This is a genomic window from Acidovorax soli (genome assembly GCF_014207955.1).
In the GTDB taxonomy this organism is placed as follows: Bacteria; Pseudomonadota; Gammaproteobacteria; order Burkholderiales; family Burkholderiaceae_C; genus Acidovorax; species Acidovorax soli_A.
The window spans coordinates 1-54,002 of sequence record NZ_JACHLK010000023.1; the positions used below are offsets into that span (position 1 = coordinate 1).

Genomic DNA, 54,002 nt, shown 5'->3' on the forward strand with positions numbered 1-54,002 from the left:
GGGCAGCGGGGTCGTCTTTTCTTGGCCTACCTTCTTTTGACGAAGCAAAAGAAGGTAGGTGCGCCGCCGGGCGCACATCCCGGCTCCCGCCCTTAAAACAAGCACAGAAGCAACCAACGCCCAATACCCGAAATCAAGCCGCCGGAGTCTTCGGCTCAAAATCACAATACTGCGGCACCACACACTCCCAACACCGCGGCTTGCGCGCCTGGCACACATACCGCCCGAGCAAGATCAGCCAGTGGTGCGAATCCACCGCATAGGCCTCCGGCACCCGCTTCATCAACTGCAACTCCACCGCCAGCGGATCCTTGCCAGGCGCCAGCCCCGTGCGGTTGCTCACGCGAAAGATGTGCGTATCCACCGCCATCGTCGGCTGGCCGAAGGCGACATTGAGCACCACGTTGGCCGTCTTGCGGCCCACGCCCGGCAGGGCCTCCAGCTCCTCGCGCGTGCGCGGCACCACGCTGCCATGCTGCTCCACCAGGATGCGGCAGGTCTCCATCAGGTTCTTGGCCTTGGTGCGGTACAGGCCGATGGTCTTGATGTAGCCCTCCAGCCCCTCCAGGCCCAGGTCCAGGATGGCCTGTGGTGTGCCCGCCACTGGGAACAGCCGGCGCGTGGCCTTGTTCACACCCACGTCGGTGGCCTGGGCCGAGAGCAGCACGGCGGCCAGCAGCTCGAACGGGGTGGTGTATTCCAGCTCCGTGTTGGGCATGGGGTTGGCGGCCTTGAGGGCGGCGAAGAAGGGTTCGATCTGCTCGGTTTTCATCGTGGACGGGGTGCTTTTTTGCGGGTATGCACCTGCATTGTCCCGCACGCGCTCTGCATGCCGATTTGATGGCCGCAGCGCGATTCTTTACGCCGAATTTATACCCTGCTGCCTAGACTGCAAGCCATGTCCAACCCGTTGTTGCCTGCTGCAGGTTCCAAGGACCTTCGGTCCGCCGGTGCAGGCCCAAGCATGCAGTACCCCGATCCCTCCATGGTGGCGCTTCTTCTTCATCGCGTGGTTCCACGCACGGTGCCGGGGGCCGACGCCGATGGGCTGGTGGTTCTTGCGCTGCGCCTGCCCGGCACCGACATTCCCCAGGCGCGGCGGGCCCTGCACCGCATCCTGGGGGATCGCCTGGTGGGCTATTGCATTGGCGTCGATGCGGCGGCGCGCCACGGCATCTGTGCCCACATCAACCTGCACCGCAGCGAGCTGTCTGCATGCATGGGCCTGCTCACCGCGGGCATGCCGCAGGCCGAGTTCGGCCGGGTCGGGCCTGGGGCTGGTGCTGCGGGTTCGCCATGCGTGCATTGAACAGCGCAGCCAAAGCGCCTGTGCTTGCCGCCGTTCCCGCCCCGCTGGCCTGCAGCGGCTCCACCTGCCCCATTGGACTGGGCACGCTGGAGGATGTTGCTGCGCTCGGTGCGCTGGAAAGTGTTTCGTTCCCGGGCGACAGGATCGCCCTGGCCAACTGGCGCCGCCTGCTGCGCAGTCCCTCGGCCCGTGTTCTGGTGGCGCGCGATCCTGCAGGGACAGAACGGCGGGCGCTGATGGGCGCCTGCGTGGTGCTGCTGCGCCGGGGCACCTCGGTGGCGCGCGTCTACTCGATTGCCGTGGCACCGTCGGCGCGCCGTGGCGGGCTGGCCGCCCGCCTGCTGGCCGAGGCGCAGGCCCAGGCCCGGCGCGCAGGCTGCGCCACGCTGCGGCTGGAGAGCCGGGTGGACAACGCTGGCGCCCACGGCCTGTTCCGGCGCTTCGGCTTCGTGCCCTCGGGCCGCAAGAGTGCCTACTACGAAGACGGCGTGGATGCCATCTGTTTCCAGAAAGACCTGTTCGACGGCACCAGCCAGGGCGCGCACCCGGTGCTGCGCAGCGCGCGCCACTATGGTCAGACGCTGGACTTCACCTGCGGCCCCTGTGCGCTGCTGATCGCCATGTCGGCGCTCGACCCGGCCACCGTGATGGACCAGGCGGCCGAGATACGGCTGTGGCGCGAGGCCACCACTGTGTTCATGGCGGCGGGCCATGGTGGCTGCGGGCCTTTCGGCCTGGCCTGTGCGGCGCTGCACCGCGGCTTCGATGTGTCCGTGTATGCCGCAGCGGGCTCCTCGCTGTTCATGGACAGCGTGCGCGAGCCACACAAGAAGCGCGTGATACAGCGCGTGGAAGACGACTTCCAGGCCGAGCTGGTGGCGCATGGCGTGCCCATCTTTGCGCTGCCGGTGTCCGCCGAGGGCGTGATCGAGCAGTTGCGCCTGGGCCATATCCCCATCGTGCTCATCAGCCTGTGGCGGCTGCACCGCGAAAAGGCGCCGCACTGGGTGGCCATCATCGGATTCGATGGCGCGGTGTTCCGCGTGCTCGACCCCATGAACCGCTCGGGCGAGAGCGACGGCGGCCTGTCGCTGAGCCTGGCCGAGTTCCGAAAAATCGCCCGCTACGGGCGCCGCCGCCGGACGGCGGCCGTCATCATTGCCCGCAAGAAAGAAGTTCCCCCGTGTCCTCAGAACATGTGATCGTGGTTGAAAAGCGCTCCGACTTCCGCTGGAGCGACCCTGGCGTGAAGATCGTCACCGCCGAGGAGTTCATTGCCGAAGGCCCCCAGGCGCGCAGCCGGGTGCGCAAGGTCACCAACCTGTGCCGCAGCTACAGCTACCTGGGCACAGGCTATTACTGCTCACTGCTGGCCGAGGCGCGCGGTGACCGCGTGACGCCGGGTGTGGAGGCCATCCTGGGCCTGGCGCGCGGCAAGGCGCGGGCGGCGTCCATCGCGGTGCTGGACCGGCTCGTCGGCCCGCTGCCCGGCATACCGCGCTCCATCAGCACGCTCACGCTGCAGGTCTTCTTCGGCCGCACCGAAGACGCTGAATTCGCGGCCCTGGCCCGCAGGAGTTTCGAGCTATTCCGCTGCCCGCTGCTGGAGATCGCCATCGAGCGCTGCGATGCCCCGCAGGGCTGGCATGTGGCAGCCCTGCAGGCACTGGATCCGCGCGATGTGGACGCCCACCGCGACGAGGTCTTCACCGAAGCGCTGGGCCACTTCACGCGGCGCAGCTGGCGCCCCGTGCCGCCCGTGGCAGCGCCGCGCATGGACCTGGCCATCCTGCACGACCCCGATGACCCGCTGCCGCCCTCGAGCGCGGCCACGCTGGGCAAGCTGGTCGCCATTGGCGACAGCATGGGCATCGCGGCCGAGCTGATCGAGAAGAAGGATTTTCGCGCCTGGCGCAGTTCGATGCGCTGTTCATCCGCGAGACCACGGCCGTCAACCACCACACCTTCCAGTTCGCCAAGCGCGCCGCCGCGGAGGGCATGCCCGTCATCGACGACCCGGTCTCCATCCTGCGCTGCACCAACAAGGCCTACCTGGCCGAGCTGCTGCGCGGCCACGGCATCGCCACGCCGCGCACGCACATGGTGAGCCGCCGTACCGTGTGCGAGCTGCCGCAGGGCCTGGGCTTTCCGGTGGTGGTCAAGGTGCCCGACGGCTCGTTCAGCCGCAGCGTGAAGCGGGCCGACACCCCCGCGCAGTTGCAGGAGATCGCGCGCGCGATGCTCAGGGAGTCGGAGATCATCCTGGTGCAGGAGTACATGTACACCGACTTCGACTGGCGCATCGGCATGGTGGGTGGCCACCCCCTGTTTGCCGCCAAGTACTTCATGTGCGACGGGCACTGGCAGATCCTGCAGCACGGCGACAACGGCCAGTTCACCGAAGGCCGCACCCAGGCCGTGGCCCTGCTCGACGTACCGGCCCAGGTGCTGGCCGCCGCCACCGCTGCGGCGCGCCTGGTGGGCGAGGGCTTCTACGGCGTGGACCTCAAGTGCAATGCCGGCGGCGCCCATGTGATCGAGATCAACGACAACCCCAACCTCGATGTGGGCGTGGAGGACGCCATTGGCGGCGATGCCGTGTACCGCAGCCTGCTCGGGCACCTGCTGGGCCGCATGGAGCGGCGCTCCCAGGGGGCGTCGGGCAGCCCGACCCCACTGCCTGCTGGCGCTTAGCCCACCGGGCGCTCCACCAACTGGGCGCGCAGGAACTCGAGGAACATGCGCGCCGCCGCGGGCAGGGTGCGGCCGCTCAGCGTCTGCACTTCCACTGCGCGGGCGCTCATGCCGCGCTCGCGGATCTGGGCGGCATGCAGTTCGCCGCGGCGCACGCGGTCGCGCACCGTGACCTCGCCCGAGATCGACAGCCCGCCGCCGTGCAGCACGAAGTGGGTCAGGGTCTCGAAGTGGTTGCACACCAGCACCGGCTCGAACACCAGGCCACGCTGGCTGCAGCCGATGTCGAACAGCTGGCGCACGGTGTTGTCGCGCTCGGGCAGGGCGATGGGGTAGGGGTGCATTTGCGCCAGCGTGACCGAGGCATGGCGTGCCAGCGGGTGGTCGGGCCGCATGATGGCGATGACCGGCGAGGCCTCGCGGTGCTGCACCGTGATGTCGCGCTCGGCCGTGCGGCTGTAGGTCAGCCCGATGTCGGCGTCGCCGTTGAGCACGGCCGTGGTCACCGCCGCAGGGCTGGCCACGCGCACGCGGAACTGGATGCCCGGGTACTGCGTGCGGAACTGCGCCATCACGCGCGGCAAAAACTCGATGGCAAAGCCGGCCGAGCTGCACAGCTGTACCAGCCCGGTGTGCAGGCCCTGCAGCGCCTCTATGTCGGCCACCACGCGGTCGGCCTCCAGCGCGCCGCGCCGCGCATGGGCCGCAAGCAGTTCGCCGGCCGCGCTGGGCACCATGCCGCGCGGGCGCCGGTCGAACAGGGGCACGCCCAGCAGGTCTTCGAGCGCCGCCACCTGCCGGCTCACGGCCGAGGGCGACACGCTCAGGCGCGCGGCCGCCTCGCTCACCGAGCCGCTGCGCACCACTTCCAGGAAATAGCGCAGGGCCGTGTCCTGCAGTCGGCTGGAAAGCATGGCACCCTTTCTTTTGATTTGCGTAAAACGCAACGATAGTGTCTGAAATCGCCGATTGTAGAAAACCGGCGGCCTGCTTATGCTGGCTTACCTCCGACACATAGCGTCTGCAGCCCATGCCCGACTTCTCCACCCCCTCCGCCACGGGCGCCGCCCCCAGTGGCATCGTGGCCCATACGGCCACGGCCCTGTCGCGCGCCATCCATGCGCGCGAGGTCTCGTGCGTGGAGGTGCTCGACGCCTACCTGGCCCAGGTAGACCGCCTGAACCCCGTGGTCAACGCCCTGGTGGCCATGGCCGACCGCGATGCCCTGCGCAGCCAGGCCGCCGAGCGCGATGTGCAACTGGCACGCGGCCAGAGCCTGGGCCCGCTGCACGGCATGCCCCAGGCGCCCAAGGACATCGCGCCCGCCGCGGGCATGGTCACCACGCGTGGCTCACCGATCTTTGCCGGCCAGGTCACGGGCACCGATGCCGTGGTGTTCGAGCGCATGCGCGCCAGCGGGGCACTCTTCATCGGCCGCAGCAATTCGCCCGAATTCGGCCTGGGCGGCCACACCTACAACCCGGTGTATGGCACCACGCGCAATGCCTTCGATCCGGCGCGCTCGGCCGGCGGCAGCAGCGGCGGCGCGGGTGTGGCCGTGGCCCTGCACATGCTGCCCGTGGCCGATGGCTCGGACATGATGGGCTCGCTGCGCACGCCGGCCGCGTTCAACAACGTGTACGGCCTGCGCACCTCGCCCGGGCTGGTGCCACACGGCCCGTCGGAGGAGGTGTTCTTCCAGCAGTTCAGCGTGACCGGGCCCATGGCGCGCAACATCCCCGACCTGGCGCTGCTGCTGTCGGTGCAGGCCGGCTTTGACGCGCGCCTGCCGCTCACGCGCCGCAGCGAAGATGTGGCCGCTTTTGGCCAGCCGCTGGAGCGCGACTTCCAGGGCACACGCATCGGCTGGCTGGGCGACCTGGGCGGCTACCTGCCCACCGATCCGGGCCTGTACACCACCTGCGAGAAGGCACTTGGCCATTTCCGCGCTGTGGGCTGCACGGTGGAGAAGGCCGTGGTCGATTTCGACCTGGACCAGCTGTGGAAGGCCTGGCTCGACCTGCGCAGTTTCAACGTGGCGGGGGCCAACGCAGCCCTGTACCACGATGCGGCCAAGCGCGGCCAGCTCAAGCCCGAGGCGGTGTGGGAAATCCAGCGCGGCCTGGCGCTCACGGCCATGCAGGTCTACGACGCGGCGCGCGTGCGCACCGCCTGGTACCAGGCACTGCGCGGGTTGTTCACGCGCTTCGATTTTCTGGTGCTGCCCGCCGCCCAGGTGTTCCCTTTCGACGCCAGCCTGGACTGGCCGCACGAGGTGGCCGGGCGCCGCATGGACACCTACCACCGCTGGATGGAGACCGTGGTGCCCGCCACCATGGCCGGGCTGCCCGCGCTGGCCGCGCCCGCAGGCTTCGGGCCCGAGGGCCTGCCGGCCGGCCTGCAGATCATCGGCCCCGTGCAGTCCGACGCGGCCGTGCTGCAGATCGGCCACGCGTACGACCTGGCCAGCGGCTACTCGCGCGTGCACAGCCCCTTGCTGTCCTGAGCCTTCCCGCCGATTTTCACCGTCGCCTGCGTTCGTTCGCGGCGCTTTTCCCTGCCCTGGAGATGTTTTCCATGCCCGTGCCGCGTTCCCGTTTCCTGTCGTGTCTGGTGGCCGCTGCGGCCGTTCTGGCGGTGCCTGCCGTGGCGTGGGCCCAGCAGCAACAACAGGTCTATCCCGACCGCCCCATCAAGCTCATCGTGCCGTTCGCACCCGGCGGCGCCACCGACATCCTGGGCCGCCTGCTGGCCACCGCCCTGGGCGAGCGCCTGGGCCAGCCCATGGTGGTGGAGAACCGCGCCGGTGCCGGTACCGTGGTGGGGGCCTCCATCGTCGCCAAGGCGCCGGCCGATGGCTACACCCTGCTGCTGGGCGCCAACACCACCTTCACGCTGAACCCGGCCATCCGCAGCAACCTGCCCTACGACCCCGTGCGCAGCTTCACGCAACTGGGCCTGGTGGCCGACATGGGCCTGCTGCTGGTGGCCCACAACGACACGCCGGGTGCCACGCTCAAGGACGTGATTGCCCAGACGAAGGCTGCGCCCGAGAAGTTCTCGTACGGCTCCTACGGCACGGGCTCGTCCGTGCACTTCGGCGGCGAGGTGCTCAAGTCCACCACCGGCATGAAGATGCTGCACGTGCCCTTCAACGGCAGCGCGCCCAACCTCACGGCGCTGATGGGCGGGCAGGTGCAGTTCGCGGTCGATACGGTGGTGGCTTCCACCCCGCTGATCAAGGCCGGCAAGATCAAGCCCATCGTCGCCCTGGGCGCGCAGCGCCTGGCGCTGCTGCCGAATGTGCCCACCGTGGCCGAGAGCGGCTACCCGGGCTTCGACATGGGCTCGTGGTTCGCCTTCGTCGGTCCTGCAGGATTGCCCGCGCCCGTGACGTCCAGGCTGGAAAAGGCCCTGGCCGACACCATGGCCTCGGCCGAGTTCAAGAAGAAGCTGGTGGACATCGGCATGACCCCCTCCTGGTCCAACGCCGATGGCCTGCGCACGCGCATCGAGCGCGAACTGCCGGCAATGCGCGCCGTGGCGGCGCGGGCGGATATCCGGGGCGATTGAGCGCCGGGATGCCGGCGTTGGCCTGGCGGGTGAGGGCACTGAGTTAGCTGGGCTCGCTGGGGGGATCGGTGCAGAATGCTTGCATCACCGGAATCTTCCATGCGCCATTTCCTCCCTTTTTCGCTCCTGGCCCTGCTGGCCTGCCTGCCTTTGCAGGCTGCGGCATGTTCGTGCCCCCTGACGACCGACAAGGAGCGCATCGGTGCAGCCCAGCTCATCTTCGAGGGAAAGGCCGTCAATATCCAGCCGGCGGTGGCTGCCGAGGCCCCGGGCGACGGTGCACTGCCCGGAAATTCGCGATCCAACGGGTTCATGCGTGCGACATTCCGCGTGACCAGACTCTGGAAGGGCGAGCCCGAGGGCCGGGTGGAGGTGGACTACATCGAAGGCAATGGCAGCAACTGTGGCTGGCGGCCTTACCTCGGGGATCTCATGCTCGTGTATGCGCATGGCAGCGCGGCCAAAGGCTACACCACGAGCGCCTGCTCCGTGAGTGGAAACATCCAGGAACTGTCAGCCTACCGGGCCAAGCTCGACGCCATCGAGCAGCGCTTGGCCCGTGATGGGGCAGACGCGCAGGCGCTGCGTGACCGGGACGCGCTGGCACGCGAGTACGGTGAACGGGTACAGGGCGAATCGCCAGTGGCGCGCTGAGCCTGCGGTCTGATTTGGTCGCCGTTGGCGCTTTCGGTAGGCTGTTTGGCGACACCCACCGGCATTTCGTCGCAAGCCGGTGTGCCGGGCCAGCCGGCCTGCCTACAGTGCCGTCCATGCCGCTGCTTTCGCGGTCCAACCACTGAGGCACACACCATGATGAACCTGCTGTTCCAGACGCTTGCCGCCGCCGCCCTGCTGGGCCTGGCTGGCCAGGCCGGCGCGCAAACCACACAGCCACAGGAACAAGGACAACAGGCGGGCTACCGCACGCTCACCGTTCCCGGCGACACCCCCATCCAGGTCGCGTTGTTCTACCCCACCGCGGCGCCGGCCCGTGCCCTGCCCATGGGCCCCTGGCAGCCGGTGGTGGCACCCGGCGCACCCGCTGCCCAGGCGCCGCTCAAGGGCCTGGTGCTGATCTCGCACGGCACGGGCGGCTCCGAAGTGGGCCACCACAACCTGGCCACGCGCCTGGCCCGGGACGGCTACCTGGTCGCGGCCCTGCGCCACCCGGGCGACAACTGGGAAGACCGCTCCATGGTCACCTCGGGCCGCTACTTCAGCGAGCGCCCGCGCCAGGTCAGCCGCGTGCTCGATGCCCTGCTGGCCAGCCCTGAGTGGGGCAGCCGCATCCCGGCCGGCCGCATCGGCGCGGTAGGCCATTCCGCCGGTGGCTACACCGTGCTGGCGCTGGCCGGGGCTGAGGCCGAACCCCAGCGTGCCGCCCAGCACTGCCGCAGCGTGCAGGACGACCCCATGTTCTGCTCCCTGGGCAAGCTGCCTGCCACGGGCCCGCTTCCGTCCGCCCTGGCCGTGCCTGCAGACGCTCCGGGCCGCGACGCGCAGCGTGTCGCCGTGCCCGACCAGCGCATCCGGGCCATTGTGGCCCTCGCACCCCTGGCCGTGGTCTTCACCCCCGAGAGCCTGGCGGCTGTCACCGTGCCAGTGCGTGTCATCGTGGCCGAGCGCGATACCGTGCTGGTCGGCAAGTACCACGGCGGCCGCGTGGCCGCCCACATGCCCAAGGCGCAGGCCAGCACGGTGGCCGGGGCAGGGCACTTCGCCTTCATGGCCCAGCCCTCGATGCCGCTGCCCTCGGAGGCGGGCGATGCCGCAGCCAACCCGCCGGGCTTCGACCGGGTCGCCTACCAGCCCGAGCTGGAAAACCAGGTCGCAGGGTTCTTCGCGCAGCAGTGGAGGTGAGCCCCGGGGGGGACGGGGGGAGACGGGGCAGGGGAGTATGCTGTTCGGCACCCCCAGCCCCGCCCCGTTTGCCATGGCTTCATCTTCTTCTTCCCCGACGCCGCAGATCCTGCTGACCAGTGCCACCCGGGCGTGGACCGGGCTGCGCGCCGATTTCGTGCACATTCCCCGGGGCCGGGTGCAGGTGCCGGGCGGTGAGATGCACAGCCTGGGCATGCATTTCGGCCCACCCGTGCATGCCGATTGCGAATGCGGTGGCCAGCGCATGCGCCGAGTGCAGAAGCCCGGGGACATCGACGTGGTGCCCGCCGGCGTGGGCGGCTCCTGGGAGGACGATGCCGACTGCCGCATCCTGCGCCTGGGCCTCCAGCCCGCGCTGGTCGAGCAGGTGGCGCAGGACCTCGGACTGCCGGCCACCAGGGCGCAACTGGTGCCCCGGCTGCAGCTGCGCGACACGCGCATCGAGGCCATCGGCTGGGCCGTCAAGGCCGATCTGGAGGCAGAGCTGCCCGCCGACCCGCTGTACATCGACCTGCTGGCCAATGCCCTGGCCGTGCGGCTGATCGAGACCGCCGTGGGCAGCAGCCTGGAGCCCCCAGGCCGCACGGTGCCGACCATGCCGGCACGGCAACTGCGCCGCCTCACCGAATTCATCGAAAGCCACCTGGACCGCAGGCTGCACCTGGCCGATCTGGCGCAGGTGGCCGGCCTCAGCGCCACGCGCCTCAAGACCCTCTTCCGCAACAGCACCGGCATGCCGGTGCACCAGTACGTCATCCGCCGCCGGGTCGAACATGCCCGGGCCTTGCTCACCACCACGGCCATGCCGGCGAGCGAGGTCGCGGCTGCGGCGGGCTTCGCGCACCAGAGCCACATGGCCTCCACCATGCGCCGCCTGCTGGGCCACACGCCCGGCGACATCGCCCGCCAGGCGCGCGAAATCGGCCCGAAACTGCCATAGGCGGTCTGAATCTGCGCGACGGCGGCGGCGTGCGGCGGCATCCTTGCCCATCTTTGATGCAAGGAATAAATCCATGTTCGCAATAGTAGGAGCCGCTGGAAAAGTCGGCTATTCCACCTCACTGGCCCTGCGCGAGGCCGGCCTGCCGGTCCGGGCGGTGCTGCGCGACGCGGCCAAGGCGCCCCGGCTGGCCGCCATCGGCTGCGAGGTCGCGCTGGCCGACCTGCAGGACCCCGAGGCCCTGGGCCGGGCGCTCGCGGGCGCCCAGGCTGTGCAGCTCATCTGCCCGACCACACCCCAGGCGCCCGATGCGGTGGGCGACATGCGCCGCTCCATCGACAGCATGGCAAGGGCGCTGGAGCAGGCGCGCCCCGGCCTGGTGCTGGCGATCTCCGACTACGGCGCGCATGTCACCGAAGACATCGGCATGCCCAGCGTGTTCCACGGCTTCGAGGAGCGCCTGTGCCCACTGCCGATGCCCAAGGTGTTCCTGCGCTCGGCCGAGCACATGGAAGGCTGGCGTGGCCTGATTCCGGTGGCTGCGGCCACGGGTGTCCTGCCGACCTTCCACCAGCAGATCGACAGGCCTTTCCCCACGGTATCGGCGCAGGATGTGGGCCGCATCGCGGCGGACCTGCTGCTGCAGAGCCCAGGTGTGGAAACCGGCGTGCGCGCCGTCCACGCCGAAGGGCCGCGCCGCTACGCCGCGAGCGATGTGGCTGCCGCCCTGGGCGAACTGCTCGGGCGCAGCGTCACCGCCCAGGCCATCCCCCGCGCGCAGTGGATGGATCGTTTTGTCCGCATCGCGAGCGAGAGCATGGTCCGCCTGCTGGTGGGCATCTACGACGCCCACCAGCGAGGCGGGCTCATCGACGTCGAGCCCGGTGGGGGCGAGGTGCGCCAAGGCACCACCAGCCTGGTCCAGGCGCTGCGGCCGCTGGTTCCCGGGCGTTGATGGCCCGCGCAGGCGGCTCAGGCGTGTTTGCGCACCGCCGCATACAGCCAGCAGGCAAACGCCCCCGTCTTCGGGTCCACCGCAAAGTCCTCGTCGTAGACCTCCACGGCGGGCCGTGCATCGAATTCCCAGCCTTCGGGCAACTGCCCTGGTGCACCCAGGGCGGCCCAGGCCGCGCCGATCTCGGCGCCGGTGCCGTGAAAGCGCTGGCACAGGTAGTCGCCGCCCGCAAAGTCCTGCACCTGGGCATCAGGCCCCGTGCGCAGGCCCACGCCGACCTGCACGCAGGCGTCGTAGCGGCATTGCTCGGGCGGCGTGCAGGCCGGGTCGTCCAGGCTCAGGCCGTAGAACCTGGGGCGGGGCTCGCTCAGGCGGTGCTCGGCGCACCACTGGCCAAAGCGCTCCCACAGCTGGCCCAGGGCCGGGCCGTAGGGGCCCGTGTGGCGCATGTAGGCGAGGCGCATCTTCGGCAACTGGCGGATTTCCAGGGGCATGGCACAGGTCTCCAGGGGAATTCTGTCGAAGGGCAAGTCTACGCCGCAGGAAACCTGCACGCCAATTGGCGACAATGGCGGATTCACCGTCCACCGGAATTCCACCCCATGCAATTCGCCGACCGCCTGAACAACGTAGAAACCTCCGCCATCCGAGAGCTGTTCAAGCTCCTGGGCAAGCCAGGCATCATCAGCTTTGCCGGCGGCTTCCCCGACAGCGCCATGTTCGACGTGGAAGGCATCCGCGAAGCCAGCAACCAGGCCCTGACCGAAGAACCTGGTGCGGCCCTGCAGTACGGCGCCACCGAGGGCTACCAGCCGCTGCGCGAACAACTCGCCGCCTTCATGGCCAGCAAGGGCGCCAAGGACCTGGCTCCCGAGAACCTCATCGTCACCACCGGCAGCCAGCAGGCCCTGGACCTCTTGGGCAAGACCCTCATCAGCCCCGGCGACAAGGTCATCGTGGAAGGCCCCACCTTCCTGGCCACCATCCAGTGCTTTCGCCTGTACGGCGCCGAACTCATCAGCGCCCCCATCGACGGCAACGGCGTGAAGACCGACGAGCTGGAAAAACTCATCGCCGAACACAAGCCCAAATTCGTCTACCTCATCCCCACCTTCGGCAACCCCAGCGGCGCCATGCTCAGCCTGGAACGCCGCAAGGCCGTGCTGGAAATGGCCGTCAGGCACCAGACCCTGATCGTCGAAGACGACCCCTACGGCGATCTGTACTTCGGCGAAGCCCCCCCGCCCAGCCTGCTCAACCTCTCGGCCAGCGTGCCCGGCAGCCGCGAACTGCTGGCGCACTGCGGCTCCATGAGCAAAGTGCTCTCGCCCGGCCTGCGGGTGGGCTGGATGATCGCTCCGGCCGAACTGCTGGCCAAGGCCACCATGTGCAAGCAATTCAGCGACGCACACACCAGCACCTTCGCCCAGGCCACCGCCGCCCAGTACCTGAAAGCCGGGCGCATGCCCGCCACCCTGGCCAAGGTGCGCAAGGTGTACGCCGAACGCGCCCAGGCCATGGGCGATGCGCTGCGCAAGGAACTGGGCGAGGCCATCGACTTCGTGCAGCCCCAGGGCGGCCTGTTCGTCTGGGCGCGCCTCACGGGCGCGGGCGGCAAGGTGGCCGACGGCAACGTGCTGGCCAAGCGTGCCATCGAGAAGGGTGTGGCCTTCGTGCCCGGCACGCCGTTCTTCTGCGCCAACCCGGACAACGCGACGCTGCGGCTGTCGTTTGCGACGGCGGATGTGGAGAAGATCCGTGAGGGCGTGGCGCGCCTGGGGCAGGCAGTCTGATGGACAGCCCGCAGCAGATCATCGAGCGGCTGGAGAACCTGGAGATCAAGGCCAGCTTCACCGAAGACCTGCTGGACCAGCTCAACATGACCATCTTTCGCCAGCAGGAGCTGATCGACCGGCTCACGCAGGAGGTGATCCAGCTGCGCCAGCAGGCGCCCGATGGCGGTGCCGGCGGTGCAGTGCGCAACCTGCGCGACGAGCTGCCGCCGCATTACTGAACTGAGGTTCCGCAGCCCGCGGTGCCTTGGCCGCGGGCGGGCCGGTCCTTGCTGACCGCTGGCAGCGGTCAGCGCGCAGGGCGACTGGCCACCGCGGCGAACCCACCCTCCAGAAAAGCGCACAGCGTCTCCGTCATGGGGGCGATGCTGCGCGAATCGAAACGCCCGTCGGACAAGGTCTCGATCCGGTCGGTGCGCGCACACACGGCCAGCATGGCCCCCACCATGAAGAAGAACGCCCGGTGCAGGTCTTCGCTGGACACCTCGGGCAGGCTGCGCTGCAGCTCGGCGATGTACTGGCGCGCGACCGCGTTGAAGTGCTTCTCGGCCAGATCCTTCCACTCCGCGCTGGCGGCCACCACCGCGATCAATCGGGTGTAGTTGCGCCAGCCCTCGTCGCCGGAGTCGCCCCGCGCCATGATGGTGCCCACAAAGCCGCCCACCAGGTCGCGCAGCGCGAGCGGGGCGGTTCCATGCGCGGCCCGCAATGCCTCCAGGTGCGCCAGGCGCTCGCGGTTGAGCACGTCGGAGCGGCGTGCCAGTACCTGGTCGAGCAGTGCCTCCTTGGCGCCGAAGTGGTAGCCGATCAGCGCGAACTGGCACTCGGCATGGTGGGCGATATCGCGGATGGAAGTGGCGTGGAAGCCGGCGTCGGCGAACAACCGCTCGGCGACATCCAGGATGCGCTGGCGGGTCGCTTCGCTGTCGGCCCGGCGCTGGGGGATGCGCGTGCGGCCCTTCTCGGCCGGGGCGGGGCGGGAAACGGAACTCATGGCCCACATCGTAGAGCACTGGACAGGCCTTCCAGCGATTGACCTTAAACTTTATCCATACGTATAATCAATAAAAAATGCGAAGGAGACAAACCGATGGAAGCCAGCAATCCGCTCGACGGTTTTGTGGTGGACCGAAGCCGCATCGGCTTCGTGGGTGAGGGCCTGCAGCGGCCCGAATGCATCCTGGCCGAAGCCGATGGCACGCTGTGGTGCGCCGATGCGCGCGGCGGCGTGACGCGCATCGGCGCCGATGGCGCGCAGCGCTTCATCGGCCAGCGCGCCGACGACCGCTTCGCCACGCACGCCGAGGGCACGAGCGGCGAGATGGAAGCCAAGTACACCACCGGCACCTTGCCCAATGGCCTGGCCTTTGCGGCCAATGGCGACATCCTGGTCTCCAACTTCGGCACCGACCTGCTGGAGGTGATGGACCGCGAGGGGCACACGCGCACGCTGTACGACCGCATCGACGGCATGCCCATCGGCAAGGTCAACTTCGTGCTGCGCGACTCGCGCGGCCGCATCTGGCTCACCGTGTCCACCCGCGTCAACCCCTGGACGACCGCCGCCACGCAGCGCGTGCGCGATGGCTATGTCGCCGTGGTGGAAAACGGCCGCCTGCGCGTGGTGGCCGACGGCTTTCACTTCACCAACGAGATCCGCCTCGATGCCAGGCAGGAGTGGCTGTACGTGGTGGAGACCACCGGCCCCTGCATCACCCGCCTGCGGCTGGACGAGTCGCGGCCCGGCGAGGTCGCGCTCACAGACCGCGAGGTCTTCGGCCCGGCGCACCTGGGCGGCCTGCCCGATGGCATTGCCTTCGATGCCCATGGCAATCTCTGGTGCACCCTGATCATGGTGGACCGCCTGGTTGCGCTGACCCCCGGTGGCGACCTGCGCACCCTGCTCGACGATGGCGAGCCGCAGGCCAGCGCCCGGCTGATGGCGCGTTTCGACGCCGGCACCATGACCACCGAGGACATGCAGCAGGCCCGCGGCCAGATCGCCCCGTGGATGGCGAGCATCACCTTCGGCGGCCCCGACCTGCGCACCGTCTACCTGGGCAGCCTGCTGGGCACCCGCATCCCCTTCTTCCGTTCGCCGGTCGCCGGCCTGCCCATGGTCCATTGGTCCACCACCCCCTGAGGTCTTCATGTCCCACAAAGCCATCATCAGCTGCGCCGTGACGGGCGCCGTGCACACGCCCACCATGTCGCCCCACCTGCCGGTCACCCCGGCGCAGATCGCGCAGCAGAGCATCGATGCCGCCGCCGCGGGTGCGGCCATCATCCACCTGCATGCGCGCAACCCGGCCGACGGGCGGCCGTCGCCCTCGGCGGACGTGTACATGGAGTTCCTGCCCGAGATCGCGCAGGCGACCGACGCCGTGATCAACATCACCACCGGCGGCAGCGTGGCCATGTCGCTGAACGAGCGCCTGGAGGCCGCGCTGCGCGTCTCGCCAGAGCTGGCCTCGCTGAACATGGGCTCGTTCAACTTCGCCATGTTCCGGATGGCCGAGCGCCCGCGAGAGTGGCAGCACGCCTGGGAGCAGCCTTACCTGGCCGCAACGGAAGACGGCATCTTCAAGAACACCTTCAGGGACATCAAGTACATCCTGCAGACCCTGGGCGAGGGCCATGGTACGCGCTTCGAGTGCGAGTGCTACGACCTCGGCCACCTGTACAACCTGGCCTACTTCGCCGACATGGGGCTGATCAAGCCGCCCTTTCTCGTGCAGACCATCTTCGGCGTGATGGGTGCCATGGGGGCCGATGCCGAAAACGTGCTGGTGATGAAGCAGACGGCCGATCGCCTCTTGGGCAAGGACTATGTCTGGTCGCTGTTTGCCGCCGGCAAGAACCAGATGGGTTTCGGCACCATGGGGGCTGTGATGGGCGCGCACGTGCGCGTGGGCCTGGAAGACAGCCTGTACCTGGGCCGCGGCGCGCTGGCCACCTCCAACGCCCAGCAGGTGGCCAAGATGCGCAAGGTGCTGGACGAGCTGGGCATCGCCGTGGCCACCCCGCAGGAGGCGCGCGAGCGCCTGGCCCTGAAGGGGCGGCACAACGTGGCGCTGGCCTGAGACCCTTACCACCGCATCGCAACAGAACACACACAAGCAAGGAGACAAGCATGCGCAACCCACCCCTCATCGCACGCCGCCAGGTCCTGGCGCTGGCAGCCGCAGCCCTGCCGCTGGCCACATGGGCCCAGGGCGGCGGCTTTCCGAGCAAGCCCATCCGCATCGTCGTGCCCTTCGGCGCGGGCTCTTCGCCCGACGTGATCGTGCGGCTCATGGGCGAGCCCCTGTCCAAGGCCCTGGGCCAGCCTGTGGTGATCGACAACCGCGCCGGCGCCAGCACCATCATCGGTGCGCAGAACGTGGCCACCTCGCCGGGCGACGGCCATACGCTGCTGTACACGGTGAACAACACCACCTCCATCAACCCCTATGTCTACAAATCGCTGCCCTACAAGAGCGACGACTTCGTGCCGGTGGCCCGGGTGCTCTCGGTGCCCTATGTGCTGCTCACCGCGAGCCAGTCGCCGCACAAGACCCTGGCAGACCTGATCGCGGCCGCGAAGAACAGCCCCGGTGCCCTGAGCTATGGCAGCTACGGCATTGGCCAAGGCACCCATGTGGCCATGGCGCGGCTGCTGAACATGGCCGGCGCCAACATGCTCCACGTGCCTTACAAGGACAGCGCCATTCCCGACCTGATGGCCGAGCGCATCGCCACCACCTTCGAACCCTCGACCACCGCCATCGGCCAGGTCAAGTCCGGCAAGCTCAGGGCCCTGGCCATCTCGGGCCCCAAGCGCATCGAGGCGCTGCCCGACGTGCCCACCGTGGGCGAGACCTTCGCCGGCTTCGTGGGCGACTCCTGGCACGGCCTGCTGGCGCCCAAGGGCACGCCGGCCGATGTGGTGGGCAAGATCAACGCGGCGGTCCAGTCCATCGTGGCCAGCGCCGCCTTCCAGGCGCGCCTGCGCGAGCTGGGCCTGGTGCCGGCCGGCGGCAGCCCCGAGGAGTTCCGCCGGTTCCTGAAAGAAGACGCGCAGGGCTGGGCCAAGGTGGTGCGCGACAACGACATCCGCGCGGAATGAGCGCCCGGCCCCTGGAAGACATGCAAGCAACGCAGGAGAGTGTTCCCATGACCCGCCAATTCGTCGACCTGTCCATCTACCTCGAAAACGACGTGGTGAGCGACCCACCCGCCTTCGCGCCCCGCATCGAGTATTTCACCCACGAGAACACCGTCGACCAGATCGAGCCCTTCTTTCCCGGCCTGCAAAAGGGCGACCTGCCCGATGGCGAGGGCTGGGCGGTGGAGCGCGTGCAGCTGTCCACCCACAACGGCACCCACCTGGATGCGCCCTACCATTTCCACAGCACCATGGACAAGGCGCTGGGCGAGAAGAAGCGGGCCTGGACCATCGACGAGGTACCGTTGGAATGGTGCTTCCAGCCCGGGGTGAAGCTCGACTTTCGCCACATGGACGATGGCTATGTGGTGACCGCGGCCGACGTCGAGGCCGAGTTGCAGCGCATCGGCCACACGCTCTCGCCGCTAGAGATCGTGGTGGTCAACACCCGCGCGGGCAGCCGCTATGGCCACAACGACTTTGTCTCCGCCGGCTGCGGCATGGGCTATGGCGCCACGATGTACCTGCTGGAGCGCGGCGTGCGCCTGACCGGCACGGACGCCTGGAGCTGGGACGCGCCCTTCGTGCACACCGCCGAGAAATATGCCGCCACCCACGATGCCAGCCTGATCTGGGAGGGGCACAAGGCCGGGCGCGACATCGGCTACTGCCACCTGGAGAAGCTGCACAACCTGGAGGCACTGCCGCCCACGGGCTTCTACATCTCGTGCTTTCCGCACAAGATCCGCGGCGCATCGGCCGGGTGGACGCGCGCCGTGGCCATCTTCGATGAGGTGCTGATGGCGCGCGAAGCCTGATCCCAGGGCGGGGGGCTATCATGGGCCTTCACGTCCAACCCCCCTTGGCCCATGCCTGCATTTGTCTCCGCGAAGAACATGGCGCTGACACTGTGCGGTGCAGGCGTGGCGCTGCACCTCTACACCGCCCTTTTCAAGGCCGAAGGCGGCATGGACGCCGCCGCCTTCCTCGTCGGTCTGTTGCTCTGGTCGTGTGCCCCTTATGCCATCGCCGCATTGCTGGCTCGGGGCCGCCGCGTGCTGTGGGGGCTCGGTGCGGCTGCGGGATGCCTGGCTGCGGATGCGTTCATGCACTACTCGGTCTTTGTTGCCCCCAAAGGCTCGACGGCCGCGCTCGGCCTGCTCTTCATGCCGCTGTGGAACCTGCTGGTCATCGGGCCCGCGGGCGCCTTGCTCTGCTGGCTGGCCTACCGGGTTGCAGGCCGCCGGGGCGGTGCTGCCGGCTGACAGGGCTTCAGGCGCGCACGGCCCGCCACGCCGCCGCCGCCAGTTCGCTGCGGTAGATATCGGGCGAGGGCAGGGCGCTGTTGCCTGCGCGCTCTGACAGCCAGGCGCGGCAGTAGCTCTGCACCGGGCCCATCACCAGCGAGGGCATGAGCTCGCAGGGCAGGTCACGCAGCGCACCGCTTTGGCGGTGCGGCCCGAACCAGGCCACCAGGGCCTGGTTGCGGCCGCGTGCGGCCTCGGCCAGCTCGGTGCTGCGCGGGCCGGCGGCCACCAGGCCGCGGGCCTGGAAGAGAAAGCGCGCATGCACGGGCTGCGCCACCACCCAGTCGAGGTAGCCGGTCACCAGCGCCTGTACGCCGGCCTCCACGCCGACCGAGGCATCGAGCTGCGCCTGGATGCTGCGCGACTGCGTGTGGAAGATGTCGAAGAACAGCGCCGCGACGATGCCCTCCCTGCTGCCGAAGTGGTGGTAAATGCTGCCCACGCTGGCGCCGCAGCGCGCGCGCACGCCGTCGATGGAGACGGCCTCCACCCCCGCCTGTGCGGCGCAGGCCAGGGCGGCGTTGAGGATCTCCTGGCGGCGGTCGGTGGTCTCGGCGGAATGGGCCGGAGAGGGCTTGGTGGAGCTGCGGCTTGCCATGGAAGTGCATTCTAGAATAAAGTTCTAGAAAAATATTCTAGGAATGTCGATGTCGGCATTCCGGCCACATCTTCATCCATCGGCGCCCCCACGCGCCTGCCCACCATGAAATCCATCGCCAGCGAGCTGCCGCCCGGCCACGCCCTGTACCCCCACCTGCTTGCCCCGCTGGACCTGGGGTTCACCCAGATCAAGAACCGTGTGCTCATGGGCTCCATGCACACGGGGCTCGAAGATGCGCGCGACCTCTCGCGCATGGCGGCCTACTTCCGCGAGCGGGCCGAGGGTGGGGTGGGGCTGATCGTGACGGGGGGCTTCGCGCCCAACATCGCGGGCTGGACCAAGCCGTTTGCGGGCACGCTGTCCACCGCGGGCGCGGCGCGCCGCCACAGGGTGGTGACCGAGGCCGTGCACGGCGCGGGTGGCAAGATCGCGCTGCAGATCCTGCACACGGGCCGCTATGCCTACCACCCGCTGGCGGTGGCTCCGTCGCGGCTGCAGTCGCCGATCACACCGTTCACGCCGTTTGCGCTGTCGGCCGGCGGGGTGGAGCGGCAGATCCGTGCCTTCGTCAACTGCGCCCAGCGCGCCCGCGAGGCCGGGTACGACGGCGTGGAGGTGATGGGCTCCGAGGGCTACCTGATCAACCAATTCCTTTCGGCCGCGACCAACCGCCGCACCGATGCCTGGGGCGGCGACTACAGCCAGCGCATGCGCCTGCCGCTGGAGATCATCGGTCGCATGCGCGAGGCCGTGGGGCCGGATTTCATCATCATCTACCGCCTGTCCATGATCGACCTGGTGCCCGGCGGCAGCGCCTGGGACGAGATCGTCACCCTGGGCAAGGCCGTGGCCACCGGCGGCGCCAGCATCGTCAACACCGGCATCGGCTGGCACGAGGCGCGTATACCGACCATTGCCACCAGCGTGCCGCGTGCGGCCTTTGCCTGGGTCACGCAGAAGATGAAGGCCGAGTTCGCAGCGGCCGGCATTGCCACACCGCTCGTCACTTCCAACCGCATCAACACGCCCGAAGTAGCCGAACAGGTGCTCGCCGAGGGCTGCGCCGACATGGTCTCCATGGCGCGCCCGCTGCTGGCCGACCCGGCCTTCGTGAACAAGGCGGCCCAGGGCAAGGCCGACCGCATCAACACCTGCATTGCCTGCAACCAGGCCTGCCTGGACCATGTGTTCAAGGCCAAGACCAGCAGCTGCCTGGTGAACCCGCGCGCCTGCCATGAGACGCTGCTGGTCTACACGCCGCTCACGCCGCAGCAAAAGCCCAAGCGCATTGCCGTGGTGGGCGCGGGGCCTGCCGGCCTGACTGCCGCCACCGTGGCGGCCGAGCGCGGGCACGAGGTGCATCTGTTCGATGCGGCCGATGCCATCGGCGGCCAGCTCAACATGGCCAAGCAGGTGCCGGGCAAGGAAGAGTTCCACGAGATGCTGCGCTACCTGGCCACGCGCGTGGAAGACACGGGCGTGCAGCTGCACCTGTCCACCCCCGTGCAGGCGGCCAACCTCACGGGCTACGACGAAGTGGTGATCGCCACGGGCGTGAGCCCGCGCGGCCCCAAGATCCCCGGGCAGGACCATCCCAAGGTGCTCAGCTACATCGACGTGCTGCGCCATGGCAAGCCGGTGGGCGAGCGCGTGGCCATCATCGGTGCCGGCGGCATCGGTTTCGACGTGGCGGAGTTCCTGGTCCATGAAGGCCACTCCACGACGCTGGACCTGCCCGCCTGGCAGGCCGAATGGGGCATCACCGACCCCGCCGAGGCACGCGGCGGCCTGGCCCCCAAGGGGCCGCAGGTCACGCCGCCGGCGCGCCAGGTCACGCTGCTGCAACGCAAGAAGGGCAAGCTCGGCGAAGGCCTGGGCAAGACCACGGGCTGGATCCACCGCACCACGCTGAAGATGAAGCAGGTGCAGATGGTGGGCGGCGTGAACTACGAGCGCATTGCCGATGAGGGCCTGCTCGTCTCTTACGGCGAGCAGCGCGAGGACCCGACCTGGATCCCCTGCGACACCGTGGTGCTGTGCGCAGGCCAGTTGCCGCTGCGCGCCCTGGCCGACGAGCTGCTGGTGCTGGGCAAGAAGCCGCACGTGGTGGGCGGTGCGCTGGAAGCGGGTGAACTCGACGCCAAGCGCGCCATCGACCAGGCAGCGCGCCTCGCAGCCACGCTCTGAGCCCTTACGCGCGGGTGTTCCGCTCGCGCACCAGGTTGATGTGCGCCATCAGGTTCGGGTAGAAAAAGCGTCCGCCGGGCGCCTGCGGGTCGCTGCACAGGGCTTCGAGCTCATCGCAGAGCTCCAGGATGCGCGGGTTGTTGGCTGCCTCGGCGGTGGACAGCGGCAGGCGGTTGTACGGGTCGGTGTAGAGGATGGATTCCGACAGCGGGCGCGTGCAGCGCACGGCATCGAGGCCCTGCACCGTGGCCAATTGGTCCAGCAGGGGGCCGAGCACGGTCTCGCAGCGCTGGGCCAGCAGCAGCACGGTTCTGGCCAGGCCCTGGGGCCCGCGCAGCACGAGCGCGGTGTTGCCCTCATCGTCCTGCTCGATCAGGAGTTCCGGGTCGCCGCGCAGCCACTGCCACAGGCGCAAGAGGGCGGTGTAGGGCAGGTGGCTCTCAGGGGTGTCGTTGAAATAATCAGGCAGGCCATGGTCGCGGACGCGCTCGGCGACAGTGTCCACACGCGATGCCAGCGTCAGCGCCAGCGTGATGGCACCCTGCGGGGTGGACTTGACCACCAGCAGCAGCCAGTGGTTGCCGCCAGGGAAGGCACTGCAGTACAGGTGCCCTATGCGCTCGGGCGATGGCGGTTCGGCCATCTCTGGCTCGTTGACCGGGTCGTGCACGAAGCTCTTGGCCTGCATGAAGGGCTGCAGTGCGCGCAGCACAGTCGCATACACGCTATCCAGTGCGGGCAGTACCGGCCATTGGATCTGATCGCGCTGTGCGCGCCACTCTTGCAGGCGGCGGTTCAGCACCAGCGCCAGCCGGTCGTAATTGTGCCAGTGGCAGGGGATGCTGCAGGAGTCGTCCAGCGCATGCCCCGTGCGGCTGAACTGGACGGCGAAGACCTTGTCGAAGTCATCGTTGAACTGCGTTGCGTAGTAGTGCTCGGTGAAGGCCCGGCCTTCATCGTTCACATCGTCGGCAGTGAACTTGCCATCGCAGGCATCGAAGAGAAAATCCGCACAGGACATGCGCCGTGCGCGCAGGTCGTCCAGGCAGTCATTGACGCCCTCGCCGCCCAGCCCGCGCAGCGTGAGCCAGGCCAGGTACATCCCGATGCGCGTGCCTGCGGCCTCCTTGGGCAGGTCGGTCTGGAAGTCGATGAAGTAGTAGTCCGCGGAGTCGAAGATCATGGCCGCTCGCCAATTGGCTGCCCCAGCGCGTGGTACACGCGCGCTGCCGCATAGGCATCGTTGGCCGCATAGACCAGTTGCGATTCGGTGAGCTTGGGGTTGGCCCAGTTGGAGGTGGCGGCCTTCTTGGACTTGATGAAGCGCTGGTTGAACAGCACGGCCACGGCGCCCTTGACGCCCATGTCCTTGCGGTAGCCCTGCTGGCGGAACACGTGGTTGAGTTCGAGCACGCCTGCGGGCTCCACGCCCAGCTTGGCCACGATGCGTTTCTTGTCGTCACCAAGGCCAAAGCCGGCCTTGGTCACACCGGGCCGCGCCAGCAGCTGGGCCACCAGGTGGCGGCAGCCTTCATCGTGCAGCTGGAACACCCAGGCCTTGTCCAGGGTGGACAGCTGCACCACGTGCGGGCCGTCGGACACCTCGCCCTGCACGAAGGTGGGTTTGGACTCGGTGTCGAAGCCCCAGGCCGTGCTGGCCGCCAGCTCTTCGCCGGCCCGCTGGGCCTGGTCGGCGGTGCTCACCAGGGCGATGCGATCCGGGGCAAGGCGCGCAAAAGGCGCCAGCAGCGCGATCTCTTCCTTGCCGGGAACGGTGCGCTCGGTGAATGGACGGATCATGGGCTATTGTAAAAATGATTCCAAATGCAAGTGCGGTTGCAGCAGGCTTCCCTGCCTGCCATCATGCCCGGTTGCCGGTCGCTGCGGGCGCATGGCCCGGGCCGCCGCGTGACAAAACCCCTGTTCTGGTGATGTAGGTCACGCCTGACGTGCAATTGAGCGCTGCACGACATGCGGCGGACCCCCTGCGTGGCTAAGATCAATCTCGCCAGCCGGGATTGTCGCTGTCTGTTCTTTCCTTGAAGACTGTCTGTCTTGTTTTTGCGCCCTGACCTTTTCGGCTGGCCTCGCGTGCTGACCCACCTCGCGGGGAGGGGGGCAGCCGGTTGGCGCAGCCTGCGAACGGCATGGTTTGCCCTGGGTTTTGCGATTGCCTGCGGCATGATGCAGTTGATCCCGGCCTTTCAGTCGCCCGATGAAATCGTGCACCTGCTGCGGGCCGACATGGTGGCCCATGGCCAAGCCCTGCTCGGGAGCGAAGCACCCCACGAACCTGGCAGGACCGGCGGCTGGGTGGACACCAACTTCTTCCTGTTCTCGCAGTGGATGCAGAAGATCGTGGGGCCGCACCGGGACCGCAGCCTGTCACCCGCGTGGCTCATGAGCGAGGCCACCCGCTTCGAGTGGCAGGACGATGAGATCTTCGTCAACGCCGCGCCCACGGGCTATTACGCGCCCTTCATCTACCTGCCGCATGCGTTCGGGCTCAAGCTGTCGCGTGCGCTCGACCTCTCCCTGGGCCACAGCTACCAGCTCACGCGCATGCTGGTCACCCTGCTGGTGTTCGGCCTGGTCCTGTGGGCCTGGCAGATCGCGCGGCCCGCGCTGCTGGTGCAGGCGCTGGTGCTCATGCCCATGGCGCTGTTCCAGATCATCTCGCCCACCATCGACGGGCTGTGCTTTGCGCTGGCACTGCTGGTGCTGTCGCTTTTCCTGCGGCAGTGGCAAGGGGGCCAGGCCACGCGCTGGCAGGCCTTTGCGTTCCATGCTGCCATCTTCCTCCTGGTCACCTCGCGCACCAATCTGATTCCCCTGGTGCTGCTGCCTCTGGCGCTGCTGGTGCGGCACGGAACCTGGCCGCGCCTGGCTGCCTCGGCCATGCTGCTGGCCGCCAGCGCCGGGTGGACCTTGTTCGGGCTGGCCCACACCGAGGACAACCGCGTCGTGCGGGCCCTCTCCACGGGCCAGGTGATCGCCACCTACCTGCGCGAGCCGATGGAGTTTTTGCGCCTGGTGGGGCGCACGGTCGCCGACCCGTTCCAGGGCCATCTGATCGCCTCGTCGTTCGTGGGCAACCTGGGCTGGGCCGATGCGCCCATCCCTGGCTTTGCGCTGGTCGCCATCGGCTGCGGCCTGCTGCTGGCGGCCGTGCTTACCGTGGCGGCAACGCGCTACCAGCGCCAGGATGCGGCCATCCGGGCCGCGCTGCTGGTGGCAGGCCTGGGCAGCACGCTGCTGGCCTTCTTTGCGCTGGCCGTGACCTGGAACGACTACCCTGCGCACGTCATCCAGGGCTTGCAGGGGCGCTACTTCATCATCCCTGCCATGCTGCTCGCGGCGGCACTGGGGCCTGTGCGGCTGGAAGCGGCGCAAGCTCCATCGCCGCCGGCGCACAGGCTGTTCGTCCTGCTCTATGCGGCCTTTTGCCTCACGGTGCTGGCCACCACGCTGCACGGACGCTATGGCATGGGGGTGGCGGTCTTCGACTTCTGAGCGCACACGCGGCGCAGCCGCTGCTCAATAGCCCTGGTTGTCCAGATCGGCATCGGCCAATGCGATCCGGTCGCGCCCTTCGTGCTTGGCCTGGTAGAGCGCCTGGTCGGCCCGGTCCAGCAGGTCGCGCAGGCTGCGGTCGCTGCCCCTGAGCGTGCCCAGGCCCAGGCTGGCGGTGATGCGGTAGCGGTGGCTGCCATGGCCGGCATCCGCCACTCCCAGTTCCAGGGTGCGCACGCAATTGAGCAGCCGCACGGCCACCTCGTGGCCCTGGGCCAGCGTAGTGCCCTGCAGCAGCACGCCGAACTCTTCGCCGCCCAGGCGGCCCACGGCATCGCCGGGGCGCAGCCCCTCCATCACGGCCCGGGCAAAGGCCACCAGGGCGCGGTCGCCCTCCAGGTGGCCGAAGCGGTCGTTGATGGACTTGAAGTGGTCCACGTCCAGCATCAGCAGCGTGAGCGGCGTGTGCTGCGTTCGCGCCGTCTGGTAGGCGGCCTCGGCCGTCTCCAGGAAGGCGCGGCGGTTGGCCATGCCGGTCAGCATGTCGGTGGTGGCCAGGCGCTGCAGCTCGCGCTCCAGGTTCTTGCGCTGCGTCACGTCGCGGTAGATGCCTTCCACGCCGGCAAACTGGCCTTGGTGGTCGTACAGCGCGTGGCTGCTGATCGAGATGTCGATCACCACGCCGTCGCGCCGCACCATCTGCCCCGGAAAGTCGGCCACCTCGCCTTTTTCCTGGATGGCCGCCTTGAAGGCATCGCGGTCCTTGCTCTGCGGGTAGTAGGACTCGGCCGTGCGGCCCTCGATCTCGTGCGGCTCGTAGCCCAGCACGCGGCGCACCCCGGGGCCCACGTGCTGCACCACGCCCTGGGCATCGGTGCGGTAGTACACGTCCTGCATGTTGTCGAACAGGCGCCGGAAGTTGTGCTCGCTCTCGCGCAACTGCTCCTGGATCTCGCTCTGGTGCGTCATGTCCATGCCGCACATCAGGAGGGCTGGCGCACCCTGCCATTCGATGGCCACGCTGGCCACCAGCACCATGCGCAGCTGGCCCTTGTCGGTGCGCACGCGGAACTCCGAGGACTTGTTGGGCCGGCCCGCATGGTCGGGCTGCTTCACGCGCTCGATGCGCTGGCTGGAGCGCGCCTTGTCCATGGGGTGCACGAAGTGGCCCAGGATGCGGCCCAGCAGGGCCTGCTCGCTGTCGGCCTCCAGCAGGGCCACGCCGGCCGCATTGGCCCGCAGGATGACCCCTTCCGGCGTCACCACCAGTGCGGCCGCCGGCAGCAGTTGCAACAGTTCCTGATCGTGGTCCATGCGCAGCTGTAACAATACGTATAGCGGCATTGTGGCACTTCAGGCGCCAAACACCGCCAATTGCTTGGCAATGGTCGTAGGCGGTTGCGGGGCTTCCCTGCGCCAGGGCCTGTGGCGGGCCCTGGCCGCGTCAGGTGAAGCGCGCGAACGGGTCCACCAGCGAAGCGATGGTGGGCGTGCCCGGCACCCCGACTGCGGCCGCGTTGCCGCGCCGCGCCATCTCGGGCTCCACAGTCACGGGGGCTGCCGCCAGGGGCTGCATGGGCCGCCCGTAGACGCGCCGCACCCGGTCCTCCAGCGTGGGGTGGGTGTCGAGCCGGCGCTCCAGCCGGCCGCCACCTTCCACGTCCACCAGCAGCATGTGCTGCACCGAGGGCAGGGCCAGGCCGGTGTGGCGGTGGTCCTGGGCGTAGCCGGCGGGGGTGTCGCGGCGCTGGCCCATCACCTTGCGCAGCACGCCGCCCAGGCCGTCCTTGCTGCGCGTCCACTGCACGGCACGGGCATCGGCCAGGTACTCGCGCTGGCGCGACACGGCGGCCTTGAGCATGCGCCCCGTGAGCCAGCCGGCAAAGCCCGCCAGCATGATGGCAGAGCCGAACCACCAGGCCAGGCCGCGCCGCTCGCGCAGCGTGTCGCCGAAGTTGTAGACCAGCTCCAGCCCGAACACCATGCCTGCCAGTTGCATCTTCAGCCGCGTATCGCCCTCGTGCAGGTGGCTCAGCTCATGGGCCACCATGCCCTGCAGCTCTTCGCGGTTGAGGTAGTCGAGCGCGCCCTCTGTGACGGCGACCACGGCGTCCTTCTCGTCCCAGCCCGCAGCAAAGGCGTTGATGGCGTCGACGCGCGGCACCACCATCACCTCTGGGCGGCGCATGTTGGCGGCAATGCACAGCTCGTCGACGATGTTGGCCAGGCGCTGTTCGGCATGCGAAATCGAGGGCCGCAGCTCGCGTGCCCCGGCCCGCGTGGCCAGCTTGACGCCGCCGGCCCGCAGGTTGGAGGTCTCCACCCACCAGCCGCCCAGAATGAGCATCAGCGACACGCCCACGTTGGCGGCCAGAAAGCCCGCGGGATAGGGCAGGTTGCCGGGCAGCACGGCCGCCATCAGCAGCCAGGCCACCACCAGTGCCCCGTGCACGGCTGCCACCAGCAGCACCACGGCGATGGCAAAGCCCAGCAACAGGCGGCGCGTCTCGCTGCGCGCACTCTCTTGTTGGTTCCAGAATTTCATGGGTCAGTCCCCGCGCTTGCGTGGACTGCTCAGAACTGGACTTTGGGAGCAGCGCGCTCCTCTGCGCTTTGTGTCGATTCGAGCATGGGCGAGCTCACGAAGCCGAGCAGGCGCGCCACGATCAGGTCGGGGAACTGCTGGGCCTGGTCGTTGAACTCCAGCACCTGGTCGTTGTAGGCCTGGCGCGCAAAGCCCAGGCGGTTCTCGGTGCTGGTGAGCTCTTCGCTCAGCGATTTCATGGAGGCATCGGCCTTGAGGTCGGGGTAGGCCTCGGCCAGGGCCATCAGCCGGCCCAGGCTGCCGCCGAGCACGCCCTCGGCCGCGGCCAGGGCGCCCAGGGCATTGGCGCTGGCGGGGGCCGCGCGGGCTGCCGTGGCGGCACTCTGCGCATTGCCGCGCGCCTTGACCACGGCTTCAAGCGTGGAGGCTTCGTGCGCCATGTAGCCGCGCGCCACCTCCACCAGGTTGGGGATCAGGTCGTAGCGCCGCTTGAGCTGCACATCGATCTGTGCGAACGCGTTGGCAATGCGGTTGCGCAATTGCACGAGGCGGTTGTAGATCATGATGGCCCATACGAACACGACCACCAACACCGCCGAGAAAATCCAGCCTCCAGTAGACATAGTGCACCTCCGTTGTTGTGAATTGGGGCCTTGTGTGGCAAGGCCGTTTATGGAGGTTCATCTTATAGACGCAGCTTTTGGCAAGGCCCGATAGCTGAAATCTGCAAGGGAATTGCGCCTGGCTGCGCCGTGTGCCACCATGTGAGGTTGCCCGAGCGGTAAAAGCCCAGGGCCGCAGGAGGTACCATCGCCCATGAGAAAAATTTACCAACTGCATGTCGAGGGCAAGCACCCCGACCGGGTTCTGGACGCTGTCAAGCACGACATCCGCAAGTACATCAAGCGCGAGCGGCGCCGCGACATCCCCGTGGGCGCCGACTTCTGGGACTTCGATTGCCGTTTCGGCGCCACGCAGGAGACGGCGGCCGTGGTGCATGTCGCGGCCATCACAGAAGCCATCAACGCCGTGGTGGCCGAGGGCGGCAAGCAGTTCTACATCGAGATCCTGGCCAAGCCGGGCAAGCGCACGGCGCGGCCTGCCGGGGCGCAGGACCCTGCCGAGGACGAGGGCGACGACGCCGAGGATTGACAGCCTGGCCGTTGTCCACGAGCCGGCTGGCCTTTGACGGGGCCACCGGCTTTTTTCATGGCGGGTCGGCCGGACCTGTCTTATTCCGCGGGTGTGGGCGGCTTCTTGCCCTTGGGCCGCGCGGCCAGGGCCGCTGCTTCGGCTTCGGCAGCGGCCAGTGCGGCGCGCAGCTTGTCCTTCTTGCTCGGGCGGCGGCCCTTGATGCCGCCGGTGCCGGGCGCGCCCGGGGCAGCGGGGGCCGGGGGCGGGGCCGGCTCGGTCGGCTCGAATCCGGCCACCACCTCCAGCGGCACGCGGATGCCCTGGCGCTTTTCGATCAGCTGGAAATGTGCCGTGGCCTCGGGCGTCACAAAGCTCACCGCGGTGCCGCTCTCGCCCGCGCGGCCCGTGCGGCCGATGCGGTGCACATAGTCGTCGGCCGAGCGCGGCAGGTCGTAGTTGACCACCGCGGGCAGTTGCGCAATGTCGATGCCGCGCGCGGCCAGGTCGGTGGTCACCACCACCTGCCAGCGCTCGTCCTTGAACTCCTGCAGCACCTGCTTGCGCGAGCCCTGGCTCAGGCCGCCATGGAAGGGGCTGGCATAGATGCCGGCCTTGTAGAGCTTTTCGGCCACATGCTCGGCCGCGTACTGCGTGGCCACGAAGACCAGCACGCGCGACCAGCCGTGCTCCTGGACCAGGTGGCGCAGCAGCTGCGTGCGGCGCTTGTCGTCCACCGCGATGGCGCGCTGCGCGATGTCGGGGGTGTGCTCGGGCGTGGCGGCGATCTCCACGCGCACGGGCTGGCGCAGCAGGCCATCGGCCAGGGCCTGCACGGCCGTGGGGAAGGTGGCCGAGAAGAACAGGTTCTGCCGCCTGGCCGGCAGCAGGGCCAGCACGCGCTGCAGTTCCTCGGCAAAGCCCAGGTCCAAGAGGCGATCGGCCTCGTCCAGCACCAGGTGGGCCACCTGGCCCAGGCGCAGGGCGTTGTGCTCCACCAGGTCGAGCAGGCGCCCCGGCGTGGCCACCACCACGTCGGCCCCGCCGCGCAGGGCCATGAGCTGCGGGTTGATGGACACGCCGCCGAATACCACGGCCACCCTGGGGGGCTGCTGCATCAGGTGGCGTGCCAGATCGCGCAGCACCTCGCCCACCTGGGCCGCCAGCTCGCGCGTGGGCACCAGCACCAGGGCGCGTACCGTGCGCGGCGACTGGCCGGTGGTGCCCATCTGCACCTGTTGCAGCAGGGGCAGGCCGAAGGCGGCGGTCTTGCCCGAACCGGTCTGCGCGATGCCCAGCAGGTCCTTGCCATCCAGGATGGCCGGGATCGCCCCGCTCTGGATGGGGGTGGGCGCCGCAAAGCCCAGCGCCTGGGCGGCATGGGCGAGGGCAGGGGAGAGACCGAGGGCGGCAAAGGGCATGGGCTGGGCGCTTGCGCCAACGGGCAAGCGCAGGGTGGATTGGGACAATCCCCCGATTGTCCTGCACTTGGGGCGGGCTGCGCGCAGAGATAATCGGGCCGCATACCTCCACCCACGCTGTTGTTCAAGCCCATGGCCATTCCAACCGATCCCTCCGCCATCACGCATGGCATCCAGCTCGCGGTGGCGCCCGTGTTTTTGCTCACCGCCGTCTCCGGCATGATCGGCGCCGTGGCCGGTCGGCTGGCGCGCATCATCGACCGTGCCCGCACGGTGGAAGACCGCGCCCGTGCCAACAACGACCCCGAATACACCGCGCGCGCTTACGCCGAACTCGGCGACCTGCGCCTGCGCGGGCGCCTGGCCAATGGCTGCATCGCGCTCCTGACCTTCTGCGCCTTCCTCATCGGCATCACCATCATTTTGCTGTTCCTCGGTGAAACCCTGGACTACCAGGCCAACCGCCTGGCCATCGGCGGCTTCCTGGCGGGCGTGGCCTCGTTCCTGCTCGCGCTGGTGTGCTTTCTGGCCGAGACCGTGATGGCCACGCGCCTGCTCAACTTCCACATGCTGCAGAACGAACTGGGCGCCAACCCGGCCGACAAGCCCAAGGAACCCCAATAGGCATGGCTCCCGCACCCAAGAAATCCCTGTCCGACCTCGCCAGCCTGGGCGGCCTGGTCTACTCCACCGAATCGGGCCGCATGTGCCCGGACTGCCGCCAACCCATAGGCCAGTGCGCCTGCAAGGAACTGGCCAAGGCGGCCGTGCCCGCGGGCGACGGCATTGTGCGCGTCTCGCGCGAAACCAAGGGCCGCGGCGGCAAGGCCGTCACCCTGGTCAAGGGCGTGCTGGTCGATGCCGCCGCGCTCGACCAGCTGGGCAAGCAGCTCAAGGCCGCCTGCGGCTGCGGCGGTACGGTGAAGGATGGCGTGATCGAGGTCCAGGGCGACCATGTGGAGCGCGTAATGGCTGCGCTGCAAAAGCTCGGCCACAAGGTCAAGCGCGCGGGCGGTTGAAAAGAAAGAAAGCCGCGCCATGGACGCCGAAAAGCTGCAGAAGCTGGTCACGATGGAAATGCCCTATGGCAAGCACAAGGGCACCTTGCTGGCGGACCTGCCCGGCAATTATCTGAACTGGTTTGCGCGCGAGGGGTTTCCGAAGGGCGAGCTGGGGCAGTTGCTGGCGCTGATGCACGAGATCGACCACAACGGGCTGTCGGATCTGCTCAGGCCGCTCAGGGGCGGCCGTTAGAAGGCGGTATGCAGGACCAAGGCTGATCTATCCGAAGAAGGAACCGAGTGGAGATTGTTGTTACTTTTTTGATCCTGGTGGCGATCGTTGCGCTGGTGGCCATGGGCGACATCGTTCTCGTGGTCCAACAAATCAGGGCCAGGAGATTGAAGTCCCCGAAGATCACAGTGGTGAAAGAGGTTGACGAATTTCCCGCCACCCAGCGGTTCATGGGCGTCGACGGGCTGGCCGGAATTGCCATTGATGAGCTGAACAAAAAGTTGTGCCTGATCCTGGATGGAGGCACTCCCGAACAGAGCTCCAGAAACGTTGTCGGTTATGGAGACATCTTGGCGGTGGAAGTCTTTGAAGACAAGGATCCAAACCAGGGCGTCAGCGTCAACAGGATCCTGCGCGTGGAACTGCACATCATCGTCAAGAGCACTTCCACACCTACCCACACCATTGTGTTCCTTGATCGTAGGACGTTTGCCTACACGGCTGCGTACAGAAGCGCAATCAAGCAGGCACGCCATTGGCATGGCGTGCTGCAGGCTGCCGCAGACTCCCATGAGATCCATGCAACCCGTGAGCAAGAGCAGGAATCCGCTTCCGCGTTGCCAGTTCATTCTGTGGCCGATGAACTCCGAAAACTCGCCCAGCTGCGCGACGAAGGCGTGCTGACCGAGCAGGAATTCCAGCAGCAAAAAGCCAGGCTGCTGGCCTGAGGTCCATGCAGCCTGGCTTTCTTCCTGCGTCAGCGGGTGGAGGCTTGCAGCACCGCCCTGTGTTCCCGCAGGAATTCACGCACCCCTTGCGGCGCCCGCCTGGTCAACTGTTCGAAGCCGCCGGCCACCGTGCCCATGGCACCGCTGGCCATGCCGCGCTCCAGATAGACCATCACACCGGCCATCGGTGCAGGCATGCCGGTGGCTTCCAGTTGCATGCGGTAGTCCTCGTCGCTGACTTCCTCCACGCGGATGCGCACACCGAACTCCTGGTGCACGATGTCGACGACATCCAGCGGGCTCAGTGCCTCGGGGCCGGTGATGTCCAGCGTGTCCGGGTCCTGCACGTCGCTCTGGGCCAGCGCTTCGGCCGCCGCCACGGCGCATTCCGCGCGGGGGATATAGGCCACACCGGCATCGCGCCGCAGCGTGTGCCATACGCCGCGGGCCAGGGCGAGGGGCAGGGTGGTGAGCAGCATCTCGGCATAGAAGGCATTGCGCAGCACCACGCGCTCCGGGATGGCGCATGCGGCCAGCATCTGTTCTGTGGCCCGGTGGTCGGCCACCAGCGCATCGAGTGCACCACCGGGACGCTGTTGCAGTGAGGTGTAGACGATGCGCTGCACGCGCGCGGCCATGGCGGCTTCGATGGCATGGCGGTGATGGGCCACGCGCACCGGGCCGGCGTGATCGCTGCCGGTGCTTACCAGCAGCATGCGCTGCGCGCCCTGGAAGGCGGTGGCGAGGCCGTCCGGCTGGCCAAGATCGGCGTGCCGGACCTCCATGCCGGCTTGGGCCAGCGCTTGCGCGCGCTCCGGCGTTCGTGTGGTGCCGATGAGGTGAGCAGGGGGAGGCGTGTGCGCGAACAGATGCTCTGCGGCAAGGCGTGCGAGATGGCCGCTCACGCCGGTGATGAGAAGGGACGAGGGAAGGGTTGTCGTTGTCGAATGCATGACAGGTCTTTCGATGGCCCTGGCGGCCCACTGCGCAGCGAATGCACTTGAAAGCGGGAACGGAACCGCCGGAACAAGGGTGTGGAGCAGCCGCGGGCCAGCGGCGCTGATCCGTTGCCGGCAGCGCGGTCCGTTCCACAAAGGGTGCTGATGGTGGCCTGGCCGGGCGTGCGCCGCAGGGGGCGGGCCCGGCGAGTGGCGCGGTTCAGCAGGTCAGGCGATGATGAAGACCAATGTCATGGCGCCAGTATAGGCGCGGTGTTGGGCTTGGGCGCAAGGCCCCAGGCCTTGGTTCAACTGCCCTCGGTCCACAGCACCGGAAACAGCGCATGCGCCATCGGCGCCCCCGCCGGCAGCTCATCCACCAGCCCCGGAAAATCCGGCGAGGTTTTCCAGCGCCGTGGCGCATGGGTGATGTCGTCGCCGATCATGCGCACCGAGAACACGCGGCGCCGGCGCCCAGGCTCCAGGCCGGCCGAGGCGTGCAGCGTGAGCATGTTGAAGGCGATCGCATCGCCCGGCTCCACAGCCCAGCCGCGGATGTCATAAGCCGCGCGGTCGGCCTCGATGTCGGGCAGGTCGGCCAGGGCGCCTTCGGGGAACCATTTCGCCTCGTTGGTCATGAAGGTGCGCGGCATCAGCCAGGGGCCGCGGTGCGAGCCGGCCACCAGCTCCAGCGTGGACGCGCGCGAGACGGGGTCGACGGGGATCCAGAAGCTCACGTTCTGGCTGCCCTCGATGTTGTAGTAGGGCTGGTCCTGGTGCCAGGGCGTGCGCTGGCGCGTGCCCGACTCCTTGGTGAGCATGTGGTCGTGGTACAGCCTTATCTTTTGACTGCCCGTGAGCTTGCCCGCGATTTCGGGCAGTGCCGATTGCGAGATCACGTCCCAGTAGGCGGGGATCTCCTGCCAGTTGCAGAAGTCCTCGATGAAGAAGCCCGGGTCATCGGCCCGGCTGGCCACCTTGGCGCGCGGGCTGGGTGCGGCCAGGTTGGCATCGATGCCTTCGCGCAGCCGTGCCACCTCGGCGGGGCGCAGCACGCCGCGCAGGCAGACCACGCCATCGCGCGCGAACTTCTCGGCCATGGCGCTGGCGGGGGACTGGGCGTTGAATTCGCCAGGGTGGTTGGTCAGCATGGGGGCGACTCCTTTGGATGGGTTGTGCGGACAGGCAGAATCAGTCTAAATTGGCTAGATTCAACCAAATACGCCTGATCGGACAAGCAATCAATGGAGCCAGACAAGATGGAGCAGGAGGCCACTTTCCCGCTGCTGTTCAAGGTCGTGCACCTGCAGCCCGGCAGCGCCGACCCGCCCGACAGCCATGCCGCAGGGCAGTTCGTGCATGCGCTGTCGGGCGTGATCGAGGTGGGCATGGGCGGTCAGGTATTCCTGGCGCCGCCGCAGTACGGCGTGTGGATACCGCCGCACCTGGAGCATGCCTCCCACAACCGCCATGCGGCGAGCTATGCCACGGTCTATGTGCCCGAGCCCTTGTGCGCAGCGCTGCCGGCGCATGCCTGCACCATGGTCATCAGCCCGCTGATCCAGGCCGTGCTGGACACCTTGCGCGAGCGCGGCATCGGGGCCCCGCACAGCGCGCCCGAGCAGCGCCTGTTCGCGGTACTGCTGGACGAACTGCGCGTGGCGCCGGGCCACGACAGCTACCTGCCGACCTCGCAGGACCCGCTGCTCGCACGGGTGCTCGATGCCCTGCAGGCGAGCCCCTGGGACGGCCGCTCGCTGGCCGAATGGGCCGCCAGCGTGCACACCACCGAACGCACCCTGGCGCGGCGCTGCGAGCGTGACCTGCACATGTCCCTGGGCGAATGGCGCCAGCGCCTGAAGGTGGTGCGCGGCATCGCGCTGCTGGAGGCTGGCCGTGCGGTCAAGGAGGTGGCGCTGGAGCTGGGCTACAGCGCGCCCTCGGCCTTCATCGCCATGTTCCACAAGCAGCTGGGCATGACGCCGCAGGCCTATCTGCGGCAAAAGACCGGCTGACGGACCGCGCTCAGGTCTTGGCGGCGCGCGACTTCGGCGCGATGAACCCCGTGGACAGCCCCACGCCGCAGACGATCACGGCCGCGCAGACCAGCATCCACTGCGTGATGCGCTCGTCGAGGAAGGCCACGCCATAGAAGGTGGCGAACACCGGCAGCAAGAAGGTGACCGTGAGCGCGCGTGCCGGGCCGGCGCGCTCGATCAGGCGAAAGAACAGGAAGTAGGCGACCCCCGTGCACAACACGCCCAGCGCCGCGATGGCCAGCCAGGCGCGCAGCGAGGGCATCTGCTGGGGCCAGTACAGGATGGCCGGCACGGCCAGCAGCAGGGCTGCGCCGATCTGGCTGCCGGTAGCGGTGGCCAGGGGCGGCACCCCGGTGAGGTAGCGGCGCGTTGCGCTGGCGGCGATGCCGTAGCACAGGCAGGCCAGCAGGCAGGCGCCGATCGCCCACAGGGCCGCGTGGTTGTCCGCGCCGTCGCCGTCGCGCAGCCCGGCGCTGCCGCTGGCCAGCATCACCACACCGATGAAGCCGATGGCCAGACCGACCAGGCGCCAGCCGCTGGGCCGCTCGCGGAACCAGACCCAGGCCACCAGGGCGCCGAACATCGGCGTCGTGGCATTGAGCACCGCTGCCAGGCTGCTGTTGATGGTGAGCAGCGCAAAGCTGAACAGCGCGAACGGCAGGCCCGAATTGAACACGCCCAGGGCCATGCTGGCGCGCCAGTGCTGCACCAGGGCCGGCCCTTGCCCGCGGCTCATCATGAGGGGAAACAGGAAGAGGGCGCCGATTCCCACGCGGGTTGCCGCGGTCGGCAGCGCCCCGAACTCGGCGGCGCCCATGCGCATGAACAGAAAAGATGCGCCCCAGAGCGCGGCCAGCAGCAGCAGATCGACCATCCAGGCCTTGGCGCTGTGGGTAGAGGTTTGCGGCGCGGCCTGCGTGCCCGCGGGGGATGGAATGGCTGTTTTGCTGTTGTTCATGGGGGCCTTTGTCTCCCTGGTGTCTCAGCCTGTGATTGGGCGCCAGATCGCCGGCACCATTGATGCTATTTGTTCACCAATCGAGTCCGCATCGCTCATCAATCGCGCAACATGAATGGCTGCGCACGCGGCACCGAAAAGCGTGAACTACTTCACAGGCATCTTCGGGGGGCAGGGCTATGATTTCCCCGTCGACCCACCCGTAGTCGATACCTCCCTTGTGCAAGCAAGTTGCCCGCCCAGTGCGGGCTTTTTTTGCGCGGTGCAGTGGCGGCGGCCTACTCCGGGGTCGGCATCGACTCCCAGTATTCCATGATCTCCAGTTGCTTGCGCAGGTACACAGAGGGTATGGCCTGCGTACCCCACACCGGAATGCGCCCGGCGAACTCGCCCATCAGCCAGATCTGCCGCACGGGGAGAAAGCGGGTGATCGCCTCGAAGTCCGCCGGCGCCAGCGGGCGCACGCTGCGGTAGCCCGCGATGTAGCGCTGCCAGCGTGTGAGCCCCGCCTCGTCGAGCACACTGCCTGCTTTGCGCGGAAGGGTGTTCCACAGGTAAACGCAGAGGTCATAGGCCAGCAGGCCAGGGCCGGCGTCGTCGAAGTCGAAGAACGAGGCCACGCGCGTGCCACCGGGTCCATCGGGCCCATCGGTCACGAAGTTGTTGCCGCCGTGGCAGTCACCATGGCAGGCCACGCGGGCAAGCTGGGGCAGCAAGGCGGTGATGCGCTCGGCCAGGCGCCCGGCAAGCGCGGTGTAGCCGGCGCGCAGGGCTCCGTCCATGGTGGGCGCCGCGCACAGCCATTCCAGTGGCGCATGCAGCAGGTGCTGCAGGTCGAGCCGGTACCGGCTGGGCGGCCCCGCGTAGCCCTGTGCCAGTTCGTGCAGCAAGGCCAGGCCACGGCCCGTGGCTTCGGTGTCGGGCACGGACTCTCCGGGCCCTTGTCCGTCCAGGTACTCGAACAGCACCAGATCGCGCGGCCCTTCGGGCAGTGGCATGGCGACGCAGGTGGATCCGCCGCGGGCCATGAGGGGCGCCGCCACGCCAGCGCCCGCTGCCTTCAGGTGCCGGAGCATGGCTGTTTCATACGCCGTGTTGGGCGCGCCGCGGGGGCGCTCGGCGCACAACCGCGCTACCGCGCGCAGCCCGTCGGCAAAGTGCAGCTCGTACACCTGGTTGAAGCCGTGCCGCACCAGGACACAGTGAGTCACCTCGCCCAGTGCGTAGTGCTCCATCACCTGGCGGGCAATGGCCCCACCCGTCGGGGTGGACTGGGCGATCTCGGTAGGGGCTGCGGCGGTCATGGGCGGGGCCTGTGGAGGGAGGGCCGGCGATTCTGCCTGAAGCCACGGCGCCCTGCGGGGGCTCAGAACACGCTCCCCGCCACGGTGAAATCGGCTTCCCGCGCGGCGATGTCGCGCAGCGTCGCCACCAGCGGCCGCAGGTCGTCGCGGCGGTGGTGCACGGCATAGTCCAGCAGCCCCAGGGGCACGGGGCTCTTCAGTTGCTGCAGCACGCCGCGCCGCTGCAAGGCGCGGGCCCAGCCCTCGGGCAACAGGCCGATGCCGCCGCTGTGCGCCAGCAGGCCGGCGATGGCGCCCCAGTGGTTGCAGTGCAGGCGGCGCAGGGGCTGGGCGCCGGCCTGGCGCAGCCAGTCGTCGATGAGCTGGGTGACGCCCGAGCCTGGCGGCAGGGCGACCAGCGGATGGGTTTGCAGCGCGGCGGCATTCATGCTGCGCACGCTGGCGGCGACCTCGGGCCGCGCGCACCAGGCAAAGGTGGCCTGGGCGATCGGCACGGCAGTCAGGGCGCTGCGGCTTGCGGGGCCGGCGATCACGGCCACGTCGAGTTCGCCCTTGTCCAGCCGCTCGGCCAGGGCGGCGCCTACATCCACATGCACGCTGACCTCCAGGTCGGGGTGGGCGCGTTCGATGGCGGCCACCAGCCGCGGCAGCCAGGTCAGGGCCGTGAGCTCGCCCACGCCCAGGCGGCAGGGCCCGCGCAGGCCGGTGGTGGCACCCATCTGCTGGTGCAGCAGGTCGGCTTGTTGCAGCAAGGCGCCCGCCAGCGGCAGCAGGCGCGAGCCCGCCTCGGTCAGCGCAGCGCGGTGGCCCGTGCGGTCGAACAGCACCTGGCCCAGCGATGCCTCCAGCTCGGCAATGCGCTTGGACAGGGACGACACCGACAGGTGCACGCGCTCGGCCGCCAGCGCAAAGCTGCTGCAGGTGGCGGCCCAGTAGAAGGCTTCGAGTTGCTTGAGCGTCATGGGTTTAATGTTTCATTTTAGCGAACGTATTGTGATCAATAAATTCGCTTTCTTGAAATCTGGCATCGGCAGACACTGCCCTCCAGCCCCTTCATCGCCTGGACTGGAAACCTGCCATGCCCTCATTGACCGCCGCCGCCTCTGCTGCCCCCGCAAACCCCTTGCCCCCAGCCCCCATCAACGCCTGGCAGGCGTTCGATGGCACACGCAGCACCGGGCGCACGCGGCACCTGCTGTCGCTCGATGATTTCGAGGCCGCCGCGCGCCGCGCGCTGCCGCGCCCCATCTTCGGCTACGTGGCCGGTGCTGCCGAGGACAACCGCGCCCTGGCCGACAACCGCCAGGCCTTCGACGAACTGGCGCTGGTGCCCCGCGTGCTGCGCAATGTGGCGCAGCGCGACCAGGGCGTCACGCTGTTCGGCACGCGCTATGCCAGCCCCTTCGGCATCGCGCCCATGGGCATCGCTGCGCTGTCGGCCTACCGGGGCGATGTGGTGCTGGCCCGGGCGGCGGCGGCGGCGGGCATCCCTGCGGTGCAGAGCGGCAGCTCGCTCATCCGGCTCGAAGAGGTGGTGGCCGCCGCGCCCGGCACCTGGTTCCAGGCCTACCTGCCGGGCACGCCCGAGCGCATCGCTCCCCTGCTGCAGCGCGTGGCCGCGGCCGGTGTACAGACCCTGGTGGTGACGGTGGACATTCCCGTGGCCGGCAACCGCGAGAACAACCTGCGCGCGGGCTTCTCCACGCCGCTGCGCCCCAGCCTGCGCCTGGCGTGGGACGGGCTGGTGCGCCCGCGCTGGCTGGCAGGCACCCTGCTGCGCACGCTGGCGCGCCATGGCATGCCGCATTTCGAGAATTCGTTCGCCGAACGCGGCGCGCCCATCCTGTCCGCGCGCGTGCAGCGCGACTTTGCGGGGCGCGAGCATTTCGACTGGGCGCACATCGCCCAGATACGGCGCCAATGGCACGGCCCCCTGGTCGTCAAGGGCATCCTCAGCCCGCACGATGCGGCCCTTGCGCGCCAGCACGGGGTGGACGGCATCGTCGTCAGCAACCACGGCGGCCGCCAGCTCGATGGCGCCGTGGCGCCGCTGCGCATGCTGCCCGCCATTGCCGAGCAGGCCGGCAGCGCCATGGTGGTGATGCTTGATGGCGGCATACGCCGCGGCACCGACGTGGCCAAGGCCCTGGCGCTGGGGGCGCAGGCCGTCTTTGTGGGCCGCCCCTTCAACTATGCGGCCGCGGTGGATGGCGAAGCCGGCGTGGCCGCCGCCATCGGCCTGCTGCGCGCCGAGCTGGACCGCAACCTGGCCATGCTGGGCGCTACCTGCTGCGCCGAGCTGGGCCCGCAGCACCTGGTGGACCGGCGAGCGCCCTGGCCGCTGGCGCATGCCACCGCATCCCCCCCTTTTGACAACCCAACCGGAGACACCCGACCATGACCCATCCACACCCCCCATTGCCGGCGCGCCCACGCACCGGCCGGCTGCCGGGGCTGGCAGTTGCCGCTGCCATGGCCGTAGCCGTGGGCAGCCTGGCCGCGGCGCCTGCCGCGCGGGCCCAGGCGGCCTACCCCACCAAGCCCGTGCGCCTCATCGTACCCTTCGCCGCGGGCGGCACCACCGACATCATCGCCCGCGTGGTGGCCAGCGGCATGGGCGCTGCGCTGGGGCAGCCGCTGGTGGTCGACAACAAGAGCGGGGCCGGTGGTGCGCTGGGCACGCAGGAGCTGGCCCGCCAGGCGGCCGACGGCCATGCCCTCGCCATGGCCACCGTGTCCACCACGGCGGCGGCGCCGGCCATCAACCCCAAGGTGGGCTACGACCCGCGGGGCGACTTCACGCCCATCATCAACATCGCCGCCACGCCCAATGTGATCGCCGTGCACCCGGGCTTTGGGGCACGCGACTACAAGGCTTTCGTGCAACGGCTCAAGACCGAGCCCGGCAAGCACAGCTACGCCACGGCCGGCACAGGCTCCATCGGCCACATGCAGATGGAGCTGTTCAAGAGCCTCTCGGGGGCATTCATCACCCACATCCCGTACCGGGGCTCGGGCCCGGCGCTCAACGACACGGTGGCGGGCCAGGTGCCCATCGTGTTCGACAACCTGCCATCGGCCCTGCCGTTCATCCAGTCGGGCCAACTGGTCCCCATCGTGGTGGCCGCGCCGCAGCGCCTGGCGCAGTTGCCGGGCGTGCCCACCTTCAAGGAGGTGGGGCTGGATGCGGTCAACCGCATGGCCTTCTATGGCATCGTCGGCCCCAAGGGACTGCCCAGGCCCGTGGTGGACAAGGTGGCCGCCGCCGTGCGCCAGGCGGCCGAGCGGCCCGAGGTGAAAAAGCGCATCGAGGACACGGGCTCGCAGCTCATCCTGAACACGCCCGAGCAGTTTGCGACGCAGATCCGTGCCGAGTACGGCGTGTACCGGCAGGTGGTGCAGGCGCAGAAGCTCTCCATGGACTGACTGGCGCAGAGCGCCGCACTCAGCCCAGCACCAGGTCGCTGGCCGAGCGAATGGCCTGCACGGCCAGCGTGGCGCCGCGCCCGCGCAGCGGCAGCACATGGGCCGCGGCCTGGTGCGCCTGTGCGCGCGCGGCATGCAGCACCGTGTCGGAGGCGACCAGGCGCACACCGAACTCCTTGCACAGCTCCTGCAGGCGCGCGGCGGTGTTCACCGCGTCGCCCACGGCGGTGAAGGTGCGCGTGTCGCGCCAGCCGACCTCGCCCAGCGCCACGCGGCCGGCGTGCAGGCCCATGCCGAAGTCCAGGCGCTGGCCGAAGTCGCGCTGCAGTTCGCCGTTGGCTGCCTCCAGCCCGGCCTCCACCGCCTGGGCCGCGCGCAGGGCGGCGCGGCAGGCGGCGGGCAGGTCCGATTGCAGGCCGAAGATGGCCATCACGCTGTCGCCGATGAACTGGTTGGGCACGCCGCCCTCGCGGCGCACGCTCTCGCCCACGATGGCGAAGAAGCGCTCCAGCACATAGGCCAGGTCGTGCGGCAGGTGGCGCTCGGACAGCGTGGTCCAGCGGCGCAGATCGACAAAGAGGATGACGGCCTCGCGCTCCGCCTGCATGGCGCCCTCGGGGTAGGGCGACGAAGGGCCGGGAGCGAGCAGGGGGGTGACGGCCAGGTTCGCCGTGGGCCGCAGCTGGCAGGCCAGGCGCACGTCGCCGGCCGCGCCGATGCGCGCCAGCGTGCGGCGCTCGTCGGCGTCCGGCGGGGCGCAGCCTTCCAGGCCATGGGAAACGCGCACGCGGCAGGTGGAGCAGCGGCCCCGGCCGCCGCACAGCGACAGGTGGGGAATGCCATGGGCGCGGCTGGCCTCCAGCACCGACCAGCCGCGCGGGACCTGCACGCTCTGACCCGGGTAGCTGAGGGTGACCAGGCGCCCGCTGCGCCGCTCGAGAACCCCGCGCGCGATGCGGGCGGCCATGCCCAGCACCAGCAGGGCCGCGAAGCCCATCGCCAGAAAGGACGCGGCCGTGGCCAGCATGCCGGCCTGCGCGGCATCGAGCGGGGAGTCCGCGTCGGCGCCCGGTGCCAGCTCGCGCCCCATGGCGAGAAAGCCCAGCGCCGCCAGCACGGGCAGCAGCAGCGCGCCCGCAAAAGCCAGGTGGAACTGCCGCTGGTAGCCCGCGCGGTGGCGTGCGGCGAAATGGATGCCCAGGCAACCATGGCACCACACGATGGCCATCAGCGCCAGCTGGCGCGGCCCGCCGTCGGCCGCCCAGATGCGGCCCACGATGTGGGTGTAGGTATCGTCCAGGCCGTAAAGGCCATGGGCCAGGCGCGTGGCCGCGATGTGCGAGGCCAGCAGCAGCGGGATGGCCAGGCCCAGGAGAATGCGCACGGCGTCCAGCCAGGGCATGCGCAAGGTCCGGCGCCGCAGCAGGGCCGAGAAAGCCAGTAGCATGTGCAGCGCCAGCGCGCCATACAGCAGCACGGTGCCCGGCGGGCTGCGCCACAGGGCCAGGAAGCCACTGCGCACCGCCTCCGCCGCGGCCACCGAGACCAGGCCTGCCGCGTGGTTGAGCAGGTGGGTGGCAACATACGCAAAGAGCAGGCAGCCTGACGCCAGGCGCAGCCTTCGGACCGACAAGGAGTGGGATGGTGGTGGGCGTGTCAAAGGAAAAAATCCAAGCGTCCAGTCTGGGGCTGAAGAAAGTGGACCTGCTGCAGGGCCTGCCGCCCGAGCGGCTGGAGGCCATTGGCCGCCAATGTGCCTGGCGCAACCACGATGCAGGCGCGCAGCTGGTGGCCCGGGATGCGGACGACCGTGATTTGCACCTGATCGTGTCGGGTGCGGTGCGCGTGACCAGCTATTCGGTCGCCGGGCGCGAAATAAGTTTCCGCGATCTGCACGCAGGCACCTGCTATGGCGAGCTGTCGGCCATCGACGGGCGCCCGCGCTCGGCGGACGTGATCGCCCTGGTGCCCAGCCTCATCGCCTCATTGCCCCGGGCCGACTTCCTGGAACTGCTGCGCCAGGAGTGGGTGGTCAACGAGCGCGTGCTGCAGCGCCTGTCTGACCTGGTGCGGCGCCTGACGGACCGGGTGGTCGAGGTCAGCACCCTGACCGTGCAGCGGCGCCTGTGCGGTGAACTTCTGCGGCTGGCAGGTGCGGCCGGCGCAACGGGCGCCGATGGCAACCAGGCCCGCATCGACCCCGCGCCCCGGCACGCCGAAATGGCCAGCCAGGTCAGCACCTACCGCGAGCAGGTGACGCGCGAGCTCTCGGCGCTGGTCAAGGCCGGCGTGCTGGCCAAGGACGGGCGGGCCCTTCTGGTGCTGGACCTGGCGCGGCTGCAGGTGCTGGCGAACGGCTGAAGGGCCGGGGACAGCGCACGGACCGGAATCTGCCAAATCCGGTGCGAAAACGCACATCCGCGCGGCGGCTGTTTTTCTACAGTGGAGTTGTCGGTGGGCGCCATGGGCGATACCTCCCGGCAAACCAACCACAACCGCCTTGGAGTGCACCATGAACCAACACAAGACCGTTTTCGCCATCCTGCTGTGCATCGGCGCCGCCGGCAATGCCTTTGCCGACGACATCACCGTCGATACCACCCCCTTCACGTCGACCAAGAGCCGCGCCGAAGTGCTGGCCGAGCTGCGTCAGCCCGCGGCCGACCCCTGGGCGCTGGACTACAACCCCCTGGCCTCGTTCAAGAGCCAGCTGAGCCGCGCCGAGGTGCAGTCCGCGTTTCTGGCCGACCGGGCCGAAGTGGCCGCCCTGCAGGGCGAAGACAGCGGCTCCGCCTACCTGGCACGCGCGGCCACCGGCGGCGACAACGGCAACACCCGCACCGCCGGGCTCGGCGGCCAGCCTTTCACCACGCAATGAAGTCGGCGGGCAGCCCTTGGCCTGCCCGGCCTGAAGTGAAACACCCCCTGAGTCGCTTCGCGCCTCGGTGCGTCCGCCGGAGGCGGCCGCTCTTCGGGCACGTCCAAGCCTGCGCAGGCAGGCTTGGAGCCGCGGCCCTCAGCCCCTCTCTCATATTGCTTCGCAATCTGGGAGGGGGACGCCCCCAGCGCAGTCGCTGGATACGCCGCCTTCGCGGCGGGGCGGCCCTTGCGCGGGGGCACTGGCCTATGGCGCGCCAGTTTAGTGCGTCGCGGGTGGCGCACAGCGCAATGGCTAACTAATGCCCAAAAGCCACGGTCTGTACGCCGTGGCTTTTTTATTTCGTATGCGAAGCATATACTTCGCATGCGAAATATATGCTTGCCCGTCCCCCCACCCAGAACATGAAGAAACCCGCCAGGCCCCGCTATGTGATGCTGTTGAACATGGCCCAGCGCGCGGTCGAGCGCTGGGTGCTGGACCAGGCCGATACCGAGGTATCGCTCACCGCGCCCCAGGCCGGCGCGCTGATGTACCTGGCCCGGCACGATGGCGCGCTCATGGGCGATGTGGCACAGGCCCTGGGCATCGGGGCGCCGGCCATGTCCGGCATGGCCGACCGGCTGGCACGCTATGGCCTGATCGAGCGCTGCCGCGACGGCAGGGACGGCCGCATCATGCGGGTCTACCTGACCGAACTGGGTCAGGCGAACGCGCGGCGCGCCAAGGCCCTGGCCGGGCAGATGAATGCCCGGTTCTCGGACGGCTTTACCGACGCAGAGATGGACGTGGTGGCGCGCTGGCTGCAGGCGCTGCCCGGCAAGTTTGCCGCCGCATCGCAGGCGCAGGCACAGGCCGGGCCCGCAGCCACCGCACTGCCGCACTGAGCCCGCTTGTTTTTCTTCACCCCCAGGCCTTCTTGCCACTGCCATGAACCTCTTTCTGCGCCTTTTCTATGTGCTCACGCGTTCGTTCTTCCGTGAGCGCTTGCCGGCCGGCCCCCTGACCACCCGCTTTCACATGCTGACCTTCCCGAACGACCTGGATGTGAATTTCCACGTCAACAACGGCCGCTACCTCACGCTGTGCGATCTGAGCCGGGTCGACTATTTCATCCGTTCCGGCTTGGCGCGGCTGATGCTCAAACGGGGCTGGATGCCCGTGATCTCCGAGCACACCATGGTCTACAAGAAGTCGCTCAAGGCCTTCCAGCGCTTCGAGCTGGAGATGTCCATCACCCACTGGGACGAGAAGTTCGTCTACATGCAGCACCGCTTCGTGCGCCATGGCAAGCTGGTCGCTGAAGGCACCTCCAAGGGCGCGGTGGTGTCCAAGGCTGGCGTTGTGCAGCCGCAGCAGCTCATCGACCTGCTGTCGGGCGCGGTGGCGCGCTGAAGCATCCCGCCGGGCTCCGGCAGAGGCTGCCTGCCGGTGCGGCAAATGCCACTGAAATGCAGTCCGCGTGCGGCCTGCTGCCAAGGCCGCAGGTGGCAACATGCGATATTCCACCCGCCACCCTCGGCAAGCGGACACGATGAACCTGCAGCAATACCTTCTCAAAGCCACCATGCTCGCCAGCCGGGGCCAGATGGACCAGGCCATGGCCACTGCGCGGCAGGGCCTGCAAGCCCCGGTGCCGCCCGAGGTTGCGCAGGAGCCGGGTGGGGGTGAATTCCACATGCTGCAGCGCATGGAGCTGCAACTGCTGCTGGCCGACCTGCTGGAGGCCAGCGGCCACAGCGGCGAAGCCCAGACTATCGCCCGGCAGGCACAGGAGGCCCTGCTGGCGAGCGGGCTGGACCCCGACCTGACGCAGCCGCTGCTCCTGCTGGCCGAGGACATTCTGGACCGCACGGGTGCGCAGCCCGGGCCGTGAGTTCCCGCCTGCCTTGCTACCATCGCGCCACGGGCCGCTTGGCAGGCCCGCACCCGCCCGGGAGGGTTCCAGTGATGTCTCGCTTCCTCATGCTTGATCGCGAAGTCAGCCAGCCTGCGGGCTATGCAGACAGGGGCTGCCTGCTCGTGCGCTACCGCCTGCCGCTGCTGCGGCACTGCTTTGTGCTGTGCCATGAAGGCGGCGGCCGCGGGGACGACGGGGCGGCGGCAGGGGAACTGCTGGCCTTCTTCGTGGCCGAGGCCGCCCGGCTGGCACAGGAGTCCGTGGGAGACCCGCAGGCGTTCATGCTGCTGCACAGCGGGGCCAGCGTGCGCAAACGCTCCAACTGGCACCTGCATGTCTTTGTGGTGCAACACCGCTGGCAGAAGGCCTGGGTCCATGCCATCCTGGCCGCGAAGAACACGGCACTGGCCGGCCTGGGCGGGTTGGCGGTGCTCTCTCCTTTGCGCCGGCGGGTGCCCGCGCCTGCGGTGCAGGTGGCCACGCCACGGGCGCCGGATTGACGCCACGCCCCCAAGGGCCTTGCACCGGCCATCTGCAAGTACCATCGGGCCACCCCGTTTCATTCAATGTGGCAAAGGATGTAAGCCCGTGCACCGATTCAGTTTCAAAGCCATTGTGGCCGGCGTGGTGCTCATGCTGGTGCTGCTGCCCCTCATCGCCTATGGGCTGTGGTACCTTGCGTCCTGGTGGTTCCAGACCCAGGGGGCGGGCGACGCGCAACTGGCCCAGCTGGTGACCGAGTTCCTGGACGGCAACCTGGGCACGCTGGCGCTGCTGCTCGCGGGCGGTGCCATGTGCATACCGGGCGGCTATGTCACGGCACGGCTGGCACCGGCGCACCCTTATGCCAACAACCTGGTGGTGGCGCTGATGCTCACGGCCATCTCCATCGGCCTGGCCATTGGCACGGGCTCGGGTTGGGACTGGTGGTTCGATATTGCCAATGCCTTCTTCACCGTGGCGGGCTGCTGGTTCGGCGGCTGGTTGGTGGCGCGGCGCAGCCGCTGAGCGCATGCCCCAACGCGAAGGCCTGGTGATCGACCCCGCCGACGGGGCGATGGTGCTGCGGCCATCGGGGCGCGCCTGGCGCAAGGGGCTGGCCCAGGCGGATGCCCTGGTGCAAATGGCCGAGTTCTTCAAAGGCACGAACGACCGCGGCAATGCCTATGCCTGGTCGTCGTTCAGCGGCTTCGAATTCGGCGGCATGCCGTGCTCGCTGTCCGTGGGCTTCCATGAAGGGCGGCTGAACATGGTGCTTCTGGGCGTGGACCTGCCTGGCGCCGAGCAAGAGGAGGGCTGGCCCACGCAAAAGGCCATCGACAACGAAGTCGCCTTTGTGCGCCGTGTGCTGCACAAGCAACTGGGGCGCAATTTCGGCAACCATGCGGTGTCCTTCCCCTGGGGCGAGGCCTGGAGCCGCTTCGACCCCAAGGGCTTCATGGCCAGTGCGGGCGTGAGCTACGTCTGATACGGATTTGCGTTCAACCGTCTAACGTCGTTGGTTCGCCTTGCCGTGCTACAGCACTGTCTGCGGCTTCCCGCCTAGTTATACGGTCGAACGCGAATCCGTATGACGCCCGTGCTTACTTGCCCAGCAGCTTCTGCTGGGCCGCCTTGCCTTTGGCGCCCAGCTTCATTGCCGCCAGGGCCGCCGTGGTGCTGGCGGGCAGGGCCTGGCCATGCGCCAAGTGCAGTTCCAGCAGCAGCTCCAGCAGGGGCGCCTGGTCCTTGCGCCAGGTGGTCATGGGCTCTTGCACCATGGCGCAGAGCAGGGCGAATACCGCCGCCGGCAGGGCCGCATGCGCCTGGGCCGCGGCGGCCAGGCTCTTGGCGTAGCGCGGGCCCTTGACCAGGGGCGTGGCCCACAGGCGCGCCAGGGTGTCGCCCAGGGCAGCGAGGTCCAGGCGGCCGTCCTGCACCCCCTGCACCAGCGCGTCCACGGCCAGGGCCGTCTGCCCCGCTTCCTTGCCGGCCAGGGCCACGGCCAGCAGCAGCACAGCCATGGGTGTGAAGGGGGTGGTGGGATCCAGCAGCCGATCGAGGTAGGCGCGGTTGTGCCACTGGGCTTCGTCCCAGTCCAGGTTGTTGCCCATGGTGCGCGCCGCCTCGGCCAGCCAGGGTTCCAGGCCCGAGGGCAGCAGGCTGGCGGCAAAGCGGATGTGGGCCGCCTCGTGCTCGGTGCTCCAGCGCGTGTCGGCCAGGTGCTTGGCGCACAGGGCCAGGGCCGTGTGGTGCGGCTGTGCGCACTCCTGCAGTTGCAGCGCAGGCCGGTGGGTGAGGTGCAGGCGGTGGAAGGTGTAGCCGTACTCGGTGCGGTGGCTCAGCACATGCCAGTCGAGGCGGGCGTGCAGGGGGCCGTCCGGACCCAGGTCGCCATAGGCGGCCAGTGTGGGCGCATCGTCCCCATGGGGTGCGCGGATGCGCGCGGCGGCCAGGAACAGGGGGCGGGCATGGTCACCGGAGGGCACCTGGACGGCATCGTCACCGAGGGCGTGGCGCAGGGCCTGCACCAGCAGGGTCTGGGGGCGGGCGCCTTGTGCGGTGGCCAGGGCGGCGTGTGCCGCGGTCTCGTCCCTGGAGGCGGGCACCAGGCGCATCAGCGCCAGCACCTGTTCGGACAAGGCGACCGTGCACCCGGCCTGCTGGTGCGCCTGGATGCGTTGCACCAGCTGCCGTGGGTCGATGAAGCCACCCCGGTGGGTGGGGGTGGACAGCGGCACGAGGCCCTTGCCTTGCAGTGCCTGGGCAATCAGGCCCTGGGTGCGCGGTCCGATGAAATGGTCAGCGCGGGTGGGGCCGCTGCCGGGCACCTGCATCACATCCTCTGCCGTGCCTTCACCCTCCAGCGCGGCGGCCAGGATGCGGGCCAGCGCGAAGGGCAGGGATTGGATGGGCCACTCAAGCTTGCGGGTGCGCTTTTGCAGTGCGAGGAAGGCCGTCTTGTCTGCCGCTGCCATCGGCGCCCGCTGCACCAGCGCCGCGGCCACGCGCTCCCATTCGTCCACGTCGGTCGGGTTCTCCAGCACATAGGCCATGCGCTCGACCAGGTCGGCGATGGCATCCAGCGGGGGCAGTGCTCGGCTGGCATCCAGCGGCGAGATTCTGCCCGGCGCCTCTGCGGGCCCGACGGCGGTCGGGGCCATGGCCGATGGGGCCGCATGGGCCTCACCCACCAGCCGGGCCAGCGCCGGCCGGTTCACGGCCGAGACAAAAGGCAGGTAGCTGCGTGCCAGGTCCTGCCCGGCATCGTCCAGGCCCCATTTCGCCATGAAGGCGATGGCCTTCTTGTGCACGTCGGCCGCGGTGTGGCCCAGGGCCTGCGCCGCAATGCCGCTGGCGTGGTGGGCCCATGCCGCATCGTTCCTTGCCACCTGGCCCAGCAGCTCCAGTGCTGCGAGCACCTGGCCCTTGGCGGTGGCCGATACCAGGGGCGTGGCGGCTTCGCACACGGCCTGCGCATCCACCCGCCCGGCCTGGTAGAGCGTCGCCACGGCCTGCAGGGCCATGCCGGCGGTGGGGGCGATGCGGCTGTGGCACAGGGCCAGGTAGCGCTCGGCCTCGGCGGCCATTTCGTCCACCGAGGGCGCCAGTTGCTCGTGGAAGCGCGAGAACCAGCCCGACTTGAACTGCGGCCAGTCGCAGGCCAGCGCGCCCAGGGTCTTGTCCAGCAACTGGGCACGGGTGTACACGCCGCGCTCGCACAGCGTGAGGAAGGCGTGGCCCCAGGTCAGGTCGGGGTCGTGGCAGTATTTTTCGCGCGCGGCAAAGCTGCCGTCCGACGTGCCTTCGCGCTCGAACAGCCTGAGCAGCCAGGGCGCCACGCCGGGGTCGGCATCCACATGCTTGAGCACGATGTTGGATTCGCTGCGCAGGTCGCCGAAGAACAGGGCGTCGATGTACTCATCGGTATCAGGGCGCTCCACCAGGCCCGCCACGATGGCACGGTGGATGACGTGGGCGTAGTGCCACCGGTTGTCGCCGCGCAACTGCTTGTCTATGGCCTCAATCGACCGCGGCGGCGCAAACCGTGCCTGGTAGGCCGCGATGTCCTGGATGCCGATGTGCTGCCAGTAGTCGCTGGGCGGCAGTTCGGGGTCGCACATGAAGCGGGCCAGTTCGGTGGCGCGGAACAGCCGGTTGGCGCGTGCCTGGTCGGTGTGGCCATCCACGGTAAGGGGGCTGTCGGCGTCGGCGCGCAGCAGCTGCCAGCGGTGCATGATCAGGCGCTCGGCCGTGCGGCGCATGGCTTTGCGTTCGGCCTGGTCGGCCGCGCCGATGCAGTCCATCACGGCATCGAGATCGCCCGCGAGGATGTGGCGCTCAAGAGGCGAATCGCCGGTGCTTGTGTCGTCGTTGTCGTGGTCTTGCATGGGATCCGGTCAATGCGAGGTGGGGGCTGCCGCCTGTGCGGCACAGGCCGCGAGCACATGCTTGCAGGGGCCACGCTCGCCCTGGTGCTTGGCAAACCAGGGGCAGGTGCAGCGCAGTTCGCCGTCCACCTCGCGCACACGGTAGCCCACATCGGCGCTGTGCACCTGGGCATCGAGCGGGTGGGTCGAGGCCAGGCGCACGGCACCGGCCTGCAGCAGAGCGCGGGCGTCGGCCAGGCGCGGGTTCAGGTCGTCCAGCTGCGCCAGGTCCAGGGGCAGCACGCGGTGGAAGTAGGCGCCGTGCACCAGGTCGTAGCCCACCAGGCCCGATGCGCCGAGCAGTTGCAGCGCCCGGTCCACATCGGCAACCGGCCATTGCAGGTCGGCGGCCAGGGCATCGCTGCGCAGCGTGTCCTGCCAATGCAACTGGGCGCGTACGGCGCTGGCGGTGCGCGCCGCGTCGGCCAGCACCAGGGAGTGCAGGGCCTGGCCTTCGCCCGAAAAACCGCGCCACACCTCGGCGCTGAGTACCAGGGTCAGGCGCATGGCGCCGAAGTCCAGGCACCAGGCGCTGGCCTGCTGCTGCGCATCGGCAAACAGCGTGAGCGTGCGGGCCTTGGGCAGCAGGTTTTCGAGCACGCGCAGGCGGCTGCTGTCGGTGAAGCGCACGCCGCTGCCATCGTTCTGCGCCGTGGTGCGCAGGCCCTGCGGGCCGGCCACCACCCACAGCGGCGTCTTGCTGGTCGATGCCCGGGGCAGGCTACGCACAAAGCGCAGGGCCGGGATGGCATCCACTTCGAAGACCTTGCGCATGGCGGACTGGTAGGTCTGCACCGCCACCATGCTGCGCAGCCAGCGCAGGGGCAGCTCCACCTTCTTCTCCACCACCTGCGTGCCGCCCGTGTGCAGCGTGAAGGCCGCATTTCCGACCGACAGGGCCAGCCCGTCGGCATCGCGCACCTGGGCCAGGGCAGCGCGCATGGGGGCGTTGAAGTCGATGTTGGTCGTGCCCTTGCCGACGATGTCGCCGGCATAGGCGGCCGGCTCCAGGTCCACACGGATGTAGGTGCTGCAGCAGGCCGAAAAGCCCTCCAGCCGCAGCATGCCGCTGCCCGCCGTGACGACGGGGTCGGCCAGCGCCACGGCCTTGGCCACGCTGTTGGCGGGCGTGAAGAAGCGCGAGCCCACGAGCAGGTGCACGGCGCTCAGCAATTGCGCAGCCAACTGAGGCTGGTGCAGCCGGCCTTCGAAGAAATGCGGGTGGGCGAATTCGCCGGGCGAGGAGGTGGCCAGGCGCAGGTGTGGTGGGGCGCCTGCACCCTGGTCCAAGGACGAAGGCTGTGCATAGCGGTAGGTGTGGGCGAACTGGAGCATGGGCGGCGCGGTCTTTACGCTTCAGAAATGCTAACCCACGCGCGGGAAGCTACATTTGCCCTTGTCTCCCAACCCCTTTTCTTCGTAGGAGCCCTCGGTGAGCGGAAGAATCAACCCCAAGGCCGTGGTGCTGGGCAGCTTGCTGCTGCTGGCGCTGTCCATCGTGGCCGGCGTGCTGCTGGTGTCGCTGCAGGGCGTGCTCATGGCCATGGAAGGGCAGAGCGAGGAGCAGATCGTCCAGGCCCTGGCCGATCTGGCCGATGACGACGGCTACCTGGTCTGGAGCATGGTGCTCGGATCGCTGGCCAGTGTGCTGGCCGGCCATGTGGCGGCGCGCATCGCGGGCGCCGCCTACCCCTACTTCAATGGCCTGGCGGTGGGCGTGGTGGGCACCCTGGTGGGTTTTGCCTTCTGGAGCGAGCTGCCGCTGTGGTTCAACCTGGCGGGCATCTTCGTGACGCCGGCCTGCTGTGTGCTGGGGGCGCACCTGGCGGTGCTGCGCGCAAATGGTGCTGTGGGGCGCATGGGCTGAGCCGCCTTCACCCCCATAATCGCGGCAGAGGCCGGGTCCATCGGCCCACTACAACAACTGTCTGTCTCGGAGGAGGTGCACATGAAGGGCAATGTCGCAGCCATCGTTCTGGTCGTTCTCGGGGTTTTCTTTCTGCTCACCAACCTGGGCCTCATCAGCATCAGCCTCAAGGAGCTGCTGCGCGTGTGGTGGCCCGTGGCGCTGATCGCCATTGGCGTGGCGCTGTTCTTCACGCCGGGGTCCAAGGGCAAGTAGGGCGGTTGGCTGGCTACCCCGCAGGGCGCTGTGCCTGGGGCGCAGGCCACAGGCCGCCGCCACGCCACAGCATGGTGGCGATCATGGCCAGCGCGATGAACAGCGGGCGCATGACGCCGGCATCGAGCAGGCCGCCGCTGGCCGCCTGCAGCGGGCCCACCACGTAGCGCAGCACCTCGGGCAGGGCGGCCAGCAGCACGGCGCCCAGCACCACGCCCGGGATATGGCCCATGCCGCCGAACACCACCATGGCGACGATGAGCACCGACTCCTGCAGGCTGAAGGCCTCGGGCGAGATGAAGCCCTGGAAGGCCGCGAACATCACCCCCGTCACGCCGCCGAAGCTGGCGCCCACGCCAAAGGCCAGTAGCTTCAGGTCTCTGGTATTGATGCCCATGGCCTTGGCGGCCATCTCGTCGTCGCGGATGGCCATCCACGCGCGGCCGATGCGCGAATCCTGCAGCCGCCGGCAGATGGCCACCGTGAGCAGCACCAGCACGAGGAACAGGTAGTAGTACAGCGTGACGGGCGCCATCTGCCAGCCGCCCGCCACGGCCAGGGGCTGGCCCAGGTCCACGCCGAAGATGCGCATAGGGTCGATCAGCCCCAGGCCTTGGGCACCGAAGGTGATGTTGACAGGGTGGCCCAGGTTGATGACCAGGATGCGCACGATCTCGCCAAAGCCCAGCGTCACGATGGCCAGGTAGTCGCCGCGCAGCCGGAGCGTGGGCGCACCGAGCAGCATGCCCAGCAGCGCGGCCAGCACGGCCGCCAGCGGAATGGCGAGCCACCAGGGCGTGTGCAGGCCCTGGGGGAAGAGGGCCGCGATCCAGCCGAACTGCTCGGTCAGGTGCGGCGAGGCCAGCAGCGCGAACAGGTAGGCACCCATGGCGTAGAAGGCCACATAGCCCAGGTCCAGCAGGCCGGCATAGCCCACCACCACGTTCAGCCCCAGGGCCAGCATCACATAGAGCAGGGCGGTGTCGGCCATGCGCACCCAGTGGTGGCCGAAGCCCTGCAGCACCAGGGGCAGCAGCAACAGGGCCGCGAGCAGGGCGGCAGTGTGCCGTTTCGGCAGGGTCTTGGGGTGCTCAGGGGGCATGGACAGGGACTCTTCGGTCGGTGGCTGGAAGGAATGCAGGTGCAAGGCTAAACTGGCTTGAATGATCAAGAAATACCACCCCGTTCCATTCATTGCGGAACAAAACGCTCGAATAAGCCGCCCGCTTGCCCCGGCCCGCGCCACCCTGGAGGGCACGCGCTGATGGAGCAGCTCACCGGCCTGCGCGCGTTTGTGAAGACCGTCGAGTTGGGCAGCTTCGTGGCGGCGGGGCGCGCCATGGAGCTGTCGGCCTCGGCGGTTGGCAAGGCGGTGGCGCGGCTGGAGCAGGAGGTGGGTGTGCGCCTCCTGCAGCGCAGCACGCGCAGCATCCAGCCCACGGCCGAGGGCCGGCTGTTCCACGAGCGCTGCCGCCGCATCCTCGACGACCTGGACGACGCCCAGGCCATGCTCTCGCATGCCACCGAAGCGCCGCGCGGCCGGCTGCGCGTGAGCGCGCCCATCGTGGGCCACCATTTCCTCATGCCCCTGGTGCCGGGCTTCCTCGCGCGCTACCCCGAGGTGGAGCTGGACATCAATTTCAGCGACCGCAGCATCGACCTGATCGAAGAGGGGGTGGACGTGGCCATCCGCAGCGGCGACCTGCGCGACTCGCGCCTCATCGCGCGGCCGCTGCAGCACTTTCGGCTGCTGTTGTGCGCATCGCCCGGTTACCTGGCGCGCAGCGGCACGCCACTGGCTGTGCGCGACCTGGCGCAGCATGCGGCCGTGCGCTTTCGCCACCCCGACTCGGGCAAGCTGCTCGACTGGCCGCTCGATGTGCCCGAGGAGCCACGCCTGCGCACCGTGCTGGCCTGCAACAACATCGAGGCGGTGCTGGCCGCGGCGCTGCGTGGCGTGGGCATCGCCTGCCTGCCCGACTTTCTGGTGCAAGGGGCGCTGGCCGATGGCCGGCTGGTGCGCGTGCTCGATGCGCACATGGGGCCGGGCGGCCAGTTCAAGGCGCTGTG

58 protein-coding genes (1 of these 58 running past the window's edge) are annotated in these 54,002 nt (G+C 68.8%); 38 read left to right on the forward strand and 20 right to left on the reverse strand.

Annotation, left to right across the window (positions count from 1 at the left end; genetic code table 11):
* Positions 1 to 133 precede the first annotated feature (133 nt).
* Positions 134 to 772 carry an endonuclease III gene (nth, locus tag HNP48_RS32150; protein WP_184865112.1) on the reverse strand — a complete coding sequence of 213 codons (639 nt, stop codon included), beginning with the start codon at positions 770 to 772 and terminating at the stop codon, positions 134 to 136.
* A 192-nt stretch (positions 773 to 964) separates the two neighbouring features.
* On the opposite strand from nth, the gene HNP48_RS32155 reads away from it, so the two are divergent.
* The 4 genes from HNP48_RS32155 to HNP48_RS35575 are packed head-to-tail and all read left to right on the forward strand — an operon-like array spanning position 965 to position 4,003.
* The gene (locus HNP48_RS32155) at positions 965 to 1,309 is read left to right on the forward strand and encodes a hypothetical protein (RefSeq protein WP_184865114.1); all 345 of its coding nucleotides are present in this window, start codon (positions 965 to 967) and stop codon (positions 1,307 to 1,309) included.
* Positions 1,297 to 2,511, forward strand: a complete 1,215-nt coding sequence (locus HNP48_RS32160; protein WP_184865116.1) for a GNAT family N-acetyltransferase/peptidase C39 family protein — start codon at positions 1,297 to 1,299, stop codon at positions 2,509 to 2,511. The genes HNP48_RS32155 and HNP48_RS32160 overlap by 13 nt, the downstream gene beginning before the upstream one ends.
* Complete coding sequence (locus HNP48_RS35570) at positions 2,493 to 3,416, forward strand: RimK-like ATPgrasp N-terminal domain-containing protein (protein ID WP_311773880.1); 924 nt, start codon at positions 2,493 to 2,495, stop codon at positions 3,414 to 3,416. The genes HNP48_RS32160 and HNP48_RS35570 overlap by 19 nt, the downstream gene beginning before the upstream one ends.
* Complete coding sequence (locus HNP48_RS35575; RefSeq protein WP_260420457.1) at positions 3,308 to 4,003, forward strand: RimK family alpha-L-glutamate ligase; 696 nt, start codon at positions 3,308 to 3,310, stop codon at positions 4,001 to 4,003. Before HNP48_RS35570 ends, HNP48_RS35575 begins: the two co-directional genes overlap by 109 nt.
* Here HNP48_RS35575 and HNP48_RS32170 read toward each other — a convergent pair.
* Positions 4,000 to 4,917: a LysR family transcriptional regulator gene (locus tag HNP48_RS32170; protein ID WP_184865118.1), complete on the reverse strand. Its 918-nt coding sequence runs from the start codon at positions 4,915 to 4,917 to the stop codon at positions 4,000 to 4,002. The two genes, HNP48_RS35575 and HNP48_RS32170, sit on opposite strands and share 4 nt — an antisense overlap.
* A 116-nt stretch (positions 4,918 to 5,033) precedes the next feature.
* Between HNP48_RS32170 and HNP48_RS32175 the strand changes: the two genes are divergently transcribed.
* The 6 genes from HNP48_RS32175 to HNP48_RS32200 all read left to right on the forward strand — a co-directional run bounded on the left by HNP48_RS32175 (position 5,034) and on the right by HNP48_RS32200 (position 11,352).
* The gene (locus tag HNP48_RS32175) at positions 5,034 to 6,509 is read left to right on the forward strand and encodes an amidase (RefSeq protein ID WP_184865120.1); all 1,476 of its coding nucleotides are present in this window, start codon (positions 5,034 to 5,036) and stop codon (positions 6,507 to 6,509) included.
* A gap of 71 nt (positions 6,510 to 6,580) precedes the next feature.
* Entirely contained in the window at positions 6,581 to 7,576 is a 996-nt protein-coding gene (locus tag HNP48_RS32180) for a tripartite tricarboxylate transporter substrate binding protein (RefSeq protein WP_184865122.1), read from the forward strand.
* Between the two features lie 99 nt (positions 7,577 to 7,675).
* Positions 7,676 to 8,230, forward strand: a complete 555-nt coding sequence (locus HNP48_RS32185; protein WP_184865124.1) for a hypothetical protein — start codon at positions 7,676 to 7,678, stop codon at positions 8,228 to 8,230.
* 156 nt (positions 8,231 to 8,386) lie between these two features.
* On the forward strand, positions 8,387 to 9,436 hold the full coding sequence (locus tag HNP48_RS32190; protein WP_184865126.1) for a hypothetical protein: 1,050 nt from the start codon (positions 8,387 to 8,389) through the stop codon (positions 9,434 to 9,436).
* Positions 9,437 to 9,473: 37 nt separating this feature from the next.
* A complete protein-coding gene (locus HNP48_RS32195; RefSeq protein ID WP_260420458.1) occupies positions 9,474 to 10,397 on the forward strand; it encodes a helix-turn-helix domain-containing protein in 924 nt (307 codons plus the stop codon).
* 73 nt (positions 10,398 to 10,470) lie between these two features.
* Positions 10,471 to 11,352: an NAD(P)H-binding protein gene (locus HNP48_RS32200; protein WP_184865128.1), complete on the forward strand. Its 882-nt coding sequence runs from the start codon at positions 10,471 to 10,473 to the stop codon at positions 11,350 to 11,352.
* Positions 11,353 to 11,369: 17 nt separating this feature from the next.
* On the opposite strand, the gene HNP48_RS32205 is transcribed toward HNP48_RS32200, so the two are convergent.
* Positions 11,370 to 11,846, reverse strand: a complete 477-nt coding sequence (locus tag HNP48_RS32205) for a GyrI-like domain-containing protein (protein WP_184865130.1) — start codon at positions 11,844 to 11,846, stop codon at positions 11,370 to 11,372.
* A 108-nt stretch (positions 11,847 to 11,954) separates the two neighbouring features.
* Here HNP48_RS32205 and HNP48_RS32210 point away from each other — a divergent pair, with 108 nt between their 5' ends.
* Both HNP48_RS32210 and HNP48_RS32215 read left to right on the forward strand, forming a co-directional pair.
* Positions 11,955 to 13,145, forward strand: a complete 1,191-nt coding sequence (locus HNP48_RS32210) for a PLP-dependent aminotransferase family protein (RefSeq protein ID WP_184865132.1) — start codon at positions 11,955 to 11,957, stop codon at positions 13,143 to 13,145.
* Positions 13,145 to 13,366: a SlyX family protein gene (locus tag HNP48_RS32215; protein ID WP_184865134.1), complete on the forward strand. Its 222-nt coding sequence runs from the start codon at positions 13,145 to 13,147 to the stop codon at positions 13,364 to 13,366. The genes HNP48_RS32210 and HNP48_RS32215 overlap by 1 nt, the downstream gene beginning before the upstream one ends.
* A gap of 68 nt (positions 13,367 to 13,434) precedes the next feature.
* Here HNP48_RS32215 and HNP48_RS32220 read toward each other — a convergent pair whose 3' ends face one another.
* Entirely contained in the window at positions 13,435 to 14,139 is a 705-nt protein-coding gene (locus tag HNP48_RS32220) for a TetR/AcrR family transcriptional regulator (protein ID WP_184865136.1), read from the reverse strand.
* Positions 14,140 to 14,235: 96 nt separating this feature from the next.
* Between HNP48_RS32220 and HNP48_RS32225 the strand changes: the two genes are divergently transcribed.
* The 5 genes from HNP48_RS32225 to HNP48_RS32245 are packed head-to-tail and all read left to right on the forward strand — an operon-like array spanning position 14,236 to position 18,557.
* A complete protein-coding gene (locus tag HNP48_RS32225; RefSeq protein WP_184865137.1) occupies positions 14,236 to 15,288 on the forward strand; it encodes an SMP-30/gluconolactonase/LRE family protein in 1,053 nt (350 codons plus the stop codon).
* Positions 15,289 to 15,295: 7 nt separating this feature from the next.
* Positions 15,296 to 16,228, forward strand: a complete 933-nt coding sequence (locus HNP48_RS32230; protein ID WP_184865139.1) for a 3-keto-5-aminohexanoate cleavage protein — start codon at positions 15,296 to 15,298, stop codon at positions 16,226 to 16,228.
* Positions 16,229 to 16,278: 50 nt separating this feature from the next.
* Positions 16,279 to 17,253: a tripartite tricarboxylate transporter substrate binding protein gene (locus HNP48_RS32235; protein ID WP_184865141.1), complete on the forward strand. Its 975-nt coding sequence runs from the start codon at positions 16,279 to 16,281 to the stop codon at positions 17,251 to 17,253.
* A 47-nt stretch (positions 17,254 to 17,300) separates the two neighbouring features.
* Complete coding sequence (locus tag HNP48_RS32240) at positions 17,301 to 18,110, forward strand: cyclase family protein (protein WP_184865143.1); 810 nt, start codon at positions 17,301 to 17,303, stop codon at positions 18,108 to 18,110.
* A gap of 51 nt (positions 18,111 to 18,161) precedes the next feature.
* Entirely contained in the window at positions 18,162 to 18,557 is a 396-nt protein-coding gene (locus HNP48_RS32245) for a hypothetical protein (RefSeq protein WP_184865145.1), read from the forward strand.
* Positions 18,558 to 18,564: 7 nt separating this feature from the next.
* Here the strand turns inward: HNP48_RS32245 and HNP48_RS32250 are convergent, their stop codons facing one another.
* A complete protein-coding gene (locus tag HNP48_RS32250; RefSeq protein WP_184865147.1) occupies positions 18,565 to 19,197 on the reverse strand; it encodes a TetR/AcrR family transcriptional regulator in 633 nt (210 codons plus the stop codon).
* Positions 19,198 to 19,302: 105 nt separating this feature from the next.
* Between HNP48_RS32250 and HNP48_RS32255 the strand changes: the two genes are divergently transcribed.
* On the forward strand, positions 19,303 to 21,387 hold the full coding sequence (locus tag HNP48_RS32255) for an NADPH-dependent 2,4-dienoyl-CoA reductase (protein ID WP_184865150.1): 2,085 nt from the start codon (positions 19,303 to 19,305) through the stop codon (positions 21,385 to 21,387).
* A 4-nt stretch (positions 21,388 to 21,391) separates the two neighbouring features.
* Here HNP48_RS32255 and HNP48_RS32260 read toward each other — a convergent pair whose 3' ends face one another.
* Positions 21,392 to 22,570, reverse strand: a complete 1,179-nt coding sequence (locus HNP48_RS32260) for a hypothetical protein (protein ID WP_184865152.1) — start codon at positions 22,568 to 22,570, stop codon at positions 21,392 to 21,394.
* A complete protein-coding gene (locus tag HNP48_RS32265) occupies positions 22,567 to 23,187 on the reverse strand; it encodes a 3'-5' exonuclease (RefSeq protein ID WP_184865154.1) in 621 nt (206 codons plus the stop codon). Before HNP48_RS32265 ends, HNP48_RS32260 begins: the two co-directional genes overlap by 4 nt.
* 381 nt (positions 23,188 to 23,568) lie before the next feature.
* On the opposite strand from HNP48_RS32265, the gene HNP48_RS32270 reads away from it, so the two are divergent.
* A complete protein-coding gene (locus tag HNP48_RS32270) occupies positions 23,569 to 24,900 on the forward strand; it encodes a DUF2142 domain-containing protein (protein WP_184865156.1) in 1,332 nt (443 codons plus the stop codon).
* A 24-nt stretch (positions 24,901 to 24,924) separates the two neighbouring features.
* Here the strand turns inward: HNP48_RS32270 and HNP48_RS32275 are convergent, their stop codons facing one another.
* From HNP48_RS32275 to HNP48_RS32285, 3 genes are all read right to left on the reverse strand, one after another.
* Positions 24,925 to 26,214, reverse strand: a complete 1,290-nt coding sequence (locus HNP48_RS32275) for a sensor domain-containing diguanylate cyclase (protein ID WP_184865158.1) — start codon at positions 26,212 to 26,214, stop codon at positions 24,925 to 24,927.
* Between the two features lie 130 nt (positions 26,215 to 26,344).
* On the reverse strand, positions 26,345 to 27,445 hold the full coding sequence (locus HNP48_RS32280) for a M48 family metalloprotease (protein WP_184865160.1): 1,101 nt from the start codon (positions 27,443 to 27,445) through the stop codon (positions 26,345 to 26,347).
* 29 nt (positions 27,446 to 27,474) lie between these two features.
* Positions 27,475 to 28,068, reverse strand: coding sequence for a LemA family protein (locus HNP48_RS32285; RefSeq protein ID WP_184865163.1), 594 nt, complete (start codon positions 28,066 to 28,068; stop codon positions 27,475 to 27,477).
* 193 nt (positions 28,069 to 28,261) lie between these two features.
* On the opposite strand from HNP48_RS32285, the gene HNP48_RS32290 reads away from it, so the two are divergent.
* Complete coding sequence (locus tag HNP48_RS32290; protein WP_184865164.1) at positions 28,262 to 28,597, forward strand: DUF6172 family protein; 336 nt, start codon at positions 28,262 to 28,264, stop codon at positions 28,595 to 28,597.
* 80 nt (positions 28,598 to 28,677) lie between these two features.
* On the opposite strand, the gene HNP48_RS32295 is transcribed toward HNP48_RS32290, so the two are convergent.
* A complete protein-coding gene (locus HNP48_RS32295) occupies positions 28,678 to 29,997 on the reverse strand; it encodes a DEAD/DEAH box helicase (protein WP_184865166.1) in 1,320 nt (439 codons plus the stop codon).
* 132 nt (positions 29,998 to 30,129) lie between these two features.
* Between HNP48_RS32295 and HNP48_RS32300 the strand changes: the two genes are divergently transcribed.
* The 4 genes from HNP48_RS32300 to HNP48_RS32315 are packed head-to-tail and all read left to right on the forward strand — an operon-like array spanning position 30,130 to position 31,958.
* Entirely contained in the window at positions 30,130 to 30,621 is a 492-nt protein-coding gene (locus tag HNP48_RS32300; RefSeq protein ID WP_184865168.1) for a DUF2721 domain-containing protein, read from the forward strand.
* Positions 30,622 to 30,623: 2 nt separating this feature from the next.
* Entirely contained in the window at positions 30,624 to 31,016 is a 393-nt protein-coding gene (locus HNP48_RS32305) for a translation initiation factor Sui1 (RefSeq protein WP_184865170.1), read from the forward strand.
* 19 nt (positions 31,017 to 31,035) lie between these two features.
* The gene (locus HNP48_RS32310) at positions 31,036 to 31,251 is read left to right on the forward strand and encodes a DUF3820 family protein (RefSeq protein ID WP_184865171.1); all 216 of its coding nucleotides are present in this window, start codon (positions 31,036 to 31,038) and stop codon (positions 31,249 to 31,251) included.
* 47 nt (positions 31,252 to 31,298) lie between these two features.
* Positions 31,299 to 31,958 carry an SHOCT domain-containing protein gene (locus HNP48_RS32315; RefSeq protein WP_221480431.1) on the forward strand — a complete coding sequence of 220 codons (660 nt, stop codon included), beginning with the start codon at positions 31,299 to 31,301 and terminating at the stop codon, positions 31,956 to 31,958.
* 29 nt (positions 31,959 to 31,987) lie between these two features.
* Here HNP48_RS32315 and HNP48_RS32320 read toward each other — a convergent pair whose 3' ends face one another.
* Both HNP48_RS32320 and HNP48_RS32325 read right to left on the reverse strand, forming a co-directional pair.
* Positions 31,988 to 32,911, reverse strand: a complete 924-nt coding sequence (locus tag HNP48_RS32320) for an NAD(P)H-binding protein (protein WP_184865173.1) — start codon at positions 32,909 to 32,911, stop codon at positions 31,988 to 31,990.
* A gap of 293 nt (positions 32,912 to 33,204) precedes the next feature.
* Positions 33,205 to 34,047 (reverse strand): phytanoyl-CoA dioxygenase family protein, encoded by an 843-nt coding sequence (locus tag HNP48_RS32325; RefSeq protein WP_184865175.1) that lies wholly within the window; start codon positions 34,045 to 34,047, stop codon positions 33,205 to 33,207.
* A 93-nt stretch (positions 34,048 to 34,140) separates the two neighbouring features.
* Between HNP48_RS32325 and HNP48_RS32330 the strand changes: the two genes are divergently transcribed.
* Positions 34,141 to 34,911 carry a helix-turn-helix domain-containing protein gene (locus HNP48_RS32330; RefSeq protein WP_184865177.1) on the forward strand — a complete coding sequence of 257 codons (771 nt, stop codon included), beginning with the start codon at positions 34,141 to 34,143 and terminating at the stop codon, positions 34,909 to 34,911.
* 10 nt (positions 34,912 to 34,921) lie between these two features.
* Here the strand turns inward: HNP48_RS32330 and HNP48_RS32335 are convergent, their stop codons facing one another.
* The 3 genes from HNP48_RS32335 to HNP48_RS32345 form a co-directional block, all read right to left on the reverse strand.
* Positions 34,922 to 35,893: a DMT family transporter gene (locus HNP48_RS32335; RefSeq protein WP_184865179.1), complete on the reverse strand. Its 972-nt coding sequence runs from the start codon at positions 35,891 to 35,893 to the stop codon at positions 34,922 to 34,924.
* A 278-nt stretch (positions 35,894 to 36,171) separates the two neighbouring features.
* A complete protein-coding gene (locus HNP48_RS32340) occupies positions 36,172 to 37,197 on the reverse strand; it encodes a phosphotransferase enzyme family protein (RefSeq protein WP_184865180.1) in 1,026 nt (341 codons plus the stop codon).
* Between the two features lie 62 nt (positions 37,198 to 37,259).
* Positions 37,260 to 38,159 carry a LysR family transcriptional regulator gene (locus HNP48_RS32345; RefSeq protein WP_184865182.1) on the reverse strand — a complete coding sequence of 300 codons (900 nt, stop codon included), beginning with the start codon at positions 38,157 to 38,159 and terminating at the stop codon, positions 37,260 to 37,262.
* 116 nt (positions 38,160 to 38,275) lie between these two features.
* On the opposite strand from HNP48_RS32345, the gene HNP48_RS32350 reads away from it, so the two are divergent.
* Both HNP48_RS32350 and HNP48_RS32355 read left to right on the forward strand, forming a co-directional pair.
* The gene (locus tag HNP48_RS32350) at positions 38,276 to 39,598 is read left to right on the forward strand and encodes an alpha-hydroxy acid oxidase (RefSeq protein WP_184865184.1); all 1,323 of its coding nucleotides are present in this window, start codon (positions 38,276 to 38,278) and stop codon (positions 39,596 to 39,598) included.
* Between the two features lie 71 nt (positions 39,599 to 39,669).
* A complete protein-coding gene (locus HNP48_RS32355) occupies positions 39,670 to 40,623 on the forward strand; it encodes a tripartite tricarboxylate transporter substrate binding protein BugE (RefSeq protein WP_184865248.1) in 954 nt (317 codons plus the stop codon).
* Between the two features lie 19 nt (positions 40,624 to 40,642).
* On the opposite strand, the gene HNP48_RS32360 is transcribed toward HNP48_RS32355, so the two are convergent.
* A complete protein-coding gene (locus HNP48_RS32360) occupies positions 40,643 to 42,256 on the reverse strand; it encodes an adenylate/guanylate cyclase domain-containing protein (RefSeq protein WP_184865186.1) in 1,614 nt (537 codons plus the stop codon).
* 65 nt (positions 42,257 to 42,321) lie between these two features.
* Between HNP48_RS32360 and HNP48_RS32365 the strand changes: the two genes are divergently transcribed.
* From HNP48_RS32365 to HNP48_RS32400, 8 genes are all read left to right on the forward strand, one after another.
* Positions 42,322 to 42,984: a Crp/Fnr family transcriptional regulator gene (locus tag HNP48_RS32365; RefSeq protein ID WP_311773881.1), complete on the forward strand. Its 663-nt coding sequence runs from the start codon at positions 42,322 to 42,324 to the stop codon at positions 42,982 to 42,984.
* Positions 42,985 to 43,135: 151 nt separating this feature from the next.
* Positions 43,136 to 43,501 carry a DUF4148 domain-containing protein gene (locus tag HNP48_RS32370; RefSeq protein ID WP_184865189.1) on the forward strand — a complete coding sequence of 122 codons (366 nt, stop codon included), beginning with the start codon at positions 43,136 to 43,138 and terminating at the stop codon, positions 43,499 to 43,501.
* Between the two features lie 404 nt (positions 43,502 to 43,905).
* The gene (locus tag HNP48_RS32375) at positions 43,906 to 44,388 is read left to right on the forward strand and encodes a MarR family winged helix-turn-helix transcriptional regulator (RefSeq protein WP_184865191.1); all 483 of its coding nucleotides are present in this window, start codon (positions 43,906 to 43,908) and stop codon (positions 44,386 to 44,388) included.
* 43 nt (positions 44,389 to 44,431) lie between these two features.
* Positions 44,432 to 44,896, forward strand: a complete 465-nt coding sequence (locus tag HNP48_RS32380; RefSeq protein ID WP_184865193.1) for a thioesterase family protein — start codon at positions 44,432 to 44,434, stop codon at positions 44,894 to 44,896.
* Positions 44,897 to 45,068: 172 nt separating this feature from the next.
* Positions 45,069 to 45,377, forward strand: a complete 309-nt coding sequence (locus HNP48_RS32385; protein ID WP_221480432.1) for a hypothetical protein — start codon at positions 45,069 to 45,071, stop codon at positions 45,375 to 45,377.
* A gap of 74 nt (positions 45,378 to 45,451) precedes the next feature.
* The gene (locus HNP48_RS32390) at positions 45,452 to 45,901 is read left to right on the forward strand and encodes a hypothetical protein (protein ID WP_184865197.1); all 450 of its coding nucleotides are present in this window, start codon (positions 45,452 to 45,454) and stop codon (positions 45,899 to 45,901) included.
* A gap of 88 nt (positions 45,902 to 45,989) precedes the next feature.
* Positions 45,990 to 46,409, forward strand: coding sequence for a hypothetical protein (locus HNP48_RS32395; protein WP_184865199.1), 420 nt, complete (start codon positions 45,990 to 45,992; stop codon positions 46,407 to 46,409).
* A gap of 4 nt (positions 46,410 to 46,413) precedes the next feature.
* Positions 46,414 to 46,869: a hypothetical protein gene (locus HNP48_RS32400; protein WP_184865201.1), complete on the forward strand. Its 456-nt coding sequence runs from the start codon at positions 46,414 to 46,416 to the stop codon at positions 46,867 to 46,869.
* 115 nt (positions 46,870 to 46,984) lie between these two features.
* Here the strand turns inward: HNP48_RS32400 and HNP48_RS32405 are convergent, their stop codons facing one another.
* Positions 46,985 to 49,771, reverse strand: coding sequence for a DUF6493 family protein (locus HNP48_RS32405; RefSeq protein WP_184865203.1), 2,787 nt, complete (start codon positions 49,769 to 49,771; stop codon positions 46,985 to 46,987).
* A 9-nt stretch (positions 49,772 to 49,780) separates the two neighbouring features.
* Positions 49,781 to 51,145, reverse strand: coding sequence for an SWIM zinc finger family protein (locus tag HNP48_RS32410; protein ID WP_184865204.1), 1,365 nt, complete (start codon positions 51,143 to 51,145; stop codon positions 49,781 to 49,783).
* 97 nt (positions 51,146 to 51,242) lie between these two features.
* On the opposite strand from HNP48_RS32410, the gene HNP48_RS32415 reads away from it, so the two are divergent.
* Positions 51,243 to 51,677, forward strand: a complete 435-nt coding sequence (locus HNP48_RS32415; protein ID WP_184865206.1) for a hypothetical protein — start codon at positions 51,243 to 51,245, stop codon at positions 51,675 to 51,677.
* Between the two features lie 81 nt (positions 51,678 to 51,758).
* Entirely contained in the window at positions 51,759 to 51,932 is a 174-nt protein-coding gene (locus HNP48_RS32420; RefSeq protein ID WP_184865208.1) for a LiaI-LiaF-like domain-containing protein, read from the forward strand.
* Positions 51,933 to 51,945: 13 nt separating this feature from the next.
* Here the strand turns inward: HNP48_RS32420 and HNP48_RS32425 are convergent, their stop codons facing one another.
* Positions 51,946 to 53,073 (reverse strand): branched-chain amino acid ABC transporter permease, encoded by a 1,128-nt coding sequence (locus HNP48_RS32425; RefSeq protein WP_184865250.1) that lies wholly within the window; start codon positions 53,071 to 53,073, stop codon positions 51,946 to 51,948.
* Between the two features lie 123 nt (positions 53,074 to 53,196).
* On the opposite strand from HNP48_RS32425, the gene HNP48_RS32430 reads away from it, so the two are divergent.
* Positions 53,197 to 54,002 carry the 5' portion of a LysR family transcriptional regulator gene (locus HNP48_RS32430; protein ID WP_184865210.1) on the forward strand. 76 nt of this gene lie beyond the right edge of the window, so the window shows 806 of its 882 coding nt (coding positions 1-806); its start codon is at positions 53,197 to 53,199; its stop codon lies off the right edge, out of view.

Coding starts and splice junctions, on each gene's coding strand:
- HNP48_RS32210 (WP_184865132.1), top strand. CDS start 11,955: ATGCAATTCGCCGACCGCCTGAACAACGTAGAAACCTCCGCCATCCGA.
- HNP48_RS32205 (WP_184865130.1), bottom strand. CDS start 11,846: ATGCCCCTGGAAATCCGCCAGTTGCCGAAGATGCGCCTCGCCTACATG.
- HNP48_RS32335 (WP_184865179.1), bottom strand. CDS start 35,893: ATGAACAACAGCAAAACAGCCATTCCATCCCCCGCGGGCACGCAGGCC.
- HNP48_RS32275 (WP_184865158.1), bottom strand. CDS start 26,214: ATGGACCACGATCAGGAACTGTTGCAACTGCTGCCGGCGGCCGCACTG.
- HNP48_RS32255 (WP_184865150.1), top strand. CDS start 19,303: ATGAAATCCATCGCCAGCGAGCTGCCGCCCGGCCACGCCCTGTACCCC.
- HNP48_RS32405 (WP_184865203.1), bottom strand. CDS start 49,771: ATGCAAGACCACGACAACGACGACACAAGCACCGGCGATTCGCCTCTT.
- HNP48_RS32250 (WP_184865147.1), bottom strand. CDS start 19,197: ATGGCAAGCCGCAGCTCCACCAAGCCCTCTCCGGCCCATTCCGCCGAG.
- HNP48_RS32280 (WP_184865160.1), bottom strand. CDS start 27,445: ATGAAATTCTGGAACCAACAAGAGAGTGCGCGCAGCGAGACGCGCCGC.
- HNP48_RS32410 (WP_184865204.1), bottom strand. CDS start 51,145: ATGCTCCAGTTCGCCCACACCTACCGCTATGCACAGCCTTCGTCCTTG.
- HNP48_RS32265 (WP_184865154.1), bottom strand. CDS start 23,187: ATGATCCGTCCATTCACCGAGCGCACCGTTCCCGGCAAGGAAGAGATC.
- HNP48_RS32245 (WP_184865145.1), top strand. CDS start 18,162: ATGCCTGCATTTGTCTCCGCGAAGAACATGGCGCTGACACTGTGCGGT.
- HNP48_RS32180 (WP_184865122.1), top strand. CDS start 6,581: ATGCCCGTGCCGCGTTCCCGTTTCCTGTCGTGTCTGGTGGCCGCTGCG.
- HNP48_RS32155 (WP_184865114.1), top strand. CDS start 965: ATGCAGTACCCCGATCCCTCCATGGTGGCGCTTCTTCTTCATCGCGTG.
- HNP48_RS32325 (WP_184865175.1), bottom strand. CDS start 34,047: ATGCTGACCAACCACCCTGGCGAATTCAACGCCCAGTCCCCCGCCAGC.
- HNP48_RS32220 (WP_184865136.1), bottom strand. CDS start 14,139: ATGAGTTCCGTTTCCCGCCCCGCCCCGGCCGAGAAGGGCCGCACGCGC.
- HNP48_RS32175 (WP_184865120.1), top strand. CDS start 5,034: ATGCCCGACTTCTCCACCCCCTCCGCCACGGGCGCCGCCCCCAGTGGC.
- HNP48_RS32295 (WP_184865166.1), bottom strand. CDS start 29,997: ATGCCCTTTGCCGCCCTCGGTCTCTCCCCTGCCCTCGCCCATGCCGCC.
- HNP48_RS32185 (WP_184865124.1), top strand. CDS start 7,676: ATGCGCCATTTCCTCCCTTTTTCGCTCCTGGCCCTGCTGGCCTGCCTG.
- HNP48_RS35575 (WP_260420457.1), top strand. CDS start 3,308: ATGCCCGTCATCGACGACCCGGTCTCCATCCTGCGCTGCACCAACAAG.
- HNP48_RS32420 (WP_184865208.1), top strand. CDS start 51,759: ATGAAGGGCAATGTCGCAGCCATCGTTCTGGTCGTTCTCGGGGTTTTC.
- HNP48_RS32400 (WP_184865201.1), top strand. CDS start 46,414: ATGCCCCAACGCGAAGGCCTGGTGATCGACCCCGCCGACGGGGCGATG.
- HNP48_RS32375 (WP_184865191.1), top strand. CDS start 43,906: ATGAAGAAACCCGCCAGGCCCCGCTATGTGATGCTGTTGAACATGGCC.
- HNP48_RS32160 (WP_184865116.1), top strand. CDS start 1,297: ATGCGTGCATTGAACAGCGCAGCCAAAGCGCCTGTGCTTGCCGCCGTT.
- HNP48_RS32380 (WP_184865193.1), top strand. CDS start 44,432: ATGAACCTCTTTCTGCGCCTTTTCTATGTGCTCACGCGTTCGTTCTTC.
- nth (WP_184865112.1), bottom strand. CDS start 772: ATGAAAACCGAGCAGATCGAACCCTTCTTCGCCGCCCTCAAGGCCGCC.
- HNP48_RS32240 (WP_184865143.1), top strand. CDS start 17,301: ATGACCCGCCAATTCGTCGACCTGTCCATCTACCTCGAAAACGACGTG.
- HNP48_RS32190 (WP_184865126.1), top strand. CDS start 8,387: ATGATGAACCTGCTGTTCCAGACGCTTGCCGCCGCCGCCCTGCTGGGC.
- HNP48_RS32215 (WP_184865134.1), top strand. CDS start 13,145: ATGGACAGCCCGCAGCAGATCATCGAGCGGCTGGAGAACCTGGAGATC.
- HNP48_RS32260 (WP_184865152.1), bottom strand. CDS start 22,570: ATGATCTTCGACTCCGCGGACTACTACTTCATCGACTTCCAGACCGAC.
- HNP48_RS32200 (WP_184865128.1), top strand. CDS start 10,471: ATGTTCGCAATAGTAGGAGCCGCTGGAAAAGTCGGCTATTCCACCTCA.
- HNP48_RS32320 (WP_184865173.1), bottom strand. CDS start 32,911: ATGCATTCGACAACGACAACCCTTCCCTCGTCCCTTCTCATCACCGGC.
- HNP48_RS32340 (WP_184865180.1), bottom strand. CDS start 37,197: ATGACCGCCGCAGCCCCTACCGAGATCGCCCAGTCCACCCCGACGGGT.
- HNP48_RS32370 (WP_184865189.1), top strand. CDS start 43,136: ATGAACCAACACAAGACCGTTTTCGCCATCCTGCTGTGCATCGGCGCC.
- HNP48_RS32225 (WP_184865137.1), top strand. CDS start 14,236: ATGGAAGCCAGCAATCCGCTCGACGGTTTTGTGGTGGACCGAAGCCGC.
- HNP48_RS32290 (WP_184865164.1), top strand. CDS start 28,262: ATGAGAAAAATTTACCAACTGCATGTCGAGGGCAAGCACCCCGACCGG.
- HNP48_RS32305 (WP_184865170.1), top strand. CDS start 30,624: ATGGCTCCCGCACCCAAGAAATCCCTGTCCGACCTCGCCAGCCTGGGC.
- HNP48_RS32285 (WP_184865163.1), bottom strand. CDS start 28,068: ATGTCTACTGGAGGCTGGATTTTCTCGGCGGTGTTGGTGGTCGTGTTC.
- HNP48_RS32170 (WP_184865118.1), bottom strand. CDS start 4,917: ATGCTTTCCAGCCGACTGCAGGACACGGCCCTGCGCTATTTCCTGGAA.
- HNP48_RS32385 (WP_221480432.1), top strand. CDS start 45,069: ATGCTCGCCAGCCGGGGCCAGATGGACCAGGCCATGGCCACTGCGCGG.
- HNP48_RS32195 (WP_260420458.1), top strand. CDS start 9,474: ATGCTGTTCGGCACCCCCAGCCCCGCCCCGTTTGCCATGGCTTCATCT.
- HNP48_RS32350 (WP_184865184.1), top strand. CDS start 38,276: ATGCCCTCATTGACCGCCGCCGCCTCTGCTGCCCCCGCAAACCCCTTG.
- HNP48_RS32310 (WP_184865171.1), top strand. CDS start 31,036: ATGGACGCCGAAAAGCTGCAGAAGCTGGTCACGATGGAAATGCCCTAT.
- HNP48_RS32235 (WP_184865141.1), top strand. CDS start 16,279: ATGCGCAACCCACCCCTCATCGCACGCCGCCAGGTCCTGGCGCTGGCA.
- HNP48_RS32355 (WP_184865248.1), top strand. CDS start 39,670: ATGGCCGTAGCCGTGGGCAGCCTGGCCGCGGCGCCTGCCGCGCGGGCC.
- HNP48_RS32270 (WP_184865156.1), top strand. CDS start 23,569: ATGATGCAGTTGATCCCGGCCTTTCAGTCGCCCGATGAAATCGTGCAC.
- HNP48_RS32390 (WP_184865197.1), top strand. CDS start 45,452: ATGTCTCGCTTCCTCATGCTTGATCGCGAAGTCAGCCAGCCTGCGGGC.
- HNP48_RS32330 (WP_184865177.1), top strand. CDS start 34,141: ATGGAGCCAGACAAGATGGAGCAGGAGGCCACTTTCCCGCTGCTGTTC.
- HNP48_RS32230 (WP_184865139.1), top strand. CDS start 15,296: ATGTCCCACAAAGCCATCATCAGCTGCGCCGTGACGGGCGCCGTGCAC.
- HNP48_RS32300 (WP_184865168.1), top strand. CDS start 30,130: ATGGCCATTCCAACCGATCCCTCCGCCATCACGCATGGCATCCAGCTC.
- HNP48_RS32345 (WP_184865182.1), bottom strand. CDS start 38,159: ATGACGCTCAAGCAACTCGAAGCCTTCTACTGGGCCGCCACCTGCAGC.